This is a genomic window from Rhodoligotrophos defluvii (assembly GCF_005281615.1).
Taxonomy (GTDB): domain Bacteria; phylum Pseudomonadota; class Alphaproteobacteria; order Rhizobiales; family Im1; genus Rhodoligotrophos; species Rhodoligotrophos defluvii.
In genome coordinates this window covers 623,706-681,376 of the sequence record NZ_SZZM01000002.1, presented here as the reverse complement: position 1 = coordinate 681,376, position 57,671 = coordinate 623,706, and the positions used below count along the sequence as shown (strand labels likewise).

Here is a 57,671-nt window from a genome sequence, read left to right as displayed (position 1 = left end):
GCCTATCTCGAGGCCTATCGGGCCAAATACGGCCAGGACCCGCTGGCGCCGCAGAGCATGACCGCGTTCGTGGGCCTCAAGATCATGGCGGAGGCGATCGAGGCGGCCGGCAGCGCCGAGCCGGAAGCGGTGATCGAGGCGGCCAAGAAGATGGACAAGCCGCTGAACACCTATGAAACCGGATATGGTGCCAAGTTCGACGATCATGCCCAGAACGTGCGGACTCCACCGACCGTGGTGCAGTGGCAGAACGGCAAGGTGGTGACCGTGTTTCCTGTGGCGGCGGCCGGCGGCAACAAGCTGGTCGCCGTCGGCAAGCAGTAGCCGACGCAATCGCAAGCGGTGCCTCGCCAGTAAGGCGGGGCGCGACCTACAAGCGGTGACGAAGAGCCCATGTCCACCTTTCTGAACATCCTCGTCGTGGGATTGCTGCTCGGCGGCATCTATGGGCTGGTGAGCATCGGGCTCAATCTGATCTTCGGCGTGATCAGGATCGTCAACTTCGCCCAGGGCGAGCTGGTGATGCTGGGCATGTATGGGGCCTATTTCAGCTATTGGCTGGTGGGCATGGACCCCTATGTGTCGATCCTGGTCGTAGTGCCGGCGCTGTTCGTGTTCGGGGTGCTGATCCAGCGCTTCATCCTGCAGCCGCTGCAGAACGAGTCGATGATGCAGATCTTCGCCACTTTCGGGCTGCTGCTGCTGTTGCAGAACGTGATCCTCGCCATTACCCGCGGCACCGGCTACACCGTGCCGACGGACCTTTCCACCGTGGTCATCGACATTGCCGGGCTGAAGATCAGCCTGGTGCGGCTCATCGCGCTGTTCGCTGTGACGGCGGTGGCGGTGGGCATGAGCTGGTTCCTCAAGAACACCCTGCCGGGCAAGGCGATCCGTGCCGTGACCCAGGACCGGCGCGCCGCCCGGCTCATGGGCATCAATGTGGAGCTCACCTTCATGCTGACCTTCGGCATGGGGGCGGCGCTGGCGGGCCTCGCCGGCACGCTGCTGGCGCCGATCTATACCATGTCACCGCAGATCGGCGGCAACTTCATCCTGGCTGCGTTCGCGGTGGTGGTGCTGGGCGGGCTCGGCAGCGTGTGGGGCGCATTCATCGGCGGCTTCATCATCGGCCTGATCGAGGCGCTGGCCGGCTACTACCTCGACCCGGCCCTGAAGCACGCAGTCTGGTTCCTGGTGTTCATCGCAGTGCTGATCGTGCGGCCAGGCGGCCTGTTCGGCATTGCCGGCGCGGAAGAGGTGGGCCTCCGTGAGCAGCATTGAGATACCCATGGCCATGTCGGGCCGCGCCGCCCCGGGCATCACCACCTTCCGGGTGGAGCTCGTGCGCATCCTCGTGCTGTCGCTGATCCTGCTCGGGCTCGCCTGGGTCTATGGCAAGAACCCGTTCATCCTCAACATCCTGGCTTATACGTTCCTGTTTGCCGGGCTCTCCAGCGCCTGGAACATCATCGGCGGCTTCGGTGGGCAGTTCTCGCTGGGGCACGGTGTGTTTTTCGCGATCGGCGCCTATCTCACCGCCAATCTCTACCTGCACTTCCAGATCTCGCCGTGGCTCGCGCTGGTGCCCGCCGCGGCGCTGGCGGCAGTGGTGGCGGCAGCGGTCTCCTGGCCGACCTTCCGGCTGAAGGGGCCGTTCTTCGCCATTGCCACCATGGCCTTCAACGAAGTAGCCTTCGTGCTGGCCAACTATTTCGAGACGCTGACTGGAGGGCCGCGCGGGCTTTCCCTGCCGTTCAAGGCGGGGCTTGCCAACATGATCTTCACCAACCGCTTTTCCTATGCCCTGCTGATGCTGGGCTTCCTGGTGGCGTGTCTCCTGGTGAGCGCCGCGGTGCTGCGCAGCCGGTTCGGCTACTATCTTCAGGCGGTGCGGGAGGACGAGGACGCGGCGCGGGCCGCCGGCATCCGGGTGCTGCAGGTGAAGCTTCTGGGCATGGCGCTGAGCGCTGCGCTCACGGGTATCGGCGGCGCCCTGTTCGCCATGTATCTGCGGTTCGTGGACCCGCCCACATTGCTGTCGCTGCCGGATATCGGGGTGAAATTCGCACTCATTGCGCTGATCGGCGGGGTCGGCACCCTCTATGGCCCGCTGGCGGGCGCATTGCTGATCGTGCCGGTCGAATCCTACCTGCGGGCCGAGCTCGGCGGCATGGTGCCGGGCACCAATCTCATCGTGCTGGGCGCCGTGCTGATCCTGTTCGCCCTGTTCATGAAGCGCGGATTGATCGGCGCGGGGACCGCGCTGTGGCAGCGGCTGACCAGCGCGCGGCCTGAAGGCGGAGGTGGCGGATGACAGCGCCGTTCTTGTCACTGCAGGGCCTGACCAAGCGCTTCGGCGGCCTCATTGCGGTGAACGAGGTCAGCTTCGACATCGCGCAAGGCGACCTGGTCAGCATCATCGGCCCCAACGGTGCCGGCAAGACCACCCTGTTCAACTTGGTGACCGGTCAGTTCCAGCCGACCGCAGGGCGCATCGCCCTGGAGGGGCGCGATATCACGCGGGAAAGCCCGCAGACGCGGGCGCGGCTCGGCTTCGGCCGCACATTCCAGATCTCGAAGACGCTGACGGCGCTCACCGCCTTGGAGAACGTGCTGATCGGCTCGTTCCTGCACCGGCGCGGGCTGGTGGAGGCGGCCCGGCGGGCGGAGGAGGTGCTGGCCATGGTGGGGCTTGCGGCCCGGGCGGGGGTGAAGGCGGGTACGCTCACCTTGAGCGAGCGGCGACGGCTGGAGATCGCGCGGGCGCTGGCCTTGGACGCAAAGATCGTGCTGCTGGACGAGGTGATGGCGGGCTTGAACCAGACGGAGGTGGACGAGGTCATCCACCTGGTCAAGCGGCTGCATGGGGAGGGGCTCACCTTTCTGGTCATCGAGCATAACCTGAAGGTTGTGCGGGCCTTCCAGAGCCGGGTGGTGGTGCTGGATTTCGGCCAGAAGATCGCCGACGGCCTGCCGGAAGAGGTGTTGTCGGACACCCGGGTGGTCGAGGCGTATCTCGGGAGGAAGCGGGCATGAGCGCGGCACTGGAGGTTGTGGGCCTTCATGCCGGCTATGGCCAGGCCATGGTGCTCAACGGCATAACCTTCAACGTGGACGAGGGTGAGGTCGTGGCGGTGGTCGGCGCCAATGGCGCGGGCAAGAGCACGCTGCTCAACACCCTTGCCGGGGTGATCCGGCCGAATGCGGGAAGCATCGTGTTCGACGGCGAGGACGTGACGGCCCTTGCCGCGCATGAGCTGCCGGAGCGGGGCCTGGTGCTGGTGCCGGAAGGCGGCCGGCTATTCCCGTTCATGTCGGTTGCCGACAATCTGGAGCTCGGCGGCTATGCGCTGAAGGACAGGAAGAGCATCGCCCGGCGGGTGGACGAGGTGATGGAGCTGTTTCCCGTGCTGCGCGAGCGGCGGGACCAGCTGGCCGGCCATCTCTCGGGCGGCGAACGGCAGATGTGCGCCATCGCCCGCTCGGTGATGAGCCGGCCCAAGCTGCTGATGCTGGATGAGCCCTCCGTCGGCCTGTCGCCCAAGATGGTTGCACAAGTGTTCGCGCTGGTGCAGTCCCTTGCGGCGAGCGAAGGCCTGACCGTGGTGCTGGTGGAGCAGAACGTGGCGGAGGCGCTGGAGGTGTCTAGCCGCGCCTATGTGCTGGACCATGGCCGGATCACCCGGGCGGGCAGCTCGGTCGACTTGCGTGGCGATGCCGCCATTCAGGCCGCGTATATGGGTTTGTGATGTGATGAGGGGATGCATCCCGCGCTGAGATGGAAAAGCTTGCGCCCATAATCGTGCCCAAGGCCTCGGACGTGCTGGCGAACCGCCTGCGCAACATGATCCTGGGCGGTCAGCTTACGACCGGCGACCCGCTGCCGACCGAGCGCGAGCTGGTGGCCGAGACGGGCCTGAGCCGCTCGTCGGTGCGCGAGGCGCTGCGCATCCTGGAGATCGAAGGGCTGATCAATACCAGACCCGGCCGCACCGGCGGATCGGTGGTGACCCTGCCGGGGCGCGCCTCGATCGTGCGCTCTATGGAGCTGTTCGTTCGCACCCATGGGGTGCGGCTGGAGGCGCTGCTCGAATGCCGCATCGGTCTCGAGCCCTTTCTGGCGCGGCTGGCGGCGCGCAACCGTACGCAAAGCGCGCTGCAGGAGATCCGCGATCTGCACAAGGCGTTCATTGCGTCAGTGGATGACGTGCCGCGGTATAAGCGCGTGAACCTCGAGTGGCACCTGGCGGTGGCGCGGGCCAGCGGCAACGAGCCGCTGACCGCCTTCATGGAGGCGATCGCCGAGCCGATCATGGATGCGGCCGGCTATCAGCAGGTGACGACCGACGAGATCCGCCGCAAGACCGTGCGGGCCCATGAGCGGATCCTGCGGGCGATCGAAGCTCAAGACGAGGATGCCGCGTTCGCGGCAATGGAGCGGCATGTGAGCGCCTATGGCAAGATCGTGCGGGAGGCCATGCGGGCCGGTACGATCAAGTAGCCTGCTGCTGGAACAGGGGAAAGATCATGGCCAGTGAGGCGGCGAACAGACCTGTTGCGTTGATTGCCGGCGGCGGCACCGGGGTGGGCGCGGCCACGGCGCTGCGGCTTGCTCGCGCCGGCTATGACATCGCCGTGCTCTTCAGCCGAAGCGCGGCCGAGTCCGAGCAGGTGGCTGAGGACTGCCGGCAGCTCGGGGCTGGGGCCATCACCGTGCAGGCGGATGTGAGCCAGGACGAGGACTGCCGCCGGGCGGTGGCCAAATGCGTCAATCGCTTCGGCCGCCTCAACGCCTTGGTCTATAGCGCGGGGGCCACCCAGTTCACCACCATTTCCGATCTGGAAAGCCAGAATGCGGAGGACTTCCAGCGGGTCTACGGCGTCAACGTGGTGGGCGCCTACCAGATGGCGCGCGCCGCCGCCGAGCCGCTGCGGGCCAGCGGCGCCGGCGCCATCGTGAATGTCTCCTCGATCGCGGGGCTCAACGGCAATGGCAGCTCGCTCGCCTATGTGGCGTCCAAGGGCGCGCTCAATGTGATGACCCTGGCGCTGGCGCGGATCCTGGCGCCGCACATCCGGGTGAATGCGGTGCTGCCGGGGCTGATCGATACGCGCTGGCTGCCCTCAGGCCTTGGCGAGGAGGCCTATGCACGGGTGAAGGCCGGCTTTGCGGAGTCATCGGCATTGCAGGATGTGTGCTCGGCCGAGGATATTGCGGCTGCCGCGGCTTTCCTTATCGTAGAGGGACGCAAGATCACGGGACAGCTGCTGCCGGTGGAAGCCGGCTTCCTGCTGGGCCGCCCGACCCTGGTGCGAAAATGATGCTGATGCCTCAGAAGTCCTTGGCCATCCGCCGGGAAGTGCATTACGGCACGCGGCTGGTGCGCTGCTTTGCCGACCGGCCGGCGCATATCGATGCGCTGTTCCGGGAAACCGTGGCCCGGTTTCCGGAGACAACCGCGCTGGTGCTGGGGGACGAGCGGATCGATTACCGCTCCCTGGACGAGACGGTCGAGCGTGTGGCGGCCAATCTGGCAGCGCATGGCCTGGGCAAGGGCGATCGTATCGCCCTGCTCTTGGGCAACGCGTTTCCGTTCGTGTTCATGGTGCTGGCAGCGGCAAGGATCGGCGCGATCATCGTGCCGATGAACATCCGCCAGCGGCGGCCGGAAATCGCGTTCATGCTCAACCAGTGCACGGCCGCGGCCCTGGTCTATGACGCGGAGCACGCGGCCAACCTGCCGGCCGGCGAAGAGGTGCCGGCGCTGCGGCATGTGTTCGTGGTGGGGGCCGGGCCGGGCACGCCGTTCTCCGCCCTGCTTGCGGCGGGCAGCGCGCCGGCCGTGGACATCGGCGAGGAGGACGTGTTCTCGATCCTCTATACCTCCGGCACCACCGGCCGGCCGAAGGGCGCCATGCTCACCCATTTCAGCACGGTGCATTCGGTCATCCACTACAGGGAGGTGTGCGCGCTGCGGCCGGGCGACGTGTCGATCATGGCGGTGCCTGCGTCCCATGTCACAGGGCTGGTGGCCAATATTCTGACCATGGTGCTGGTGGGCGGCACCACGGTGATCATGCCGGCGTTCAAGGCCCGCGCTTTCCTGGAGCTTGCCGAGCGCGAGCGGCTGAGCTTCACCATCCTGGTGCCGGCCATGTACAATCTGTGCCTGCTGGACCCGGATTTCGCGAAGTTCGACCTGTCGGCCTGGCGGGTGGCGGGCTTCGGCGGCGCACCAATGCCGCGTGCCACGATCGAGCGGCTGGCGGCCACCTGCCCAAATATGGCGCTGGTGAACTGCTACGGCTCGACGGAGACCTCCTCGCCGTCGACCATCCTGCCGCCCGGCCATATCAAGGACCATCCCACCTCGGTGGGCAAGCCGGTGCATTGCGCTGACATCGTCGTGGTGGACGAGCAGGGTCGCGAGGTGGCCCCAGGGGAAAGCGGCGAGCTGTTGATCGGCGGGCCAATGGTGGTGCCGGGCTATTGGGACAACCCGGACGCCACGGCGGCGGGGTTCGTCAACGGCTTCTGGCGGTCGGGCGACGTGGGCGCGGTCGACGAGCAGGGTTACGTCTATGTGTTCGACCGCAAGAAGGACATGATCAACCGCGGCGGCTTCAAGGTCTATTGCATCGAGGTGGAGAGCGTGCTCTCGCACCACCCGTCCGTGGTCGAGAGCGCGGTGGTGGGCGCACCGTGCCCGGTGCTGGGTGAGCGGGTGCATGCCTTCATCTATGCCGGCGACCGGCCAAAGGATGAGGCGGGCATCAAAGCGTTCTGCGCCGAACGCCTGTCCGACTACAAGGTGCCCGACTACATCACCTTCCTGGATGAGCCCTTGCCCCGCAATGCCAACGGCAAAGTGCTGAAGACGGCGCTGCGCAGCGCCTGATCCGCCGCCAACCGGCGGTTTCCACAGCTTGACAGCAGATAGTGCACGGAAAAGGCCGACTCACTTTATCCTAGCGCATGAGGCACGCGAGGCATCATGCGCATCATCCACACCGCAGACTGGCAGATCGGCAAGCCCTTCAAGCAGTTCGGCGCGCGCGAGGCGGTGCTGCAGGATGCCCGGCTGGTGGCGATCGAGACGATCGGCGCGTTGGCCCGGCGCGAAGGCGCGGCCCATGTGCTGGTGGCGGGCGACGTCTATGACAGCGAAGCGCCTGCCTTGCGCACCCTGCTCGCGCCTTTGGAGCGGATGCGGCAATTCCCGGAGGTGCACTGGCACCTGATGCCGGGTAACCATGATCCGCACCGGCCCAAGGGCGTGTGGGATCGGGTGCGCGAGAGCGGCGTGCCGGACAATGTGCACCTGCACCTGGCGCCCGAGCCGGCCGCGCTGGGCAGCGACGCGGTGCTGCTGCCTTCGCCCCTGACCCGGAAGAGCGAGGCTTCCGACCTGACGGAATGGATGGACCGGGCCGCCACGCCGGAGGGCCTGGCCCGCATCGGCCTGGCGCACGGCTCGGTGACCGGCTTCGGGAGCGAAGGCGAGGCCTCCAACCCCATCGATCCCAGGCGGCTGTCGCGCGCCGGCCTCTCCTACTTGGCGCTTGGCGACTGGCACCGCACCCTCCAGATCGGCCCATCCATCTGGTATGCGGGGACGCCCGAACCGGACCGCGCCGGCAGCCAGGAGATCGGCCAGGTGCTGGTGATCGATATCCGCGGGCCGGCGGCGCCGCCGCTGATCACGCCTCACCGGGTCGGCCGCTATCGCTGGCTGACCATGGCGGAGCATCTCGACGGGGAGGATGCGGTCGAGGACCTGGAACAGCGGCTGCGCGGGTTGCCGGAGCTGTCCGCAACGGTCGTCCGGCTGGTGCTGAGCGGTGCCTTGTCGCTCACGGCGCGGGCGGATCTCGACCGGCGGCTGACCACGCTTGCGGCCGCAGCCTTCGCACTCGATGTGGATCTGTCCGCGCTTGCGGCGCGGCCGACGCTCGCGGACCTGGAGGCGATCGATTTCGGCGGCGTGTTGCGGGATGCGGCTGACCGGCTGCGGCAGATGGCGGAGGATCCTGCGCTGAGTGCCGCGGAGCGGCGGCGGGCGGAGGAGGCGCTGGTGCAGCTGTTCACCATGGTTGCCGGGCAGCCAGCCCAGGCGGCCGCGCTGCGGCGCCTGCGGGAGATCGCCTGATGCAGCTGACCAGCATCGCCGTCGAGGGGGTGGGCCGGTTCGGCGGCCGCGCCCGCATCGACGGGTTGGGGCCCGGCGTGAACGTGCTGATGGCGGCGAACGAGGCGGGCAAGTCGACCTTGTTCCGGGCGATCCGCGCCTGCCTGTTCGAGCGGCACAGCACCAAGAACGAGTTCGTCAAGGCGCTGGCCAGCGACGGCTTGGCGCTGCCGGTGACGGTGACGCTGGGCTTCGAACATGAGGGCGCGGTCTATAGCTTGCGCAAATCGTTCCTGAAGAGCCCGGCGGCGAGCCTGCGCCGGGGCGACCGGGAGCTGGCGCGCGGCGCGCAGGCGGACGAGCTGGTGTGGGAACTGCTCGGCATTGCGCGCGGGCAGGGGCGGTCTATGGATGATGCCGCTTTCGGCCTGTTGTGGGTCGGTCAGGGGCAGTCGTTCCGGTTGCCGCAGCCTTCCGATGGCGCAAGCTCGGTTCTGAATGCGGCCATCCAATCGGAACTCGGCGATATTGTCGGTGGCGAACGGGCACGTGTGGTGCTCAATGGCTTGAAGGCCGAGCTCGGCCGGCTGGTGACCGACAAGGGCAAGCCGAAGGCCAACGGGCCCTTGGCCTCGGCGGAGGACCGGCTGACGCTGATCGACGACGACCTTGCGGAGGCGGAACGGCGGCTGGCCATTCTGGACCAGCAGTTCGGGCAGCTTGCGGCCAGGCAACGCGAGCGGGCGCGCTGGGCCGATCCGGCAGAGACCGCGCGGCAACTGGCCGCGCTCGATGAGGCCCGCAAGGCGCATCAGGCGGCGGAGAGCATGGCGGCTATTCTCGCGCAATATGAGGCGGATGAGCGGCAGGCGCGCGCCGTGTGCGAGCGGGAGCGGCAGAAGCTGACCTCGCTTTTGGAGCGGGCGGACCGGATCGACGGAGATCGCGAGCGGCTGCGCCAGCTCGAGCAGGCGCTCAAGCCGCTGGACAAGCGCGAGAAGGCGGCGCGGCTGGCTCTCACGGAGGCGCGGTCGGCGCTCGCGGCTGTGACTGCCGAGGGCGAGCGGCTGGAGGATGAGGAGCGCCAGCTGCAGCGTATCGTTTCGGTGGCCGAGCGGGCCGCTTCTCGCGATTTGCTGCAGCAGCGCCAGCGGCAGCTTGCCGATCTTGCCCGGCGCCAGCAGGAGAATGCGGCCGCTTTGCGCGCCAACCCGGCCAGCACGGCGGTGATTGCCAGGTTGGATGAGATCGAGCGCGATCTCGAGATGATCTCGGCCCGGCTCATGGCCGCAGCGCCCCAGGTGTCGATCATGCCGGGGCCGGCGGGGGCTGGTCTCATCCAACTCGATGGCGCCGCTGTGGACGGCGCCTTGCACCGTTCGGCGCTGGAGCCGATGACCATCAAGGTGGGGGGCGATGGTGGCGAGATCGCGACCATCACGATAATGCCGGCCATGGCGAGCCTCGCGGCCGACCGCAAGAAGCAGCAAGCGCTGCAGGCCGATTTGGCGGCCCTATTGGCCGAGCTCGATTTCGCGGATGCGGATGCATTGCGCGCGGACCGGGCCCGCCGGCAGGAGCTGGAGGTGGAGGCGCGCAGCCTGCAGGCGGAGGCAAAGGGGCTGGGCCTCGGCCAGGAAACGGCAGCGGCCGCCGCCGAGCGGGTCGGCCGCGAGATCGAGGACATCGAGGCGAGCCTTGCTCGGACCTTGTCGGAGCTTGGTTTGGTCGCCCTGTCATCGCCCGAGGATCTGGAGCGGCGGCAGGCTGCCGTCCAGCAGGGGCGGGACGAGATCCGGCGCAAACGGGCAAGCCTGGACGGGATGCTGGCGGCGCAGAACGAGATCCTGGCCGGCATTGCCGACCAGCGCGGGCGATTGCAGGGCACCGAAGCGGAAATCCGCAACAGGTTCGCCGCCGATCTGGCGGTGCTTCCCGATGAAGAGCGCGACCAGCGGCTTGGCGAATTGCAGGAGGCCTGCCACCGGGCGGACGAGGCGCACCGCCTCAAGGTGGCGGCCCTGGAAGCGCAGCGGCGCTCGGCGCCTTCGCCGGAGGAATGCGAGCGGCTGCGGATCCGGGTGACGCGGCTGGAAGAGGCGCTCGAAAACCGCAAGGCGCAGATTGCGCAGCTCGACCGGGAGATCGCCCATCTGGAAGGGCAGATCCAGAGCGCGGGCGGCGACGGCATCGGCGAGAAGGTGGAAACATTAAGGGCGCAGCGGGATCTGGAGATGCGCGAGGTGGAGCGGCAATGGGCGCGGGCGGCCAGCCTGCAGCTGCTGCGCGATACGATCGAGGATTGCTACAAGGCGCAGCGCGACCGGCTGCATGCGCCGCTGCAGCGGCATTTGCGGCCGCTGGTGAACGATGTGTTCCCCGCAGCGGAGCTCGCCCTAGGCGACGGCTTTGCGGTGGCCGGGCTCAAGCGGGCCGGCCCGGAGGCGGAGGGGTTCGACCGCCTTTCCGCCGGCACCCAGGAGCAGATCGCGGTGCTGGTGCGGCTGGCCATGGGCGCCATGTTGGCCGAGCGGGGGCATGAGGTGCCGATCGTGCTCGACGACGCGCTGGTCTATTCCGACGACGACCGCATCGAGCGCATGTTCGATGCCCTGAACCGGGCGGGCCGCAGACAGCAGGTCATCGTGCTGACATGCCGCATGCGGACTTTTTCGCGGCTCGGCGGCAATACCCTGTCGATAGTTCAGGGACTGGATTGACTCTTTCCGGTCTTGCGCGTTTACTAGAACAAAATAGGAACACGAGAATGTCTGCCAAGCATGAAACGCTTGCCGGGCTGCGGCGGTGTTTGGCCGAAATCGAGGCAGCCACTTGGAGTGGTCCGGCACATGATACAGAGATTGATCCAGCACATGATACAGAGATTGAGGTCCCCTGTCCGGGTATAGAGATTGGAGCGCCCCGCCTGGGTATAGAGATTGGAGCACCTCACCCGGATAGAGAGATTGAAGCGTCCCGCCCGGTTCAGGGCATCAGGCATGTGCTGGGTGCCGCCCCCTCGCCGCGCGAGGCCAGGCTGTGGGGAGATCAGCGCCGTGGTGCTTTGGCCGGCCGGAGGAAGCCCAAGCATGGCTTTGGCGCGCTGATCGCTTCCATGCGGAAGCATGCGGCAAGGTCTGCTATCGGCACGGCCGCTCCCGGACTGGATGCGCAGGATGAGGCGGGCAAGGTATCCTTCGGGATGCCTCATATCGATGAGGCGATCGGCGGCGGGCTGCCGCGGGGCGCGTTGCACGAGGTGTTTGGGGCCCGCGCGGCCGATGGGGTTGCGGCCGCTGCCTTCGGCCTGGGCCTTGCCTGCCGGGCAAGCGGGGCCGACCGGCCTATTCTATGGGTGCGCCAGGACATGGTGGCCCGCGAATATGGCGAGCTCTATGGGCCCGGGCTCCAGGAATTCGGCCTTTCGCCGGAGAAGATGGTCCTGGTGCGGCTGCGCGATGGGCTCCAGGCCTTGCGGGCCGGGCATGAGGCGCTGCGGTGCTCGGCTTTGGGGGCCGTGGTGATCGAGCTGTGGGGGAACCCCAAGGCGCTCGATCTGCGGGCAACGCAGAAGCTCGCCCGCGCGGCGGCACGCTCGCGGGTGAGCGTGTTCCTGATCCGCATCATGGGGCAAGCCCAGCCCAGCGCCGCCTTGAGCCGCTGGTCCGTTGCGGCCCTGCGCTCTGGCCCGCCGGAGCTCAGCCTAAAGGATGTGATCGGAAAGGAAGCGCCGATGGGCGCGCCGGCATCGGCCCTGTTCGGGCCGGGCTTGCCGGCCTTCCGGCTGGACCTGTTGCGGCACCGGGCCGGCTTTCCGCCACGATGCTGGCATGTGGAGTGGAACTGTGAGCGACTCATTTTCCAGGAACCGGCGCTATCTCGCGCTGTGGCTGCCCTTCCTGCCGACCGACCGGCTGCACCGGGAGGCCCGGTTGCGCCGCTCGTCTGGCGCCGGGCCGGCTGAGGACCGGGGCATTGGCGCCAGGAGCGGCAGGCGCCCGCTGGTGGTGCTGACACGAGCCAAGAATGCGCTGCGCATTGCCCATGCGGATCAGGCGGCCCTGGGCTTGGGGCTTCATCCGGGCCTGACCCTGGCGGATGCGCGCGCCCGGGTGGCCGATGTCGCCACGGTGGACGAGGACCCGGCGGCGGATCAGGCCGCGCTGGAGCGGATTGCCGACTGGTGCATCCGCTATACGCCGCTGGTGGGGCTGGATGGGACGGACGGGGTGATGCTCGACATCACCGGCTGCGCGCATCTCTTCGGCGGCGAGGCGGTGCTGCGGGATGATGTGGCCAGGCGTCTGCAGGCCATGGGCTTCACGAGCTTCAGCGCCATTGCCGGAACGCCCGATGCGGCCCGGGCGCTGGCCCGTTTCGCCAGAGGCGGCATTCTGGCGCCGGGCCGCGAGGCGACGGCCTTGCGGCCTCTGCCGGTGGCGGCGCTGGGCATTGCGCCGGACCTGGTGCTGGCTCTGAGCCGGGCGGGGCTCAAGACCATTGCCGATCTTGAGGATAGGCCGCGCAATCCGTTGGTGGCCCGGTTCGGCAAGGATGTGGCGGAGCGGCTTGCCCGCGTGCTCGGCGAGATGGACCACCCGATCTCGCCGCGCCGGCCGGTGCCCGCCTTCATGGCCGAGCGCCGCTTTGCCGAACCGGTGGTGCGTGCCGAGGACATCTCGGCCACCCTGAACGGGCTTGCGGAGGAACTCGGCGCCTTGCTGGAACGGGACGGGGCAGGTGGCCGCGGTTTCGAGGCCAGCTTCTTCCGGGCGGACGGGGATGTGCGCCATATCGCCGTCTCGGCCGGGCGCCCGCTGCGCGATGCCGGGGCGATCACCCGGCTGTTCGCGGAGCGGCTTGCCTCTCTGGCGGACCCGATCGATGCGGGCTTCGGCTTCGATGTGATCCGCCTGGCCGCCTGCGCCACGGAACAGGCCGATGCGGCGCAGATCGGCTTTGACGGCCGCACGCGGGAGGACGAGGCGGTGGCCGCGCTGATCGACCGCCTGTCCGCCCGGTTCGGCGAGAGCCATGTGCTGCGCTTCGTGCCGCAGGACAGCCATATCCCCGAACGCCGGGTGAGGCTGCTGCCGGCCATCGCGCCGGCGGAGGCTGCCCTGGCCGGAGCGGCCCTGGCCGAGAGGTCTGGCGCCCGCGAGCCCCAGCTGCCTTTGCGCCTGTTCGACCCGCCCGAGCCGGTGGAGACCATGGCCGAGGTGCCGGACGGGCCGCCCAAGCAGTTCCGCTGGCGGCGCATCCTGCACGAGGTGGTGGCAGCGGAAGGGCCGGCCCGGATCGCGCCCGAATGGTGGCGGCGCGAGGGCGACACCGATGAGGAGGGCAAAAGCTTGACCCGCGATTATTTTCGCATCGAGGACCAGGAGGGCCATCGCTTCTGGCTTTATCGCGAGGGCCTCTATGAACGGGAGACCGGCCGGCCCCGCTGGTATCTGCACGGGATTTTCGCATGAGCGCCGCAGCCCAGGCTTATGCGGAGCTTGCCTGCGCGTCGAACTTCTCGTTCCTGCACGGCGCCTCTCACCCGCATGAGCTGGTGCAGCAGGCCTGTACGCTTGGACAGAACGGCATCGGTATTGCCGACCGCAACACGGTGGCCGGCGTTGTGCGCGCCCATACGGCGGTGAAGATGCTGCGCGAATTCCTCCTGCGTGAACAGGGGGTCTCCTGCGGTCTCAAGCTGGCGGTGGGGGCGCGGCTCGTCTTCAGCGACGGCACGCCCGACGTGGTCGCCTACCCCGAAAACCGGGCGGGCTGGGGCAGGCTGTGCCGCCTGCTCACCTCGGGCAATTTGCGCGGCCGCAAAGGCGAATGCCGGCTGACGCTGGATGACCTCACCAGCCATTGCGGCGATCTGTTGCTGATCGTCATGCCCGATGACCTCGCCAAGCTGCGGCCGGTGCTGACGGCGCTGGCGGAAGCGGCGCCCGGCGCGGTGTGGCTCGGCGCCACCATGTTACGACAGGGGCATGATCACCGCCGGCTGGCCCTGCTACAGGCGATCGGGCAGGCGGCGCGTGTGCCGCTGCTGGCCACCAATGACGTGCTCTACCACGCGCCGGACCGGCGGCCCTTGCAGGACATCATCACCTGCATCCGGGAAGGGCTGAAGGTCGAAACCGCGGGACGCGTGCTGGAGGTGAATGCGGAGCGCCACCTGAAGAGCCCTGCGGAAATGCTGCGGCTGTTCCGCCATGCTCCGGCGGCGGTGGCGGAAACGCAACATGTGCTGGCCCGCATCGACTTCTCGCTCGAGGAGCTCAAATACGAGTATCCGGAGGAGCCGGTGCCGCCGGGCAAGACGCCGCAGACCTATCTGGAGGAACTGGCTTGGCGGCGGGCGGAGCTGCGCTATCCCAAGGGGATCCCCGAGCGGATCGTCAAGCTGCTCAACCAGGAGCTCAGCCTGATCGCCGAGCTCAATTATGCCAATTATTTCCTGACCATCTACGACATCGTATCCTTTGCCAATAACCGCGGCATTCTCTGCCAGGGGCGGGGGTCGGCCGCCAATTCGGTGGTGTGCTACCTGCTCGGCATCACCAATGTCGACCCGATGGATATCGACGTGCTGTTCGCGCGCTTCGTGTCGAAGGAGCGCCAGGAGCCGCCGGATATCGATGTCGATTTCGAGCACGAGCGCCGCGAGGACGTCATCCAATACATCTACGGCCGCTATGGCCGGCACCGGGCGGGGATCGCGGCCACGGTCATCCACTACCGCCCGCGCTCGGCCATTCGCGAAGTGGGCAAGGTGCTGGGGCTGACCGAGGATGTCACCTCGGCGCTGGCCTCGACCGTGTGGGGCAGCTGGGGCGACAGCCTGCCCGACCGGCAGGTGCGGCAGTCAGGCTCCGACCCCGCCAATCCCGAGATTGCCCGGGCGGTGGATTTCGCCGAGCAGCTGATCGGCTTTCCCCGCCACCTCTCCCAGCATGTGGGCGGCTTCGTGCTCACCCGCGGGCGGCTGGACGAGACGGTGCCCATCGGCAATGCGGCCATGCCGGACCGCACCTTCATCGAGTGGGACCGGGACGATATCGACGAGCTCGGCCTGTTGAAGGTGGATGTGCTGGCGCTGGGCATGCTCACCTGCATCAAGAAAGCCTTCGACCTGCTGAAGCAGAACAAGAGCCTCAGTCTCGATCTGACCTCGACCGAGCGGAATGACGAGGCGGTCTACGACATGCTGTGCAAGGGGGATTCGATCGGCGTGTTCCAGGTGGAAAGCCGCGCCCAGATCAACATGCTGCCGCGGCTGCGCCCGCGCGAATATTACGACCTGGTGATCCAGGTGGCGATCGTCAGGCCCGGGCCGATCCAGGGCGACATGGTTCACCCCTATCTGCGCCGCCGGAAGAACCCGAAGGAGGTGGATTATCCATCGCCGGGGCCGGCCTATCCCCAGGACGAGCTCAGGGGTGTTCTCGAGCGGACATTGGGCGTGCCCCTGTTCCAGGAACAGGCGATGAAGCTCGCCATCGTGGCGGCCGAATTCACCTCGGAAGAGGCCAATCAGCTGCGCCGGGCCATGGCCACGTTCCGCAATGCCGGGACTATCCATACGTTCGAGAAGAAGCTCATCGAGGGCATGGTGCGGCGCGGCTATGAACGGGATTTCGCCGAGCGCTGCTTTGCCCAGATCAAGGGCTTCGGCACCTATGGCTTTCCCGAAAGCCATGCGGCGGCCTTCGCCCATCTCGTCTATGTCTCCTCCTGGATCAAGTGCCACCACCCGGAGGTGTTCGCCTGCGCCCTGCTCAATTCCCAGCCCATGGGCTTCTATGCGCCGGCGCAAATCGTGCGGGATGCGCGCGAGCACGGGGTCGAGGTGCGCATGGTGGACGTGAATGCCAGCCATTGGGACAACACGCTGGAACAGCGGGAGGATGAGAGTTTCGCCCTGCGGCTCGGCTTCCGCCAGATCGACGGGTTTCACCGGGAGTGGGCGGAGCGGATCGTGGCGGCGCGGCTCCACGCTTATGCGGATATGGAGATCCTGGCCCGGCGCACAGGGCTTACCCGCGCCGCGCTGCAGAAGCTGGCGGAGGCCGACGCCTGCCGCTCCATGGGCCTCGACCGGCGCGAGGCGTTATGGGCCGTGCGACGCCTGCCGGACGATGGGCCGCTGCCCCTGTTTGCCGCTGCGGATGCGGCGGAGCTTGGCATCGAGCCCGAGGTTTCCTTGCCGGCAATGCCGCTTTCCGAGCAAGTCATCACCGATTACCAGACCATCCGGCTGTCGCTGAAGGCGCACCCCCTGGTTTTCCTGCGCGACCGCTACCGGCGAGAGGGCATCGCGAGCTGTGCGGAAACGGCCGCGCGGGCCGATGGCGCCTGGATCAAGACGGCAGGCGTGGTGCTGGTGCGCCAGCGGCCGGGCGAGGGCACGGTGATCTTCATCACTCTGGAGGATGAGACGGGGGTGACCAATGTGGTGGTGTGGGCGAGCATGTTCGAGAAGTTCCGGCGCGAGGTGATGGCCTCGCGCCTGCTGGAAGTGCGCGGCCGGGTGCAGAAGAGCGAGGAAGGCATCGTGCATCTGGTGGCGCAGCGGCTGATCGACCGCAGCGGCGATCTGGCCACCTTGGTGGAGACGGCGGAGACGGCTCCATCCGTGCCGGTGGAGGATGCGCCATCAGGTTACGTTGCCTCACGCGCCCGGCATCCACGCAATGTGCGGGTGATCCCGAAATCGCGGGACTTTCACTGATCTCCGCTATTCTGCGGGGTCGCTATGACCACCTCGTGCTTCAGGCAGTGATTGATGACATAGCTGCCGAAACGGGCGCCATCGTGCTCATCCGGCTGGGTTTCGCCCCTGTCGTCCACCGCCCGCGACATCAGGATGGCCGGGCCGGGTGCCTCGGGCACCTGCCAGTCCAGAGCCCAGCGGCGCCAGACATAGGGCTGCGCCGGATCGATGAAGCTCGCTTCGCGCCAGGTGCGACCGCCATCGGTGCTCACCAAGACTTGGACCACCGAGCTCTCCCCGGTCCAGGCGCTGCCGGTGATCCGGCAGATGCGGCCGGCAACGACCGCTTCGTGCAGGGCTGGCTCGATGATGATGGATTTCGGCTTCATCGTCCCAAGCGGGCGCCGCACAGGGTGGCCCGCCTGTAGGTCCCAATAGGCATAGTCGGTGGTCTGCCAATAGCCCTGGAATGGCTGATTCACCGCATGAATGCGCGTCAGCCACTTGACGGACGCCATGCCGTAATGCCCGGGCACCACGAGCCGGAGGGGGTAGCCGTGGTCCAGCGGCAGGTCGCGGCCGTTCATCTGATAGGCCACCAGAACCTCCGGCGCCAGAGCCTTTCCGCGTGGCAGGCTGCGCGCATAGGCGATCGGCTGGCGCGGTGCCGGCTCGCCGCCGACCAGGCCGCGGTCAGCGCCCTCCACGACAATGTCGCAGGCCTCGTCCATCAGCCCTGCTTCTGCGAGCAGATGGGCCAACGAGACGCCGGTCCACTCGGCCGTGCCCACCGCGCCCAAAGACCACTGCACACCGGCTGCCCGCCGATCAAGGAAACTGCGGCTATTGCCGGCGCACTCGATCGTGGCGAGCCGGGTTGTGCACGGCATGGCGCGCACCGCGTCATAGCCCAATGCGAGCGGATTGCGAACGGCTCCATCGATCGTCAGCCGGAAGCCCCCGATGTCCAGCCGCGGCGCAGCGAAATGGTTGCGGACATAGAAGCGGTCGTTCGGCGTCACGAAGCTTCGCAGCTCGGCAACGGGCGTCTCCAGGTTGCAGGGGACCTCCTGCCGGAGGATGAGCCCGGCAGACGAAGAAAGCAGGGCTTCCGGGGACGTGCGCTCTGTATCGGCCATGAAATCCTGCGCAGCTGCGAATCCGCCGAAGGACAATAATGGGATCCCCACACCGTGGCGAGATGGCACGTGGCCGCCGACAATCGCAACTTTGCGCGGCTGAGCGGAATATCTTCCATGTCCGGGCGAGGCGCGGGTTCATCTGCCATGGTGGGCCCCCGCGTCCAACGATCGCATTGAACAAGACTCGGCGAGCGGGGAAAGGTCAGCGAGGTGGGCTGCATGCCCTCCCGGGAGGGCGCAAGATGAAGAACTGGCTGATTGTGGCAGCAGCGGTCGTGGCCGTGCTGGCCGCCTTATGGCTGGCAGGTCAGGGCATGGATCTGTCGGCGGGTGCCGAAATGAGCTTCGACGGCTATGCTGCCATGGTGATGGGCGCCATCCTGACGCTTGCCGTCGGTGTCGTGCTGATGTGGCTGGTGTTCTATTCCTCCCGGCATGGCTATGACGCGCCGGCTGAGGAGGATCGGCGAGAGCCAAAGGACGACAAGCCCCCGAGTCCCTGATCGGGGAAGCGCCCGCCTTTCAGTCCTGCGGGACGGGAGCGCCCGTCTGGAGCTGTACCAGGCCGATCTTGCTATAGCCCGCCTGCCGCACCTCGTTCATGAGATCCATCACATCGCCATAGGGGATCGCTTTATCGGCGCGCAGGAAGATGCGCTGCTCGCGATCGCTCTGGGTGATGTCGTTGAGCCGCGCGGCCAGCTCTTCGCGCGGGATCCGATCATTGCCCAGAACCAAGGAAAGATCCGGCTGCATGGACAAGAACACGGGCTTGTCTGGCCGCTCCTGCGGGGCCGCATTCGAGGTGGGCAGATCGACCGGCACATCGACCGTGGCGAGCGGTGCAGCCACCATGAAGATGATGAGCAGCACCAGCATCACGTCGATGAACGGCGTGACGTTGATCTCGTGGGTCTCGACGAGGTCGTCACCCTGGGAGTCATCGAGCCTTGCGGCCATGCGCGCTACTCCACCGAAACAGGATGGACCAGCGGCGGGCGCTGCACCGGTCGACGAAGGGGGGCGGGCGCGCTCGTCTCCCGGTCGAGGTCGCGGCTGAGCAGACGCATGACCAGCGCTGACGCATCGCCAAGTCCGGCGCGGTAGCCGGATATGGCACGGGCGAACATGTTGTAGATGACGACCGCGGGAATGGCGACCACCAGGCCGATGGCGGTAGCGAGGAGGGCTTCCGCAATCCCAGGCGCCACTACCGCCAGATTGGTGGTCTGCGCCCGCGAGATGCCGATGAAGCTGTTCATGATGCCCCAGACCGTGCCGAAGAGGCCGACGAAAGGCGCCGTCGATCCGATGGTGGCGAGAAGGCCGGTGCCCACCGCCATGGAGCGCCCGGCGCGCGCTTCGATCCGGTTCAGCGTAACGGCAACGCGATCCTTGATGCCGGAGGCCGGCAACTCGCTCGACGCGGCCCATTCTGCACGCGCAACGCGAACCAGCTCGCCGGCGGGCCCCGGGGCCCGCGGCAGAGACTTTTCCGCATCATGGAGCGAGGGCGCGGCATTCAGGATGTTCAACGCCTGCCTCAGGCGCCGTTTCGCGCCCAGCAGCTCGACCGATTTGGCGAGCCACACCGTCCAGGTGAGGACCGAGGCAAAGGCAAGCGAGATCATCACCGCCTTGACCACCCAGTCGGCGGCCATGAACATGCCCCAGGGCGAGAGATCCTGCGGCAGGTGCGCACGCGAGACGCCGGGTGCCACAAAGGCATCCTGCGCGGCGCCTCCAGCGGAAGCCCCGGGGAGAGCAGGTTGGGAAATCGGACCTGCCTCAGTCTCGGACGGTGGTGGCGTCTGCTCCGTGGCGGCCGGCAGCTCATCCGTCTGCGCGGGAAGCTGTGGCGCGTCAGTCTGGGCGAGGCCGGGGGCGGCGGTTGCAAGCACCACCAGCATCGCCATCATGAGGATGGTGCTCCAGGAAGGGCAGAGCGCCTTCCCATCGTGTCTGCTCGATCTCATGCAATATCCCGTTCGATGGCGGGGAGACAGCGCTGCTTGCTGGACAATGGCGCTCTGCCGCAGTCGCGCTGGCTGCGCTCGCAAATCCGCACCCCTTCTGCCGCAAAAGCTGTCAAGACTGCAAGGGTGCTGCTACAGCACGCCGCGGGCGTGCTTTGGTTGAAAACGGGCTGGCAGCCGGATCATCGGCTTAAAATCACAACCAAGGGTATATTGTCTGCGCCTCGGGCAAGCGCCTTCCGATGCCGCTCATCGGCTGGCGGCGTGGTCCGGCTTGTGCAGGACCAACAGCACGACGACCGTGGCCAGTTGGATCGCCAGCAGGAGCAGGAATGGACTGGCCGGATGTCCGGTTCTCTCTCCGATCCAGTGGCTGACGACTGGTGCCGCTACCCCGGCGCCGGCGGACGCCGCCAGCGAAAAGCCGAGCACTGCCGCCGGGTTGCGCTTCGAGATGTCGATGATCGTCGCGCAGAGAACCGGCAGCGCGGAGACGATCAGCCCGATGGCCGCGCATATCAGACTTACCAGGAAGGTTTGCGATGGCGCGCCGGTGGCGGCAGCAGCGGCCAAGCAGGCCAGCGCGATGGTCGCCAGCAGGGTGCTCGCCAGGATCACGGCGGTGCGCGCCTGGCGCAACCATCCCATGGTCTGCAGCCGCCGATCTGAAATAAATCCGCCGAGCCAGATCAGTGGAGCCGCGATCAGCCAGGGAAGGCCCGGCGCCCAGCTCGACAGTCGCGACGACGTCGCAATGTGCGGCAGCAGCCGCTGATCGAACCATATCGCCGTGAAGAACAAGGCAAAGCCCAGCGCCATGAAGGCCCAGGTGTTGGCAAACAAAGTGGCCGGCGCGAAGAACGCGATGCTGCGGCGGGGCTCCGCGACCGCCGCCTTTTGCTGCTGCACCCGCTCGCGAACAGTCATCAGGCGGCCGATCCGCTGGAGCTCGCTTCGCGAGACGCGGCTCGATTGGGCCGGATCGTCGGTATAGAGCCGTGTCCACAGGGGAAGCCAAGCCAGAACCAGCAGTGCTGCCCCCCATAGTGTCGGGCGCCAGCCGGTAAAGGCGATGATCCATGGCATGAGCAAAGCGGCGATGCCTAGGCCGAACGGCAGCGCCGCGAGCACCGACCCCAAGACGAAGGCATGCTCGTGCGGTGAGAACCAATCAGCCACGCTTCGGATCACGGCAGGCAGTATGGCTCCCGTGCCAAACCCAACCAACAGGCATGCGATGAGCTGAGTCGAGAGACGGGTGGACAAGCCGCCCAACAGCATGCCGGCTGCAACGAGCAGAGCCGCGGTCATGAACACGCGCCGTGCGCCATAGCCATCGCAAACGAGGCCGGCGGGCAGCGAGGCGATTATGAAGCCGAGACCTAGGCCCGCCAGCAGAAGCCCACGATGTTCATCGGCCAGATCCGTCTCGAACAGGAAGGGGTCCAGCGCCTGCGCGATCGCCGAATGCGCGAGTGTGACAATCAGCACGAACGAAAACAGCACGCAAAGGATCACCCAGCGAAAGCGGGTCTCGATGGGGGCAAGGCCCGTAGCGCGAGATATAGGGTTCATTGCTTCCACGGGCTGGAAGCATAACATCAACTTAAGATTGCATAATCAGTAGAACGCCCGTTGCAGGACAGTTTGGCGGGCCGCGTGGAAACCATGCAACAACCCGGGGCGACCCAAACCGTCAATCCTCCACAAACACCTCCTCGCGCTTGCGGCGGATGGCGGGGAGGAAGGTCACGATGAGCGCAAGCGCGGTAACCAGGAGCAGTCCGGCGCTCAAGGGTCGCTCCAGGAACACCATGGGGTCGCCGCGCGAGATGATCATGGCGCGGCGCATATGCTCCTCGAGCAGGGGGCCGAGCACGAAGCCGAGCAGCAAGGGCGCTGGCTCGCAGCCCAGCCGCACGAGGACATAGCCGATGATGCCGAACACCGAGATGGCATAGATGTCGTAATTGTTCAGATCGAGCGAATAGCAGCCGATACAGGCAAAGGCGACGATGGCCGGGAACAGCACATTATAGGGGATGGTAAGCATCCTCACCCAGATGCCGATCAGCGGCAGGTTGAGCAGCACCAGCATGAGGTTGCCGATCCACATGGAGGCGATCACGCCCCAGAACAGCGCCGGCTCGTCCCTGATCACATTGGGCCCGGGCGTGATCCCCTGAACGATGAAGGCGCCGACCATGAGCGCCATCACCGGATGGGCCGGCAGGCCGAGGGTGAGCAGCGGGATGAAGGAGGTCTGGGCCGCAGCATTGTTGGCGGATTCGGGCGCCGCCACGCCCTCTATGGCGCCGTGGCCGAACCGCTCTGGCTCTTCGGACAGCCGCTTCTCGATGGCATAGGAGGCGAAAGAGGAGAGGATGTGCCCGCCTCCGGGGAGCACGCCGAGGATCGAACCCAAGGCCGTGCCGCGCAGGACGGGCGCGGCCGCCCGCCTGAAATCATCGACCTTCAGCCAGAGGCCCTGCACCCGCTTTACCAGGACTTGACGGGTCTGCTCGCTCTCCAGATTGCGCAGGATCTCAGCGATGCCGAACACACCGACCGCGACCGAGACGAAATTGATGCCGGAATAGAGCTCGAACAGGCCAAAAGTGAAGCGCGGGGTGCCGGTGTAGATGTCTTGGCCCACCAGGCCCAGCAACAGCCCGAGCACGATCATGGCCAGGGCCTTGAGGATCGAGCCATGGGCAAGCGCGATGGAGGCGACGAGCCCGAGCACGATCAGCGAGAAATATTCGGCAGGACCGAATTGCAGGGCAACGCGCGCCAGGGGCGGGGCGAACAGCGCGACGGCGAAGGTGGCCACGCTTCCGGCGAAAAACGAGCCGAGCGCGGCGACGGCCAGGGCGGTGCCCGCCTTGCCCTGGCGGGCCATTTGGTAGCCGTCGATGGCGGTGACGGCGGATGAGGATTCACCCGGCAGGTTGATCAGGATCGCCGTGGTCGAGCCGCCATACTGCGCTCCATAGTAGATGCCGGCGAGCATGATGAGTGCGGTCACCGGCTCGAAGCTGAAGGTGATCGGCAAGAGCATGGCGACGGTCGCGGTGGGGCCGATGCCGGGCAGCACGCCGACCAGCGTGCCCAGGAGGACGCCGACGAAGCAGTAGAGCAGGTTGACGGGCGAGAACGCCGTTGCAAAACCCAGGTGCAGGTTGGCGAGAATGTCCATCGGGTGCTGCTGCCCTCAGTCGCCGAGCCAGGGGCCAAAGACAGGCACCGTGATGCCGAGGCCGTAGATAAAGATCGCCACACAGAACAAAGTGAGCAGGGCTGCGAGCAATATGGCGAGGGGCGGCGAGGTGCGGCGGCTCGCCAGCGCGCTCATGACGGTGGTGACGAACAGGGCCGGGGCAAGGCCCAGCCCCCTGATGGTCAGGCCGAACATGATGGGGGCTGCCAGCAGCAGCAGGAGGCCCCGCCATGGAATCGCGCCGAGGGGCTCAGCGCCCGCGTCGAACAGTGCCTTGGCGGCGATGGCGCCCCCGATCACCATGAGAAGGATGGCCAGCGCCAGCGGGAAGAAGCCTGGTCCCATGCGCAAGGCCGTGCCGAGATCATAGCCGAGGGAGGCGATAGCGAAGGCAAAGCCGAAGCCGATGAAGATCACACCGGCGATGATGTCCCGCAGCGACTTCTGCATGAGATCACCTCGCGGCCAGGCAAGAGCGCGCTGCTCCCTGCCTGGCCTATAGCCTCACTGGGCGTAGACGCCGGCCTTCTCGATGATGGGCTTCCAGAGCTCGGTCTGCGCCTTCAGGTGATCACGCAAGGCCTGTGGCGACACGTCCTCTTCCGGCGAAGGGCTCGTGCCGAGATCAGCGAAGCGCTTGACCATGGTCGGGTCCTTCAAGGCCGCTTTGAGAGCATTCTGCAGCTTCTCGATCACCGGGGCGGGCGTGCCCTTCGGCGCATAAAGACCGTGCCACACGGCGACCTCAAACCCGGGGAGCCCAGCCTCGTCCGCGGTCGGCAGGTCGGGCAAGGCGTCGAGCCGCTGCGGCGTGGTCACCGCATAGGCCTTGATCTCGCCGCCCTTGATCTGGCCGGTAGTGTTGGTGGTCTGGTCGCACATGAAGTCGACCTGGCCGCCCACGAGATCGGTGAGGGCCGGACCGGTGCCCTGATAGGGAACGGTGGTGAGCTCGGTGTCGATCGCATTCATGAACAGCATGCCGCAGAGATGCGAGGCCGCGCCAATGCCCGCATTGGCGTAGGTGACCTTGTCCTTGTTGGCCTTCACGTAGTCGATGAGCTCTTGCAGCGTGTTCGGCGGAAAGTCCTTGCGGGCGACGATCACCATCGGCACCTCAGTGACCAGCCCGACCGGCTCAAATCCCTCGATGGGGTCGAAGGGGAGATTGCGGTAGAGGGTCGGCGCGGTCGACATGCCGATGTGATGCAGGAGCAGGGTCTGGCCATCGGGCTGAGCTTTGGCCGCCTGGCCAGCGCCGAGCGTGCCGCCGGCGCCACCCACATTCTGCACGACAACTTGGGTGCCCAGTTCCTTGCTCATGGGCTCGGCGACGAGCCTCGTCACGGTGTCGGTCGGGCCGCCGGCCGAGAAGGGCACGATGATCGTGATCGGCCCTTTCGGAAAGTCCTGGGCTGCCGCCGGTGCAATGCCAATTGCAACGAACACGGCTGCCAGCCAGTGTGAAAAACGCATTACATCATCCTCCCAAGGGGCCGGGTCGCCCTGCGGGTTCCGGCCCTGTTATGGCAAAAGACTGGCCGGATTTCGCCCGTGGTGCAACCCGACGAAGGTCGATAGCCGCATAGCCGCAACCCACGGGAAGGCGACTGCTTGGCCGGCGATATCGAGTGGGCAAGACGATGCGAGCGCCTCGTAGAGAGCTAAGAATCGGTCGCCCGACGAGCGAGGCGAGAGGGTCAAATCCGTCTTCCGGCGCGATTCCCAAAAGCAGAGTAGCCCGCGTCCGCAGAAATTGCCTGAGCCGCAGCATTTACGTGCACAGACAGCAGTTTGATCTGCTTCGCTGAAAGGCGACTGGCGGGGCCGGAGATGCCTATTGCTGCCGCCGGCTTGCCAAGCGCATCCCAAATGGCAGCACCGATCCCGCGAACGTCCTGCCGCCATTCGCCCCAGTTGACGGCGAAGCCCTGAACACGAACCATCGAAAGTTCCTGTTCCAAGGCAGCAAAGTCGGTAATCGTCCGCTCCGTGAACTTCTCCAGCCCGTGGGGATACCGCAGGCGAACATCTCCGGCGAACGCCAGCAAAGCCTTTCCCGTCGCCACACAGTATGCCGGCGCGCGCCCGCCAATCATCGTGTAGGATCTTATGGGATGAGTGCTGTCAAATTTGTGGATGTAAATGACTTCACCACCATCAAGAACCGATAGATGTACCGTTTCATTTGTCAATTGGAGAAGTCTGATCATATGCGGTTCTGCGATATTCTTCACGCTTATTCGGCTGGATGCAGTACACCCCAATTCAAAGATTTTTAATGTGCACTCGTAGTCTGTCGAGTTGGTGCATCGTCTGACGTAACCTGCGGCAGCCAGCGTCTTGAGAGTCCGATGGATGTTGCTTTTTTCCAGATTCATTTCGGTCGCCAATTGGGTCACCCCGGCTGGCCCAGAACGCGCCAGCTTCTCAAGTAAAGCCAATCCCTTGAGCAGGGTTCTATCCATGACGGCCGCTTACCCTGATCTGCTTTGCGCCCTCACAGGCCGCTTGCTCACCGTTGAAGCCAATAGCAAAGCACTGCCGACACTGCTGCGGGCTGCTCCATCATACACATATGCCCGGCGTCGCGTATGGGTATGTAAGCTGAATTGGGAATGCCTGCTGCGATCTCGGCGCTCAACGCTATCGGAAGAAGAACGTCTTCCGTTCCGCAGATTATCGCGGTGGGACAGGAAATGCTCGGTAAGTGGGGACGGGAGTCCGGCCGATGCAGCATGGCGATCTGCTGTGAGACATAAACGGCCTCTGGAATCGACTGTACCATAGCCTGGATTTCCTGCTCGAGATCGTGGTCCTTGGCGATGATCGGGCCGCCGAGGCGTTGGATGAAGGCGTCGATGATCTCATCCAGTTCCCCCGCGCGCGCCCGTTCGATATTCGCCTTTCGGATTTCATTCTGATCCTTCGTGTCGGGACGCGCGGACGTGCCAATGAGAGCCAGCCTGGCAACCCTTTTCGACGCTTGACGCATGATTTCAAAAGCCACATAGCCCCCGAAGGAAAATCCCACAAGCGAGAAGCGGGTGGGGGCTGAGGCCAGAACGCTTCGGGCAATATCTGGCAATAGCGACCGATTATCGAGGCGCGCGACAATCACGTCGCAAAACTCTGCAAGCGCATCGACCTGGTGCTTCCAGATCCGCTCATCGGTCATGTGCCCCGGGATGAGAACGACAGGCTCTCGGGGGCTCATCAACCGTTTTCCCGGCCTGTTTCGTCCGGCTCCGTCCATGGTGTCTCGTCGCCGCTCAGGGGCGGGTTGAAGACACAGATGAAGCGCAAGTCGCTTTTTGCGCACAGAACATGTTCGTCGTGCAGGTCAAGCGCATACAGCGTGCCGACGGTGATGGAATATCGGTTCCCCGTCGCGAGATCGATGATCTCGCCTTCCCCTGCGATGCAATAACAACTTTCCAAATGATGCGGGTAATGGAGGCGAAGCTCGGAACCTGCCTTTACGATCGTATCGTGAATGGAGTAGCCCATGCCGGCATCCGCCAGGAGCATGCGCCGGCTCTCCCATCCCGGTCCCTTCAAATGCCGCCGCTTGTCCTTGATGGTCTCGTCTATCGTCGTGACAATCATTTGATGGGCCTTTCGATAGAGGTGATAGCCTCTAGTCTCGATCAAGTTGATCTAAGGCGTGCTGGAAGTCCCTCTGCAGATCCGCGAAGCTCTCGAGGCCGACGGAGATTCGAATTAAGCCGTCGCTCACGCCATATTCTGCGCGATCGGCCTCCGTATAGGTGGAATGCGTCATGGAAGCCGGATGTTGAACGAGCGTCTCCGTCTCCCCCAAGCTAACTGCTATTCGAGCGAGGCGCAGATTGTTCATGAACTTCATGCCAGCTTTCATGCCGCCGTTCAGTTCCAACGAGATCAGGCCGCCCGGCCGACTCATCTGCCGCTCGGCGAGGTGGCGCTGGGGGAATGACGGCAGCCCGGGATAGCTTACAGTGCGTACGGCGGGATGTTCGGCGAGCATATGTGCGAGCGCGCTTGCCGAAGCTGAGTGCTGCGCCATGCGCAGGTCAAGCGTCTTCAAACCACGAAGCACCAGGAATGCCGTCAGTGGCGACATAGCCGCTCCGGTGATGGCCCGCAGTCCAACCTGTCGTGCCCGATGCAGCAGCTCGGCCCTGCCAGCCAAGAGACCGCCAATGAGGTCTCCATGACCGCCCAGGTACTTGGTCGCGGAATGCATGACGAGGTCGGCCCCAAATTCGATGGGGCGCTGCAACGCAGGTGTCGCGAACGTGTTATCAACGAACACAAGCGCTCCACCTGCATGCGCAATGTCTGAAACAGCCGCGATATCCATGATCTCGAGGCTGGGGTTGGCCGGCGTCTCAAAAAAGACAATCCTGGTCTTGGCGTTCAAGGCGGCTTGAAGCTCGCCAATATCGCGCAAGTCGACGACGCGGGTGGTTACGCCGAAGCGCGCAAGGTGCTGCGTGAAGAACGCGAAAGCGTTGCCATAGATGTGCTTGTGGATGATCACCTCTTCGCCGGCGCTGACCAGGCTCAGGACCGTTGCGCTCAGCGCAGCAATACCCGACGCGCATGCAAGGCCTGCCTCGGCACGCTCGAGATTTGCGATCCGTTCTTCCAGAAGCGTCTGAGTTGGGTTGCGCGTTCGCCCATAGATGTAAGCGGGCCGCTCGCCTCGAAACGCGGCAGAAGCCTCCTCAGCGGAATTAAAAGCGTAAGTGGCGTTGAGGAATACTGGAGGTGTGAGAGATCCATATTCGCTCATCGGATCGTATCCGTGGTGGATCGCTCGCGTTGCGAACTCCACCATATGCTCTTCATCTCTCATAGAGACTTCCCCCACCCTAGAAGATATATGGCAGTGTTCTATTGGCGTATCCCGATCTAAATTTCTTAATCGTACGGGTGCTTAGTTCGAATAGGTGTCTATCTACTTTGCCAATGTTGCCACCATAAACATGTATGCTTATGCTTGGATCGATATGCACGTTTCTAATAATGTGAACGTCTATATCCTCCGGCGACACCATCGCGACGTCGCCCGGCTGCAGAATTGAGTCGGCAAGGGGTTTTAGAAACTCCTCTTCCGTGCCGATGTAGCGGTATGTTCTTGCAAACTCCAACCCTTCATAGACGCCGATCAGGCCCCATAGGGTGTGGTCGTGGATCGGGGTTTCCAGCCCCGGGCCCAGCACGAAGCTGACAACGGAAAAACGTTCGAACGGATCGCACCAGAGAAGATAATGCTGACATCGGTTCGGGTCGCTTCGCCGGTAGGCGCGCGGAAGCCATCCGCTGTGTGTCAGCAGGTCCCGCAACAGCTCTTCGCCATCACTCAAGCAGGCGTCCTGAGGCGGATTGCCATCGAGCAGACGGGTGAACGCGCGCACGAATTCTCGGAACGGGCTCCAATCCGCCATCTGCAGAACTCCTTCTCTTCTTCTACCTGCGCGCCCGCTTGTTCCTTCCACACGTGTCCTCGAATTCGCTGCCTTACCCGGCTCGCAAAATAGCCTCACCGGTTCGGCACGTCGGCATCGCGCGTTTCAACGCGAGATCAGGGGGATAGTCATTTCTTTCAACGCCAAAGAGCGCTTGCCGCGTTTTAGAGACGCGAAGTTCTCGCTGTATCCGGCGCTATGGAGCGGCCAGGACCGCAGCGTGCCACCACCTTCGGGATGCTCGATCACGTCGGCGCCCACGTCAGCAAGAAGCATTCCGCGAAACGGACCTGCAGCAACGTTGCAAATTTCAACAACGCGCGTGCCGTTCAGCGGGAACATCAGGTCTATTTCATTCATAGAGCCGGACGTTCTGTCTAATACAGGATTGATATTATAGATATATGGAACTCATCATCGACATTTGCCTCTTCCGAGAGCTTTGTAGTTTCTCCAAAATGCGGTTTAGGCCCCTATTTTGTTGTGGTTTTGCTGCAAGAGTTCGCCGTCGTGAGGTCGTGCCTCATTGACAGCCATGAACGTTATCACATATCGTGCGGCAATCAACAATAAATAGACTAATGTTCTAATATTTAGAACGCGAGGGAGGGAAAGGCAATGTTTCCGAGGACATGGAGTATCGGAGTTGCTGCGGTGGCCGGCATGGCATGGGTCATGGCCGCGCACGCAGAAGAGCGCTTCACCGGTGACGTTGTCCGGATCGGTGTACTGGGCGATTTGTCCGGCATCTATGCCGACCTCAGCGGATTGGGGTCCGTCGAAGCAGCCAAGATGGCAGTGGAGGATTTCGGCGGAACTGTTGTCGACAAGAAGATCGAAGTAATATCGGCCGACATGCAGAACAAGCCTGATGTCGCAGCCGTGACGGCTCGCGAGTGGTACGATAGCGGTGTTGACCTTATTCTCGAAGGGGGGAATTCAGCTGGAGCGCTTGCTGTTGCCGCCCTTTCTACAGAAAAGAAGAAGATGTATATGCCCTCGGCGCCAGGAACGACCGCGCTGACGAACGAGAGTTGTGGGCCTTACATTGTCCATTACACCTACGATACTTTTGCGCTGGCAAATGTCGCTGCGCGCGCCTTCTTGAAGCAGGGCAAGAAGGACTGGTTCTTCATCACGACGGACTATGCTTTCGGCCACTCGCTTCAGGGGAACGCGGCAAGGATCCTCGAGGCGAACGGCGGAAAGGTCGTGGGCTCGGTGCTCCATCCGGTCGGAACGACGGAGTTTTCTTCGTACGTTCTACAGGCGCAAAGCTCCAGGGCTCCAGTGGTTGCCTTGGCGACGGGTGCCCAGGACACACAAAACATCCTTAAAGCTGCTGCCGAATTCGGAGCTTTGCAGAACCAGGAATTCCTGGCTTTGATCATGTTCGTGACGGACGTCCACGCCATGGGGATCGAGAATGTCCAAGGCATGCTCTTCACGAGTGCCTGGTATTGGGACCTCAACGACGCCACGAGGGCATTCTCGAAGCGGTTCTTCGACAGGCATGGCAAAATGCCCACCAGCGCTCAAGCAGGCAATTACTCCGCGGTTCTCACTTATCTAAACGCCGTTCGAGCAGCCGGCACTGACGATGCGGATGCCGTCATGGCCGAAATGCGCAAGATGAGAATCAACGACATGTTCGCCGAGAATGGCTACGTTCGGAAGGATGGCCGGTTTATTCATGACATGTATCTTGTCCAGGTAAAAAGACCTAAAGATTCCAAATATCCGTGGGACTATTTTAATGTGATCGAGAAGATCTCTGGAGATGATGCTTTCCAACCTTTGAGCGAGTCGAAATGTCCGCTGGTGAAAGGTTAGAGGCTGTTAAGGCCTGCGGGTTCTGATCTCAACCGCAGGGGCATGCGTCGGGAGGGCATCGCCAGGTATCATTGATCCTCCTGATGGACCTCGGCGGGGGCGCTCATCCCGAACGCTTGAGGTCCGATCCGAAGACATGGGCGCAATAGCGATCGAGGCCGGCACTGTCGTAACGAGGACCCTTCCAGCCGACATGCTTGTCGGGGCGAATGAGATAGGCATCGGCGCCGTAAGTCTTCTGGTAGGCGCCGGTGCTATCCCTCAGCACCGCGGCGCCGACCACGTCGCCTATGGCATGTTCCGGCGGCGCCACGAGAACGACGCGGATGCGTTCGCCCCAGGCCTGCTTCAGCCCACCGATGCGCGCTTCCGCGGCGGCTGCCTCGGCGGGCGCGTCCACCCACGCCAGCAGCACATGGCTGGTGCCGCGCAGCATGTCGAACAGGCGCAGGGGCGCGCCAACACCCTCCCGGACGAGGCCGGTGACATCGGGGGCACGGTCGCCGGCGGCCGGTCCGGACAGGTTGCGGCCATCATCGTGCACCCATGAACTGGCACGGTAGGAGATCAAGAGCTGCGTGTCGGCCATGCGGTCCCGCTTGCCGCCGCCGCGGCCCATTTGCAGGCTCGCCTCCCGGGTACGGGCGATGACGTCGGCGCCCACCGGCCGCCGCTCCTCCTCATAGCTGTCGAGCAGGGCCGGGTCGGCAAGGCCATTGGCAACGAGGGCAAGCTTCCAGGCGAGATTATAGGCGTCCTGAATGCCCGTGTTCATGCCCTGCCCGCCGGTGGGTGGGTGGATGTGGGCTGCATCCCCCGCAATGAATAGGCGACCTTTCCGGTAGCGCTGCGCCAGCCGCATGCTGATGCGGAAGTTGGATGACCAGCGAAGATCGGACAGGCGCGCCGGCTGGGGCAGCAGACGATCCGCCACCGCCTGCAGGGCCGAGAGCGGCGGTCCCGGCCGTTCCGTCTGCAAGCCGTGCTCGGTTTCGCCGGGCTGGTCGGCCGCCGCATCTTCTCCGGCCAGCATGGAAACGCGATAACGGTTGCGTTCCGGCAGGGGTATGGCGATGAACATGTCCGGTGCGCTGTCTTCCTTCGGGTCCAGGCAGAACAAGGCGTAGCCCCGCGGCAGAGCTGCTTGCGGATCGGCCCAGGCGATGTGGACGTCGCCGAGCATGAAGGAAAAGGGAAAGGCATCACCCTCGAAGCCGATGCCAGCCACGTGGCGCACTGCGCTGTGGGCGCCGTCGCAGCCGATGACGTAGTCGAAATCCGCGGTCTCGCTGCGGCCGTCCGCATGGCTGAGGCTGACGGCCACGCTTCCGTCACCTTCGATGGCCGAAACCAGCTCGACACCGCGCTCCACCGCGATGCCGTGCCGCGCAAGCTGGCCGGTGAGCAGCCGCTCCGTTTCATATTGCGGCAGGCCGAGCTCGGCATAGGGCAGATCCGCGAAGTCATTGGCCTGATCGGGCAGGCTGCGCCCGGCGATGATCATGCGCGTGCCGCGGAGCCACAAGCCAGCGTCAATCGCATCGCGCACAAGGCCCATGTCGTCCCAAACCTCCAGTGTGCGGGGCGTGACCCCGATCGCCCGGCAATAGGGCAAGGGCACGGGGGCCTTGTCGATGATGCGCGCCCGGGTGCCATGACGGGCCAGTTCCGCGGCCAAGGTCAGCCCCACCGGCCCCGCGCCAACCACCAATAGTCCCGCCATCGCAGCCCTCCTGCACCTCAGTTCCCGCTCAGCCTAACCATAAGCGAAGCCATTGTCATTGCTGGGGGATTGGCGCGGGCCGTCCACGCGGACAAAATCTCTCGACCGAAGCGAAATTTCCCCTTGATTGTAACGGACGTTTTCTCCATATCGGGATCTGCCCAGAGTCGCACGTGCCTGTGGGCGCCCGCCGGCATCGGCCCAAGCCAGATGGCTGCCGATGAACCACCGGTCAGGTACACGGTTCCTGGAACCGAGCGTGACCCCGAAGGGGTCGCGGGGCGCCTTGAAGCAACGACGGTGCGGGCTTTTTTGGTCTCGGTCTGACCGTCCATAGGTCAGCGTTACTAAAGAGGCACACCATCCTTGCCTGCAGTGCGGTTGGGCTCATCCCCACCAATCCAAGGCATCCACATCGGGACCGTTCTGAACGCCATGGGCGTTTGGCCGGTCCGAAGGCTGAGTTCAGGAGCCTTCAGCACGGTTTCCACCGTCGTGCGTAGGCAATGGGATTCCGCTCCTAGACACCTTGTTGGCTTTGGGAGACCCCATTATGGCAACCGCCCGCATCCTCGATTTCCTCGCCGACCGACGACCCGCGAGCCCATGCCTGGTGCTCGACCTGGAGGTGGTGCGCGAGAACTATGCCTCGTTCCGTCGTGCCTTGCCCGACGCGGCGATCTACTACGCGGTCAAGGCCAATCCGGATCCGCAGATCCTGTCGCTGCTGGCAGAGCTCGGCTCGTGCTTCGACACCGCCTCGGTGCCGGAAATCGACATGGCGCTGGCGGCTGGCGCCGGCCCGGAGCGCATCTCCTTCGGCAATACGATCAAGAAGGAGCGCGACATCGCCGCCGCCCATGAGCGGGGCGTGAGCCTGTTTGCCGTGGACAGCGTCGGGGAGGTCGAAAAGATCGCCAGGGCTGCCCCCGGCGCGCGGGTGTTCTGCCGCATCCTCACGGACGGCGCCGGCGCCGAGTGGCCGCTGTCGCGCAAGTTCGGCTGCGACCCGGAGATGGCGGTTGACGTGCTGTTGCGGGCGCACGAGCTAGGCCTGCGCGCCTATGGCGTGTCGTTCCACGTGGGCTCGCAGCAGTGCAACGTGGATGGCTGGGACGAAGCCCTGGGCCAGAGCGCCGTAATCTTCCGGCGGATGGCGGAGCATGGCATCCAGCTCGGCATGGTCAACCTGGGCGGCGGCTTCCCGACCCGTTATCTCAAGGACATTCCGGAGATGACGGCCTATGGGCAAGGCATCGCACGGGCGATCTCCCGGCATTTCGGCAATGCCATCCCGGAGACGATCATCGAGCCGGGCCGCGGCATGGTAGGCGACGCCGGAGTGATCAAGGCGGAAGTGGTGCTGGTGTCGCGCAAGCATGCGGATGACGATGTCCGCTGGGTGTATCTCGATATCGGCAAGTTCGGCGGGCTGGCGGAGACCATGGAAGAGGCGATCCGCTATCCCATTCTGACGCCGCACGACGGTGGTGAGATGGCCCCTTGCATCATTGCCGGGCCGACCTGCGACTCCGCCGACGTGCTGTATGAGAAGACGCCGTATATGCTGCCGATCGCGCTCACGATCGGCGACGAGGTGCTGATCGACAAGGCCGGCGCCTATACGACGACCTACTCCTCCGTCGGCTTCAACGGCTTTCCGCCGCTGAAGTATTATGTGATCTAGTCATCTTCTTCCTGCATTCTCGAAAGCGCCACTGCCGGGTGATGCCCGGCGGTGGTGTCGAGATTTTTTGCGCGCGAGGTTGTCTTATGAACGCGACGCCATCCTGGCCCGTCCACGGCACCATCACCGGCCCGGTGGTGATGATCGGCTACGGCTCGATCGGACAAGGCACATTGCCGCTCATCGAGCGGCACTTCCAATTCGACCGGTCGCGGCTGGTGGTGATCGACCCGGACAATACTCATCAGGCCGATCTCGAGGCACGGGGCATCCGGTTCGTGCATGAGGCGGTGACGCGCGACAACTACCGCGCGCTGCTGACACCACTTTTGACCGAGGGCAGCGGCCAGGGGTTCTGCGTGAACCTCTCGGTCGATACCTCCTCGCGCGATCTGATGCGGCTCACCCGCGAGCTGGGCGTGCTCTATATCGACACGGTGGTGGAGCCGTGGCTTGGGTTCTATTTCGATACCTCGCTCAGCAATGCCGAGCGCACGAATTATGCGCTGCGTGAGAGCATTCGGCGCGAGCGGCTGGCCAATCCGGGTGGCACCACCGCCGTGTCTTGCTGCGGCGCCAATCCGGGCATGGTCTCATGGTTCGTGAAGAAGGCGCTGCTCGACATCGCCGAGGCGCTGGGCATGGAGGTTGCCATGCCGTCCTCACGCGAGGGCTGGGCCCAACTCATGCAGCAAGTGGGCGTGAAGGGCATTCACATCGCCGAGCGGGACACACAGGTGGCGAAGACGCCGAAGCCGCTGGGCGCCTTCTGGAACACCTGGTCGGTGGAAGGTTTTCTGGCGGAGGGCCTGCAGCCGGCCGAGCTCGGCTGGGGTACGCATGAACGCTGGTGGCCGGCCAATGCCTTCAGCCACGACAGCGGGTGCCAGGCGGCGATCTACCTGAACCAGCCGGGGGCGGCGACGCGGGTGCGCAGCTGGTGCCCGACTCCGGGGCCGCAATTCGGGTTCTTGGTGACCCATAACGAGGCGATCTCGATTGCGGACTATTTCACCCTCCGCAACGGCGATGACGTGGTCTATCGCCCGACCTGTCACTATGCCTATCACCCCTGCAATGACGCGGTGCTGTCGCTGAACGAGCTGTTCGGCGCGGCGGCGCAGGTGCAAGAGACGCTGCATGTGCTGACGGAGGAGGAGATCCTCACCGGATGCGACGAGCTTGGGGTGCTGCTCTATGGCCATGCCAAGAATGCCTATTGGTACGGCTCGCAGCTGTCGATCGAGGAAACACGGCAGCTGGCGCCGGCCCAAAGCGCAACCGGGCTGCAGGTGACGTCCGCGGTGATGGCCGGCATGGTGTGGGCGCTGGAAAATCCGGAGGCCGGCATCGTCGAGGCAGACGACATGGACCATGTGCGCTGCCTGGAGGTGCAGATGCCCTATCTCGGGCCGGTAAAGGGATACTTCACGGACTGGACCCCACTCGCCCATCGGCCGGGGCTATTTCCAGAGGATCTCGACGCCAGCGATCCCTGGCAGTTCCGCAACATCCTGGTGCACGAGCCGCGTTGAAGCGAGCTTTCCGCGGCGGCTTGGCGATGGCCCCTCCGTTCACCTGATCAGAGCCGATACTGCTTTGAATTGCGGATCGGCGGAGGTGGCCAGCCATTCGAACAGCACCATTTCCGTGGTGACGATTTCGACGCCGTTGGCGGCGAGGCGGACCAGCGCGGTTTCCTTCGACTCTGCCCGGCGGGAGCCGACCGCATCACGCACCACGAATACCTCGCGCCCTTGCGCTCGCAGGCCTAAGGCCGTCTGCGCGACACAGATATGCGCTTCGCAGCCAGACAGCACGATCTGCTCGCGGTTGCCGAGCGCCTCGGCAAATCCGGTGGCGGGGCAGGCTGCAAAGCTCACCTTCTCGACCACCATTTCATTGCCTGCGAGTTCCGGCAGGGTTGGGCCGAGCCCACGCGGGTTCTGTTCCGTGCGCAGCGCGGGCACGTCGAGCAGGCGTGCCGCTTTGAGCAATCGCACGGCATTGGCTATCACGGCTCCGCTCTGATCGATGACGGGCATGAGCCTCTCCTGAAAGTCGATCAGCAGGAGCAGCGAGCGGGAGCGGTCGAGCAGGGGCATGGGTCAGGCCTCACGGTTCCTCGTCCGGAATTGTCGCTGCTGTTGCTCGGACCGCAAGCCAAAATCAATATTGCCATGCACGCGGTCCCTAACTGCATCTGCGATGCAGATTTCCGACACCCAATGCAAAAGGCGCCCCGGTCTGGGAAAGGTCTTCGCGATGCGGCCGGACCGTGGCAGAATGTCCTCCCACGAGTGTTGCACTTGGCACGCTTTCATGTTCCCTTAGGGCGCGATGGGACAGGCGGGCTGATTCCTCCTTATTGAGGACACAATTCCCCGTCGATCTTGTTCGCGTTGCGATCGAGGCAATGAAGCACGCAGGTATGCATCAGCACCTTGCGAGGAGCTTGAGGTTGAGCGGGATCCATCAAGTAAGCGCTGCAATTTTGCTTTCCGCAGGTCTTGTTGCCTGCACGACCACCGGGAACAGCCCGGTTGCCTACCAGCCGGCGACAACGGCGACACCGGCGAGCGTGTCGCCCGGGGAGGCGAACGTTCCCTCCTACCGCCTGGGGTCGGGCGACAAGCTGCGGGTGATCGTTTTCGGCGAGAATGATCTCTCGGGCGAGTTCGAGCTGGATGCGAGCGGCTCGTTTTCCCTGCCGCTGGTGGGGCAGATCAACGCAAATGGTCTTACGGCGAGAGAGGTCGAGGAACGGATAGCGGCAAAGTTGCGAGATGGTTATCTCCGCAATCCGAGCGTGAGCGTTGAGGTTCTCAATTACCGGCCCTTCTACATTCATGGGGAAGTGAAGTCCGCCGGCGAGTATCCATACACGAACGGCCTGACATTGCAGGCGGCGGTGGCCAAGGCTGGCGGCTACACGTATCGCGCAAATACAACCGTCGCTTATATCCGCCGTGCCAACGCGACCACTGAGCAATCCTACAATCTGGACCGCCCGATCGAAATCCTCCCGGGCGACACCATCCGCATCGCGGAAAGATTCTTCTGACGAGCCTGGCAAGCCTGCTTTCCAGACCACGTTTTGGGGCAGGCTTTGCTGCGCTGCAAAAACGGAATGGTCCGCCCCATTCTTGCCGCGGCAATTCTGGTTTATGTTTGATGTTAAAGTGGTGGAGAATTTCCAGGCTAGATTTTCCCGGGCTGAAGCAAAAAACCAGTTTAGACTTTGCGCGTTCTTAGGAGAGGCGTTCCGAATGCGCATGGTCTTGTTCAAATTATCAATATAGCCGCGCAGTTCTCCAGCAGGCACGCATCGTGGATTGTATGCTCCGTCGGCGAAGCATTAATCATTCGTATAGGAACTTGTGCAAGAACGCCTCACCGCGGGGCCGATATGCCTGGAATGGGATTATTTGCTCTTGACGGGGCTGTCTGAATCCGTAAACCTTTCCGCAAGTTTGAGAATGGCGGGGTTGGCATTCTCATTCCTCGAAGCTGGGCCGTCTGGGCGCTTCATCCGAACGCAGGAGTGAGCGGGATGTTCAAAGGAATGCGAAATTCGTTTCTCGTGGTGGGCATTGCGGTAGGCAGTGTGTTGGCCGTGTCTGCAACCGAGGCCTCTGCGGCCACGCCGAGAATTTTTGCACTGAGCAACTTCGGCCAGTTCGGTGGCAAGCCTACCTCTTTCGGCACGGACTCGGTCTTCTCTACAGACCGTGTGGCTGGGCGCAGCAGCCGCGGCGTCCAAACAGCCGCCCTGTCTTCACCGTCCAGTCCGTCGGCCTCCGCAAGGCTAGGCGCCGCGCGGGTGAACCCGGGTGAGATCCGCGACATTATCGGCGACCTGAGGGAAGCGGTGCGGGACCGCGACAGGGAGGCCGTGCGTAACTCCATTCGCGCCCTTGTTGCACTCATCCGTAGAGCGGTCAGCCCCAACTGAGCTGACCGTTGTTCCGGTGTTCTGCTCTAAGTAGCCGTCGAACAGTAATGCTGGACGGGCAATGAAGCACTGTCATCCGCTGGCCGCCTGTGGTGCCGTGCTGCTGGCTGGCCTCGGAGCGGCCAGCCCAGTTGCTGCACAGACAGTGTCTGAGCTCTATAGAGGCACGGTCGTTACGAAGAGCCCCGCTGAAGCAGAGGCCGTCCGGAACCGTCGACACGAGGAGTATGACCCGGTCGGCGGCCGGATCGGCACCTATTTCCTCTATCCTTGGCTGGCGGATACGGTTGTCTACGACGACAACGTCTATGCGACGCCCAAGAACGCAATCACTGATGGTGCCAACGTCGTCAACGGTGGCCTGCTCGCGCTTTCCAATTTTCCGCGGCATGCCCTGAATTTTCGGTTCGACTTCGACAACTACAACTACTTCAAGGAAACGCGGCAGGACCGCTTCGATGCTCGGGGGGTCGCGCAGTGGCGCCTCGACTTTGCCGAGAACCTGCAGATGCTCGGCTATGCCAGGGCAGAGCGCGGCCACGAGCGGCCGGGTTCGCTGGAGGCGCCCAGCAATGCGTTGGAACCGGTGCCCTATAATTTGTTCGAAGCGGGAACGACGCTTCAGAAGCGGTTCAATCGGCTGACCGGCTCCGTCACCGGTACGGTCGCGACGATCAGCTACGAAAACGTTCCTGCCACCGGTGGCGGCACGCTGAAGCAGCATTACCGTGACGGGCAGACCTATACGCTTGGCACGAAATGGGGATATGAGTTCTCGCCCGGCTATGCGGTGTTCGGGCTGCTTGAGGGCAACACGCGCGACTACAACAAGGACGGGTACGGGCGGAGTTCCGACGGCTTCATGGCGCTTGCCGGCGTGGAGATGGACGTGACGGCCCTGATCCACGGCGAGTTCGGCGCCGGCTACCTTGTCCAGGACTATGACAAAAAGGGTCTGAAGGACATCGATGCCTGGGCCATGCGCGGCGCATTGGTCTACAACCCCACAGGGCTCATGACCTTTACCGCCCTGGCGGAACGGCGCGTGGCTGAAACCATTCAGACCGGTGCTTCCGGCCGCCTGGATACGGTGCTTGCGCTGACGCTCGATTACGAGCTTTTGAGGAATCTGATCCTTTCGCCTTACATTAGCTACATTCATAGCGATTATGAAGGCAGCGGCCGCAAGGACAATGTGGTCGAGACGGGGATCAACGCGGATTACCTGATCAATCGGATGTTTTCCGCGAGTCTGTTCTATGAGTACAAAGACAGAAATTCGAACTTCGCTACCTATGATTATACGCGAAACTACGCGGGTATAGGCTTGAAGGCGCGGTTCTGAGGCGGATTAGGAGCTGATTCTTCTTGTCCGCGCGTGGGTTGTGTTGGTCCCGGCTAGGTGCCGCGGTTGCCGTGACCCGCAAATGAGATCGTCATCCTTCGAGCAGATCCCGGGTCGGCCTTCGGGGCGATTGGCTTGCTCGCCGCGGCCCTCACGTTGGCGGAAGCGAGCCGGAGATCGAGGCCGGGCGGTCATGACGTAGGCGGTTCGTGGAGTGCATGAGCGGGATGATTGCCTAGCGCAGTCATCTGCGGGAGAGCCTGATAGATGCTGATGAAGGCCGACTTGCCTCGCGTCGAGGATACGGAGATCGATCTTCGCGAGATTGGCCGTGCGCTGTTGCGGCGTTGGCGCCTCATCGTGGGAACCGTTGCCGTCGGGTTTGCTCTGGTCACGCTTTACCTGCTGGTGGCGACTCCCCTCTACACGGCTACGGCCAGCATTCTAATCGACACGCGCAGCAAGAACATCGTGGATGCCGAGGCCGTGCTCGCGGGGCTGAGCGCGGACACTTCAGCCATTGACAGCCAGGTAGAGCTGATCAAATCGCCGACCGCGGCACTGCGCGTCGCCGACAAACTGCGCCTCGACCGCGATCCGGATTTTGCGCCCGGCGAGGGTTCGTCCTTTTGGAGCTCGATCACCGGCCTTTTCGCGGCCGAAGAAGCCGAACCGTCGCCAAGTCAGACCACATCGTCGGACGGCCTGTCGACCGAGCGCGCGGCCCTTGCATCCACAGTCCTTGCTGGGCTTGACGTTCAGCGGCAGGGCCGGACCTATGTGTTGACCATAAGCTACACGGCCAAATCGCCTGAAAAGGCGGCGCGCATCGCGAACGCCTTTGCCAGTGAGTATCTGGTCGACCAGCTGGAGGCGCGGTTCCAGGCCACCAAATTGGCGACCGACTGGCTCAACGATCGTCTCGCTGCGCTGCGCACGACCGTTCAGGCATCCGAGAATGCGGTTGAGCTCTACAAGCAGCAAAACAACCTCGTCAGCACGGGTGGTCAGGATCTCTATGAACAGCAACTGGGGCAGCTGAACGAGCAGCTCGTGCTGGCGCGGGCCGACGTTGCCGAGAAGAAGGCGCGCCTAGACAGCGTGGAGCAGCTTCTGCAGGGCTCGAACCGGGTTGAGGCGCTGCAGTCGGTGCTGCGCTCCGAGGTGATTGGCACACTCCGAACGCAGCAGTCGGCCATCGCGGGGCGCGAGGCAGAGCTGACCACCCGCTATGGCAGCAAGCATCCTCAAGTCATCAATATCCGCGCGCAGAGGGCGGATATCGAGCGGCAGATCAATCTCGAGATCCAGCGGATCGTCGCGAACATCCGCAATGACTACGAGGTCGCGGTAAGCCGGGAGCAGTCGCTTCATGCCAGCCTGAACGAACTGCAGGGTGGTGTCGAAAAGAACCAGGCGGCCAGCATCAGGTTGCGCGAGCTCGAGCGCGAGGCAAACGCCAACCGGGCGCTCTATGAAGCGTTTCTCAACCGCTTCAAGGAGGTCTCGCAGCAGGAGACCCTGCAAGCACCCGAAGCGCGTGTGATCGCCCAGGCTGCTCCGCCCGCATTCCCGAGCTTTCCGAACAAGAAGCTGATCCTCGCCATTGCGCTGGTCGGGTTCACCGGCATTGGCGTTGGACTGGCCTTCCTGATGGAATATCTCGACGACAGCTTCAAGACCGCCAGCCAAGTCGAGGACTATCTGAAGCTGCCCACGCTTGCGACCGTGCCGATCATCTCTGCCACGCAGCTCAAGGGCGAGGGGCGGCCGATCCCGGTCGAGAAATTCGCGGTGCACAAACCGCTCTCCACCTATGCCGAAGCCATTCGCGCCCTGAAGATGGAGGTGCTGCTGTCGAATATCGACCAGCCGCCGCGCGTGGTGATGGTGACGTCCGCCGTGCCGGGTGAAGGCAAGACGACACTTTCATCCAACCTGGCTTCCTTCGCCGCTCATACGGGGATGAAGGTCCTGCTCATGGATGCGGACCTGCGCTCGCCGGCATTGACCAACCGGTGGTTGGGGCAGGAAGCAAAGAAGCATCCTGGCCTGGTCGAATTCCTGGTGGGAGAGGTCAGCCGGGAGCAGGTTCTGTTGAAGGATCCCAGCACCAACCTGCATTTCCTGCCGGCGTCGCACAAGGTGCAGAACACCGCCGAGGTGCTCGAGTCCGCCAAGATGCGCGACTGGTTGCGGCTTGCTCGGGAGCAGTACGATCTCGTGGTGATCGACAGTTCGCCGGTGACCCCAGTCGTTGACTCGCGCGTGCTGGCCAAGGACGTGGATTCGGTCCTTCTCATCATCGAGTGGGATAGGACTCCGCGGGAGCTGGTGATGACGGCGGTGAAGAATCTGGGGCCGAGCTCGAACAAGATTGCCGGCATCGCCCTGAACAAGGTCAACGTGCGCAAGATGGCGAGCTATGCGCCCTATGGTTATGGCGCCGCTTACGGCAAGTATCCGCAGTATTACGGCAGTAATGACTAGGGAGTGCCGGAATGCGGCGGGGCGCGGTATGGCTGTATCTTCAAGCTGCTACGGCATTGGCGCTGGGTCTGGTCCTACTGCTGGTCGCGGTCCCTCGGCTGGTGGCGCAGGTGTCGCTTGCAGCAACGCCTGCCTCACCTGACGCAGCGTTGACACCGGCCGAGCTGGACGAAGCCATCGCATCCGCGGTGCGCGCCGTGAGCTGGCAGCCGGGCGATCGCGATGCGTATCAGCGCTTGGCGATGCTCTGGCTGAGAGGGTTTGATCTCCAGGCTGCAGCCGAGGACTGGGCGGGCGCCAATCAATCGCGCGATCAGGTTCACGCGGTCATGCAAGCTGGTCTGGAGGTTGCGCCCGGCGCACCCGACCTGTGGTTCGGTCTGGCGCGTATCGAGGCCGCGCGCGGCGAGTTCTCGCCAGCTGCCGCTGCCTACCTGCGCAATTCCTATCTGACCGGGCCGCGGGAACAGTGGGTAGGCGTCCAGAGAGTGCTCTTTGCCGTCACGCACTGGGCGAAGCTCGACCCGTCGTTGAAAGGGATGGTGCAGCGCGAGCTACGCTATCAGCCGCCGCGTACGCTGGCGCGCCTGACCTATGACGCACCGCCAGATCTGCTGGCGCTCATCGAGGCCGAGGCTCAGAGCAGGCCAGAAAGTCAGAAGAAGACATACGACCGGGAGCTCAAACGCATCAGCGGGCCATCATCATAGACCAGGTACATTGAGGGGGCGTGCTGCGTTGGGGCGTGGGCACGCGAGATGAACATGACTATCGCGCATGAGAGGAGCATCGAGGGGACTGCGGCCAGCGCCAGGTCGCAGCAGGTCCTGGCGTTCTTGAAAGAGCATGGCGTCACGCGCCAGGTCCTGATGGATATCGGCGCGTTCGTCGAGATGCTCATCGTGATTGGCGCGGCAGTCGTCGCCAAACACATCTATATCGACTTCTACCTTGGCCAACGTTACACCGATGATTGGGGATATCTCGGCGTCGGCGTGCTTGGCGCGCTGGTGACCTCGATCACGCTGCGCCGCCAGCAGCTTTACGACGTCGACCGGTTTGCCTCCCAGTCCGGCCATCTCAGGCGCTTCTTCGTTGGCCTGGCGGTCGGCTTCCTCATCCTCGGTGCCGTCGGCTATGTGGTCAAGGTTTCGTCCGACTATTCTCGCGGCTGGGCTATCACCTGGTTCGTCATCGCTTTCGTGCTGCTGCTGACGGAACGCAAGCTCGCGGTTCGCGCCTTGGGCAACTTGCTCGACTCAGGACCCCTTGCGCGGCATGTGGTGGTGGTCGGCGATGAAAAGTTGATGCAGCCGCTGCTCAAGCACATGCGCGAAGAGTCGGGGATCAAGCTCAGCGGCTTCTATCCCTATGCGTGCACGGAAGCGGGGACATGGGATACAGCTGGCCTGGACGAGCTGATCAACCATTCGCGCAGCACGCGCGTGGACGACGTGATCCTGGCTCTACCTCTTGCGGCCCAGGAGGGGATCATAACGGCGCTCACGCGACTTTCGCAGCTGCCGGTCAATATTTCCGTCTTCGCCGGCGACCTGATGGGCATCGTAACCCCGCGTGGCCTCAGCCGCCTGGGGGCAACCCAGCTGATCTCGCTGCAGGCGCGGCCCATGGACGATTGGGGCCGCATTGCGAAAAGCGCATTCGACCGGTGCGCGAGTGCGGTGCTCCTGGTCTTGCTGGCGCCGCTCTTCGCTGCCATCGCGGTGGCGATCAAGCTGGACAGTCCTGGGCCTGTCTTGTTCGTGCAGCGTCGACACGGCCTCAACCACCGCGTGATCAACGTGCTCAAGTTCAGGACCATGTCGGTTGCGGAGGATGGCCCCCAGGTGAAGCAGGCAACCTCGGACGATCCGCGCGTGACGCGGGTCGGCGCGTTCCTGCGCCGGACCAGCCTCGATGAGCTGCCGCAGCTGTGGAACGTCCTCCGTGGAGAGATGTCGCTGGTCGGCCCGCGGCCGCACGCCATCGTTCACAACGAATACTATGGCGAGCTGATCGAGGCCTATGCCAACCGGCACAAGGTCAAGCCGGGAATGACCGGTTGGGCGCAGATCCATGGCTATCGCGGCAATACCGAGGATCCGGAGCTGATGCGCAAGCGTGTGGAATATGATCTGCTCTACATTGAAAAATGGTCATTGAGTCTTGACCTGGAAGTCTTGATAAAGACGGTCTTCAAGGGCTTCGTGAACGCCCGAGCCTACTGACCGCGAGAGTTGCCATTGTCGGACAAGTTCATTGCGTATGGGCTGATGGCACTGGTCGCCATCAGCCCACTGCCATTTGGCGGAAATCTGCCATGGGCGTGGGCTGCTTATGCCATCGCCACCGCATTGCTAGTCATCGCATACGCCATACTTATGCTACGGAGCCGGACCGCGTTCCCCGTGCCGTTTTCGCGCATCGCGGTGTCGGCCATATTGGTCACGGCGGTCGCGATCTGGATCGCGGTGCAGGCCTTGCCCGTGCTTTCGCCGGAATGGGCCCATCCGCTATGGACGATCGTGCCCGAGACGCTCTCGGTTCCGGGCCAGCAGGCCGTTTCAATCAATCCCGACAACACGCTCGAGGGATTGATGCGGCTGTTGACCTATGCCGGCGTGTTCTGGCTTGCCCTGCAGCTCGGGCGCGACCGCGGCACCGGCGAGGAGATCGTCAAGGTGATCGGTTGGGCCATAACGGCCTATGCTCTCTACGGGCTCATCCTCTGGGCCTGGGGGGCAGAGAAAATTCTATGGTATGACAAGCAGGCCTATCTTGGGGATCTGACCTCCACCTTCGTCAACCGCAACAGCTTCGCGACTTATGTCGGCATGGGTTGCGTCATACTGCTCGTGCTGCTGATGCGCTGGATTACGATCGAGTTCGCCGATCGCCAAACAATGCCGTGGAGCAAGCGGATGGTGCATCTCGTGGGTAATAGCCGCGAGTTCCTGCTGTATGCCCTTCCGCTGCTGGTGGTGTTCTGCGCACTTCTGCTCACGCATTCCCGCGCAGGCTTCGGTTCGACTCTGGTGGCCATGGTCCTGGCCTTCGCGTTGTGGCAAACCCGCCAGCATCGGGGCTTCGTCACGGGAATGATCGGTCTTGCCGCGCTGATCATCGTGACCGGCTACTGGATCGCCGTCGGCGGGGACGCGCTGCTTGCCCGCTTCGCCGACGTCGATGCCGCAACGGAGGCGCGGATGAACGTGTATCTGGCAACGCTGCGCGCCATCGGCGATTACCCCTGGGTCGGTTCCGGCTACGGCACTTTCCAGGACATTTTCCCGATGTATCGGGACGAGAGCATAAGCGCGATCGGCGTGTGGGATAAGACGCACAACACCTATCTCGAAGTGATCCTCGGCCTCGGCATTCCCGCGGCTATCGCGCTGTTCCTGGCGGTGCTTTGGCTGGTCGGCATGTGTGCCGTGGGCGCGTTCAATCGCCGTCGCGGCCGCCACATGCCGCTGATCGGCTTTACGGTATCGGTGCTGGTCGGGCTGCACGCAATGGTCGATTTCAGCCTGCAGATGGCCGGCGTGGCCATGACCTACGCTGCCTTGTTGGGTGTAGGCGTGGCGCAGTCATGGTCGACCCGGAACGACGCTGCATAGGAGCTACACGCGCCCCGTGGGGCTGGCAGGGCGGCCGGCGGGCCGCTCCTCTCAGACGGCTTGAACCGAGGCCTGCTGCCGTCGCGGTTCTCCCAGGCTCGGACGCCCGACGCTGATATAGAACAGGCCGGTCTCTTCGAGGTCTTCCGGACGGTAGATATTGCGCAGGTCCACCAGGGTATTGCCGCGCATCGCCTTGGCGAGGCGCTTCAGGTCGAGACCGCGGTATTCGTTCCACTCGGTGAGCACGGCCACCACGTCGGCGCCCTCGGCGGCTTCATAGGCATCCTCCGCCCAAACCACGCCTTTCAGTACCGCTTGCGCCTGTTTCCGAGCCTCCGGATCGTGCGCGACGACGGTTGCCCCCGCCTCGATCAGCCGCGGCACGATGTCGAGGCTCGGCGCCTCGCGCACATCGTCCGTGTTCGGTTTGAAAGCGATCCCGAGCACGGCCACCTTCTTGCCGCGCGCATCGGACCCAAGCTGCTCGAGGATCCGTGCTGCCATGCGGCGCTTGCGGTCCTCATTCACCGAGATCACCGCCTCGATCAGCCGCAGAGGCGCATTGTAGCGCTGTCCGGTGGCGGCGAAGGCGCGGGTATCCTTCGGAAAGCAGGAGCCACCGAAACCTGGTCCGGCATGCAGGAACTTCGCGCCAATACGTCCATCGAGGCCTATGGCCCTGGCGACCTCCTGGACGTTGCCGCCCACGGTCTCGCACAGGTCGGCAACTTCATTGATGAAGGTGACCTTCATCGCCAGGAAGGCATTGGACGCATACTTGATGAGCTCGGCATTCTCGAGGGTGGTGACGACCACGGGAGAGTCGCGCAGGTAGAGCGGCCGGTAGGCGCGGCGCAGAATGGACTCGCCGCGCTTGTCGTGCACGCCGATGACCACACGGTCGGGACGCATGAAATCCTCGATCGCGGAGCCCTCCCGCAGAAATTCCGGATTAGAGGCGACGGAGAAATCGAGATCTGGCCGCTCGGCGGCAATGATCTCCTTCACCTTGCGGCAGGTGCCAACAACCACTGTGGATTTGATGATGACGACGGTTCCGGGTTTGGCGACGCGGGCGACCTGCCGTGCCGCCTCGAACACATAGCTGAGATCGGCCTCGCCATCGCCGCGGCGCGATGGTGTGCCCACCGCGATGAATACTGCATCGGCATTGGCTGCGGCCGCGGCGAGATCGGTAGAGAAGCGGAGCCGCCCGGCTTGGACGTTTTCCGCGAGCAATTGATCAAGGCCCGGCTCATAGATCGGCAATTGGCCCGTTTCCAGCCGGGCGATTTTGCTCTCGTCCACATCGACGCAGGTTACGTCGAAGCCGAAGTCGGCGAAGCAGACGCCCGAGACCAGCCCGACATAGCCGGAACCCACCATGACCAGTTTCATATTCGATGCTCCCCGATGGGATCGTTGGCGGCCAGCCTACCCGATTTGCTGCAGCGGCGAAATAGAGGAGAACCCCTACGCCGTGCAGATGCCGGTCGGTGCAAAGGCGTCTGAAGCCGCCTGAGACAGGCACTGGGCGGTGAATATGGCGTTGGCGATCTTGCCTGGCCGCGTCCGTCGGATTATCGTAAGAGCCAAGGGGTTAATCGCGATTACCCCGTGAGGCGGCAGCCCAAAGATCGCGTTCATGCTCCCGTTTTGCGAGATGGACGCCATGCCGTCAACGATCGAAATCACTGCTGCTCAGCTTACCCGCCTGGTGGGCCTGCCGACCGCCCCGATTATCATCGATGTCCGCACCCCAGAGGACTTCAATGAAGATCCACGGCTTCTGCCCGCTGCGACCCGGCGAGACCCTCTGATGGTCAGCCATTGGGCGACGGAGTTCGCCGGCAGCGAAGTCGTGGTCGTGTGTCAGAAGGGATTGAAGCTGAGCCAAGGTGTCACGGCCTGGCTTCTGCATGAGGGGATCAAAGCCGAATCGCTCGAAGGCGGTTTCGAAGCTTGGCGCGCCACGGGCGGGCTGCTTCTCGATCCCGACAAGCTGCCGCCAAGGGACAGAATGGGGCGAACGATCTGGGTCACGCGCACCCGCCCCAAGATCGATCGCATTGCATGTCCCTGGCTCATCCGCCGGTTCATCGACCGGGCGGCGGTGTTCCTATTCGTCGCCGCGTCCGAGGTGGAAGCGGTGGCCGAGCGGTTCAGGGCGATGCCTTTCGACATCGAGAACGTGTTCTGGAGCCATCGCGGCGAGCGTTGCACATTCGACGTTATGATCGAGGAGTTCGGCCTTGCCTCAGATCCACTGAACCGCCTGGCGACCATCGTGCGCGCGGCGGATACGGCGCGGCTTGACCTCGCGCCACAAGCAGCAGGCCTGCTTGCGGCCTCACTCGGCTTGTCGCGCATGTTTCGCGACGACCTCAGGCAGCTCGAGGCCGGGATGCTGCTTTACGACGCCTTTTATCGGTGGTGCCGCGACGCAACTGCCGAGACCCACAATTGGCCGTCCGCCCTCAAGCCCCTCTAAGCGTTTCCCGCTGGTCGCTTTTTCTTCACGCGAACCGGTATCCACTTCGCTCGAAAATGCTTTGGAAGGCAACGATGTCCGACGCAATGACCCCCGACAGGACCACCGTTACGCCTGTCATGCCGAGCTTGGGCGAAGCCACCAGGATCTGGGCCAAGATCGGTTTCCTGAGCTTTGGCGGTCCTGCCGGCCAGATCGCGCTCATGCACCGGGAGCTGGTCGAAGACCGCCGCTGGATGGGCGAACAGCGCTTCCTACATGCCCTCAACTATTGCATGCTGCTGCCTGGACCGGAGGCACAGCAGCTGGCCACCTATATCGGCTGGCTGATGCACCGCACTCTGGGTGGCCTTATCGCCGGCACGCTGTTCGTGCTGCCCGGCGCGGTGGTGATGCTTGGCCTCAGCATCTTTTATGCGCTTTATCGCCACGTGCCGCTGGTGGATGCGGTGTTCTTCGGGGTCAAGGCCGCCGTTCTGGCCATCGTGGTCCAGGCCGTCCTGCGGATCGGCAAACGCGCCCTGCAGAACCGTGCCATGATCGCGATCGCAGCGGCGGCCTTCTTAGGTATCTCTATTTTTCGCATTCCATTTCCGATCATCATTCTTGCGGCGGGTTTGATTGGCTGGCTCGGCAACCGGCAGGCGCCGCAGCTTTTTGCCGCGGGTGGACATGGCGGCAAGGGTGCGACATCGGACCGCAAAGGGATAGTCGACCTCATGTTCGAGAGGGGTGCGCTAGGCCACGCCGATCCCTCATGGCGCCGCGCGTGCCGGGTGCTGGCGCTATGGGTACCGATATGGCTGGGGCCGGTCGTGCTGCTCTGGCTCGTAACCGGCACGTCCAGCGTATGGACCCAAATCGGCGCGTTCTTCAGCACGATGGCGGTGGTGACGTTCGGCGGTGCCTATGCGGTGCTCGCCTATGTGGCGCAAGCGGCCGTCAACAGCTTCGGCTGGTTGGCTCCGGGCGAAATGGTCGACGGCCTCGGCCTCGCGGAGACCACACCCGGGCCTCTGATCATGGTGCTGCAATTCGTGGGGTTCCTGGCGGCCTATCGCGCGCCGGGTGGCCTCGATCCAGTCGTGGCGGGCTGTCTTGGGGCACTGCTCACGACCTGGGTGACCTTCGCTCCCTGCTTCCTGTGGATCTTCCTCGGCGCGCCCTATGTGGAAGCCCTACGCGGCAATCGAGCGATAACGGCGGCGCTGTCGGCCATCACCGCCGCGGTGGTCGGGGTCATCCTGAACCTCGCCATGTGGTTTGCCCTGCACGTGATCTTCCGGCAGGTTCGCACGATCGAGGTTCTCGGTATCGGCCCAGACGTTCCGGTGCTCGCTTCCATCGACTGGCGGGCGGCCGTATTGGCGGTCGCTGCGCTCATCGCCACTTTGCGGTTCGGGATGGGAATGCTTCCGACGCTCGCCATGTGCGCGGCAGCCGGCGTGGCGCTCGTGCATTTGCCAACGCTGTTTTGATATCCCGCCACTGCCGGGCTATAAGCAAGCTCACCCTTGGTGTCGTCAGCGGCCTTGACCAGTTATGCGATTTCTCGTCACCGGCACGGCCGGGTTCATCGGCTTCCACCTCGCGCGGCGTCTGCTGAACGATGGGCATTTCGTCGTCGGCTTCGACGGCATGACGCCTTATTACGATATCCGCCTCAAGGAAGCGCGGCACACGATCCTGGCGCGGTCGAACGGCTTCCAGGCCCGGATCGGCATGCTCGAGGACATGAAGGCGCTCGAGCAAGCGGCGGCCGCCGCCGAGCCGGACGTGATCGTGCATCTCGCGGCCCAGGCCGGCGTGCGCTACAGCCTGGAAAACCCCCGCGCCTACGTGGACTCCAACCTGACCGGCTCGTTCAACGTGCTGGAGGTGGCGCGGCAGATCAATCCGCGGCACCTGCTGTTAGCATCCACGAGCTCCGCCTATGGGGCCAATGAGAAGATGCCCTTCGTGGAAACGGACAAGGCCGACCATCCCATCACGCTTTATGCCGCCACGAAAAAGGCGATGGAGGTCATGTCCCACTCCTACGCCCATCTCTGGAAGCTGCCGACCACCTGCTTTCGGTTCTTCACGGTCTATGGCCCATGGGGGCGGCCGGACATGGCCCTGTTCAAGTTCGTCGACGGCATTGTCAACGACCGGCCGATCGACATCTACGGCCACGGGGAAATGCGGCGTGACTTCACCTATATCGATGATCTCGTCGAGGGCATCGTGCGCTTGATCGGCTGCGTGCCGGTCGAGGGCGAGCCGATCCGGTCCGCGCACGCAACCGATACGTTGTCGCCGGTGGCGCCGTGGCGTCTTGTCAATATTGCCGGCGGACACACGGTGGATCTCTTGGATTTCGTCGAGATCATCGAACGGTGCCTCGGCAAGAAGGCGATCCGCAACATGCTGCCGATGCAGAAGGGCGATGTGCCGGCGACATATGCCGACTACCACCTGCTGGAGGCGCTGACCGGGTTCCGGCCCTCGACACCGGTGGCGCAAGGGGTCGAGGCCTTCGTTCGCTGGTATCAAACGGAGCGGCCACGTTGACATGCTGCCCGATCTCGAAACCGTCCGCATCGGGGTGATCGGCCTCGGCTATGTGGGCCTGCCGCTGGCGGCCGCGTTCGGTGCGCGCTATCCAACACTCGGCTACGATCTGAACGGAGAGCGCATCGCCGAGCTTGCCGCGGGGTATGACCGGACCCGCGAGGTGGGGCCGGAGGAGCTCGCCCACGCCGTCCATCTGCGCTTCACCGACAAGCCGGCGGATCTGGGCGAATGCCGGGTCCACATCGTCACCGTGCCTACGCCGATCGACAGGCATAAGCGCCCTGACTTGAGCCATCTGATCAGGGCGAGCGAGACGGTGGGCAGTGTGGTGAAGCCGGGCGACGTGGTGATCTACGAGTCAACAGTCTATCCCGGCGCAACCGAGGAGGACTGCATTCCCGTGGTGGAGCGGGTGTCCGGCCTCAAACTGAATGTGGATTTCTTTGCCGGCTACAGCCCGGAGCGCATCAATCCGGGGGATCGCCAGCACAGGCTGGAGGCTATCCGCAAGGTGACGTCGGGATCTACGCCTGAAGCGGCCGCCTTCGTCGACCGCCTCTATGGCTCCATCATCGCAGCGGGCACCTATCGCGCGTCCTCCATCCGGGTCGCCGAAGCGGCCAAGGTGATCGAGAATACCCAGCGCGATCTCAATATCGCGCTGGTCAATGAGCTGGCCATCATCTTCAACCGGCTGGGTCTGGATACGGCGGAGGTTCTTGCGGCCGCCGGCACGAAGTGGAACTTCCTGCCGTTCAAGCCCGGCCTTGTGGGCGGCCACTGCATCGGGGTCGACCCCTATTACCTCACGCACAAGGCGCAGAGCATCGGCTACCATCCCGAGGTCATCCTGGCCGGCCGCCGCATCAATGACGGCATGGGGCGCTATGTGGTCTCCGAGCTGATCAAGGCAATGATCCACCGCAACATCCAGGTGAATGGGGCGCGGGTGGCCGTGCTCGGCCTGGCCTTCAAGGAGAACTGTCCGGATTTCCGCAACAGCCGCGTGGTGGACATCATCCACGAACTGGCCGATTATGGCGTCGCGGTCGATGTGCACGACCCGTGGGTCGATGCCGAAGAAGCCCGGCGTGTGCTGGGGATCAGGCTCAAGGCGGACCCGTCCCCCGGCCGCTATGACGCGGTCGTGCTTGCAGTGGCTCACGATGAGTTCCGCGACGCAGGCTTCGAATGGCTGGCGAAGTTGGGTCGAGAGAACAGCGTGATTTACGACCTCAAGAGCCTGTTCCCGGGTGAGAGCCGTTCGATGAGGTTGTGAGCTCGCCAGCATCCAGGCTCATCGGAGGGCTCGTCGACCTGCCGCGCGCTGTTCGTACGGCCAAGAAGTTGCGGGAAAGACGATGCGCCCGGCCCGGAAGCCACTCGCGGGAAATCAAGTTTGCAGCACACGGCCTTAGGCCCACAGCCCTGTCAAGCAAGCCTCTCCGCCCGGAACTTCCGGTAAAGTAAACACTTTCCTTCTCAGCGTCTTGCGCTTATGCCGTGTGAAAACGAGAAGCTCAACAGGGAAGAATCATGGCTGATGAAAACGGCGCGGCTCGCCCGCAGGGTGGGGCTTCAAACGGCGGTTCGAACTTTTACCGGCAGGTGGCGATCCTGCGGCTGCCCCAACACAAGGATCTGCGCCTGACCAGACGCTTGGACTTCGGTTTTGCTGCGGGCGTCATCGCCGCACCGCTGACGGTGTCGGAGCTGGCTTTGGCCAGCCGCCACTATCCGATCGTGTTTTCCCAGGGCGAAACGCCGACGCCGATTGCCGTGCTGGGCTTGCGGCCTGGCGAAAACCTGTTCGTGGATGCGGAGGGCAAGTGGCGCGAGGGGTTCTATGTGCCGGCACATATCCGGCGCTATCCCTTCGGCCTGGTACAGACACCCGGTACCAACACATTGTCGCTCGCCATCGACGAGGCCAGCGAGCGCGTGCTGCTGGATGGAGTGGATGGCGAGGAGGACAGTGACCGTCTCTTTGACGAGACAGGCGCGCCCACCGCGCTGGCGAACGCTGCGCTGGAGCTGTGCCGCGCCATGCATCGCGACCTGCAGCCGACCGATGCCTACGGAAAGGCCATGGTCCATGCCGATCTCCTCGCGGCGAAACGCGCTGACTTCAAGCTGCCGGGCAATCGCAACCTGAAGCTCGACGGCTTCCGGGTGGTCGACGACCAGAAGTTCCGGGACTTGTCCGAGTCCATGCTGCCGGAGTGGCACCGGAAAGGCTGGCTGACCTTCACGAGCCTTCATCTCGTTTCGCGGCAGAACTGGAACATTCTGGCCGAGTTGTTCATCGCCCGGGCCAAGGCTGCCGACGAGGCGCGTGCTGCGCGCGAGGCCGAGCAACACGAGCCCGAAACCGCGGACCGTGAGGTCGAGGCAGCAAGAGCCGAAGCAGAGCCGGCACCGGTCGAGGGTTGATCAGGCGCGGGTCGCTACCCGTTGTCCTTCGGCGAGCCAAGCATCGAGCGCGGCAATCTCCGCACCGCTCATATGGTAGCCCTGCTTTGACCGTCGCCAGACCACGTCTTCGGCGGTGAGCGCCCATTCCTCGTTGGCGAGATAGCGGACCTCGCGCTCGGTAAGGTCGCCACCCAGCGGGCGGCCCCAATCCTTCTCGCTGCTCAGCCCATCGAGCAATGCGAAGGATCGCGTTCCGTAGCTGCTTGCCAAACGTTCGGCGCGGGCGGGCGGACAGGAGGGGCAGGCGGCGCGGATCCGGGCAACGAGATCCGTGTGACCGCCAACGGGGAAGTCGCCGCCCGGCAGAGATGCGCTGCGTGTCCAGGCCGGACCCATTCCCGGGAAAACATCGGCGATCTGCTCCATGGCGTGCTCGGCAAGCCGGCGGAACGTCGTAATCTTGCCGCCATAGACCGTCAGCAGGGGCGCCTGATCGGCTGGGCGATCTCTGTCGAGGACGTAATCGCGGGTCGCAGCCTGGGCGGCGCTGACGCCGTCGTCATAGAGCGGGCGAACGCCGGAATAGCTGGCCACCACATCGGCGGGATTGACCGGCCTTGTGAAATACGCGCTGGCCAGCGTGCAGAGATAGTCCGTCTCCTCGGGGCTGATGCGCGGCCTGCCGGGATCGCCGCGATAATCGACATCTGTCGTGCCGATCAGGGTGAACTCTCCCTGATAGGGAATGGCAAAGACGATCCGGCCATCGGCATTCTGGAAAATATAAGCGTGGGCCGGACTGGCGGCCGGCTGGTCGAACAGCTTCGGCACGACGATATGGCTGCCCTTGACCAGCCGGACGGGGTGATGCTGCATCCGGCCTAGTCTTTGTTCCAGCACCTCGGCCACCCACGGGCCAGCTGCATTGATGAGCATGCGCGCGGCAACCGTCTCGCGGCGGCCGTTGTTGTGGTCGAGGAGATCGAGCTGCCAGTGCTCCGATCCCCTTATGCCCGTGAGGAGCTCGGTGCGCGTCCGGATCACGGCGCCGCGCTGGGCGGCGTCGAGGGCTGTGAGGACGACCAGGCGGGAATCGTCCACCCAGCAATCGGAATATTCGAAAGCAGTGGCATAGCGGGGCTGCAGCGGTCGGCCGGCCGGGTCGTTGCGCAGATCAAGGCGGCGGGTGGGCGGCAGTAGCGTGCGGCCACCGAGATGATCATAGAGGACGAGGCCAAGCCGGATGAACCAGGCCGGGCGCAAGCCCGGGTGGTGCGGCAGCACGAAGCGCATAGGGCGGATGATGTGGGGTGCGGAACGCAGCAGGACTTCGCGCTCCAGGAGGGATTCGCGCACGAGCCGAAAGGCATAGTGCTCGAGATAACGCAGGCCGCCATGGATCAGCTTGGTGGATGCGGAGGAGGTTGCGGAGGCGAGGTCGCCTTTCTCTACTAGCAGCACCGAGAGCCCGCGGCCGGCGGCATCGCGGGCAACGCCACAGCCATTGATGCCACCGCCGATGACCGCGAGGTCGAACCGGTCCGACCCGCGGCTAGGTGCCATCATCGTGCCAGCTGCGGTGATCGCGTTCCATCAGCGCTATGGACGCGCTGGGGCCCCAAGTGCCGCCGATATAGCCGTGAAGGGGCTCGCCCAGGCGCTCCCAGGAGTCGCGGATCGGGTCGATCCAGCTCCAGGCGGCGGCCACCTCGTCGCGGCGCATGAACAGGCTCTGATTGCCGCGTACCACATCGAGCAGCAGCCGCTCGTAGGCATCGGGCTGCCGCACTCCGAAGGTCTCGGCGAAGGACAGGTTGAGGGGAACCTGGCGGAGCCGCATGCCACCCGGTCCAGGGTCCTTGATCATGAGGAACAGCTGCACGGCCTCGTCGGGCTGCAGGCGCAGCACCAGCCGGTTGGCAACGATGCGGCCGGCGCTAAGCTCGAACATGGAATGGGGAATATCGCGGAATTGGATGACGATTTCCGACACGCGCCTGGCCATGCGCTTGCCGGTGCGCAGGTAGAACGGCGTGCCTGCCCAGCGCCAATTGGCGACCTCGGCCTTGATGGCGACGAAAGTCTCGGTGTTGCTCGGGCGGCCCAGCTCGTCCACATAGCCGGGCACGCTGACCTTGTCTGCTTCCACTGCCCGGTATTGGCCGCGAACGGTCAGGCGGTTGGCCGCGTCGTCCTCGATGGGCTTGAGGGCGTGCAGCACCTTCAGCTTCTCGTCACGCAGGGCGTCCGCGGCCGAGGAGGCAGGCGGCTCGATCGCCACCAGGCAGAGCAGCTGGAGCAGGTGGTTCTGAACCATGTCGCGCAGGGCGCCGGCCCTGTCGTAGTAATTGGCGCGGCCCGCCATGCCGATCGATTCCGCCACCGTGATCTGCACGTGGTCGATATGGGCGGAGTTCCACACCGGCTCGAACAGGGCATTGGCGAAGCGCAGCGCCATCAGGTTCTGCACCGTCTCTTTGCCGAGATAGTGGTCTATTCGATAGATCTGGCCCTCATCGAACACGCCGGCAACGACGCCGTTTATCGCCTCCGCGGAGGCGAGGTCATAGCCGAGTGGCTTCTCCAGCACGACCCGGGAGCGCGGCGTCGCGAGCCCGGCGCAACCCAGCCCCACGCAGATCTGGCCGTAGAGATCGGGGGCAACGGCCAAATAGAAGACCCTGGTGCGATCCGTGTCGTCGCGCAGCGCAGCGGCAAGGCGCGGCCAGCCTTCATCGGAGGATACGTCCAGGGCCACATGGTCGACACAGCGGAGGAAGCTATCGACGAGGTCGGCCGGGCGTTCGGCTTCGGGAATGTGGTCGGAAAGCGCCTTGGCCGCCGTAGCACGATATTCCTCCTGCGATACCTCGCCCCGGGACACGCCAATCACACGGGAATTCGCGTCGAACTGGCCATCGGCGAAACGGCGGAACAGGGCCGGCAACAGCTTGCGGCGGGCGAGGTCGCCACTGCCGCCGAAAACGACATAGTCAAATGGTGAAACCGGGATGATGCGTGTCATTGATCTCGATCAGGCCGGGGGCTCGGGAATCCCGCCCCGCCCCAGCTGTCCTCAATTAGCTTGCCAATCCGTAAAACGCTCAAGTCAGCGAAGCGCCGCCCCACGATCTGCAAGCCCGATGGAAGGCCATCGGCGGTGAAGCCACTGGGCACCGAAAGCACCGGGCACTGGCTGACCAGGTTGAACGGGCAGGTCATGGTGTTGCCGATATAGCGCCCGTCGGCATCAAATCCACCGGCTGCGCTCCTCTCGTTCTGATCGGCCCTGGCCACGGGCCGCGCCAGGGTCGGGCAGATCATGGCGTCATAACGAGCGAGGACGGCGGCGAGTTTCTCCCACATATCGGTGGCCACGAATTCCGTCCGCTTGAGGTCGATCGCAGTGGTGCGGTTGCCCTTCTCGATCAGGCGCACCACTTCCGGGTCGAGGTCGTCGCGATGTTCCTCAAGCAAGTGGCCATAATGGGTGGCGAGATAGACGTTCCAGCGGCGGTCCCAAGCCAATACGCTGTCGAAGGTCCAGCCGAGGGAGATCTCCTCGACCTCGGCACCCAAGGCGCGCAGACGGTCGGCCATATCGCGCGTGTTCCGCTCTACGTCGGGGTCGACCGCGTAGAAGCCGAGATCCACGGACAAGGCGATCTTCAGGTGGCGCGGATCGCAGGCGAGGGTTTCCGGCCAGGCGATGGCCTGAGGATTGGAGAGGATGTCGGCCTCATCGGGGCCCTGAGTGACCGCCAGGAACAGGGCGACATCGTCGCACGTGCGCGCTAGCGGGCCGAAGTGCGCCATAGTTTCGAAGGTGCTGCGCAGGATGGTGAAGGGTATGCGCCCCAGGCTCGGCTTCAGCCCGGCGACGCCGCAGCAGGCGGCCGGTATGCGCACCGAGCCGCCCATGTCCGAGCCTTCCGCCAGCGGCACGCAGGCGGTGGCCACCGCCACGCCGGAGCCGCCCGAGCTGCCGCCGGACGTGCGGCTCGTGTCCCACGGGTTGCGCGTGATGCCCCAGAGCGGACTATAGGTGAAGCCGGAATAGGCGAATTCCGGGGTCGTGGTCTTGCCCACCAGAATGGCGCCAGCATCGAGCAGGGATCGGGCAATGGACGCGTGATCCGGCGCGATAAAGTCGCGATAGGCCCTCGACCCCGATGTGGTGCGATGGTTGCGGGTGGGGGTCAAGTCCTTCATGGCGATGGGCACCCCGTGGAGTGGCCCGAGCCTCTCGCCTGCCATGATCGCTCTTTCGGCTGCCTTGGCCGCCTCGCGCGCTTCATCGCCGAGCACCAGGCAAAAGGCATTCAGCTGCTCGTTCACCTCGGCAATGCGCGCGAGGGAGGCATCCACCAGTTCAACCGGCGAAAGCTCCCGGCGGGCGACCTTGGTCGCCATGGCAGCGGCGGACTGCTGCAGGATCTCGTCCGACGTATCAATGATGGTCATGCTGCTATCTCTCGAAGGTGATGCGGCCGTCACAGATGGTGGTCGCCACGGCCAAGCCGTCGATCTCGTCCGCAGGCGTTGTCTCGATGTCACCGGTGAGCACGATCACGTCGGCCAGCATGCCGGGCTCAAGCCTGCCCTTGCGATCTTCCATGAATTCCGCATAGGCGCCCTCGCTCGTATAGGAGGCAAGACTGTCCATCAGGCTCTGGCGCTGGTCGGGCAGGTCGGGGCGGAGGCGCTCACGCGTCATGGCTGCCTTGACCGATTTCAACGGGTCCAGGGGCGAGACAGGCCAATCGCTCGAGAAGATGAGCCGTGCGCCGGCGTCCCGTAGGGTCTGCCAGGGATAGGCGAAGGGCAGCTTGTCGCCCACCCGGGTGAGCGTCGGCTCGAGCGGAAAATAGTGGGAGCCCGCAGCGTGCAGCGGCTGCATGGACGCGATCA

The 57,671-nt window shown here is 64.2% G+C and carries 49 protein-coding genes (2 of these 49 cut by a window edge); 29 read left to right on the top strand and 20 right to left on the bottom strand.

Annotated features, from left to right (window positions below):
- The 13 genes from E4P09_RS12280 to E4P09_RS12220 form a co-directional block, all read left to right on the top strand.
- Positions 1–324, top strand: partial view of an ABC transporter substrate-binding protein gene (locus E4P09_RS12280; RefSeq protein ID WP_137389878.1) — the 3' portion only. 909 nt of this gene lie to the left of the window's left edge; 324 of the gene's 1,233 nt are visible here — the last part of the coding sequence; the start codon falls outside the window, past its left edge; it ends in the stop codon at positions 322–324.
- A 69-nt stretch (positions 325–393) separates the two neighbouring features.
- A complete protein-coding gene (locus tag E4P09_RS12275; protein WP_137389877.1) occupies positions 394–1,284 on the top strand; it encodes a branched-chain amino acid ABC transporter permease in 891 nt (296 codons plus the stop codon).
- Positions 1,271–2,317, top strand: coding sequence for a branched-chain amino acid ABC transporter permease (locus tag E4P09_RS12270; RefSeq protein WP_137389876.1), 1,047 nt, complete (start codon positions 1,271–1,273; stop codon positions 2,315–2,317). The genes E4P09_RS12275 and E4P09_RS12270 overlap by 14 nt, the downstream gene beginning before the upstream one ends.
- Positions 2,314–3,039 carry an ABC transporter ATP-binding protein gene (locus E4P09_RS12265; protein ID WP_137389875.1) on the top strand — a complete coding sequence of 242 codons (726 nt, stop codon included), beginning with the start codon at positions 2,314–2,316 and terminating at the stop codon, positions 3,037–3,039. The genes E4P09_RS12270 and E4P09_RS12265 overlap by 4 nt, the downstream gene beginning before the upstream one ends.
- Positions 3,036–3,752 carry an ABC transporter ATP-binding protein gene (locus E4P09_RS12260; protein ID WP_137389874.1) on the top strand — a complete coding sequence of 239 codons (717 nt, stop codon included), beginning with the start codon at positions 3,036–3,038 and terminating at the stop codon, positions 3,750–3,752. The genes E4P09_RS12265 and E4P09_RS12260 overlap by 4 nt, the downstream gene beginning before the upstream one ends.
- A gap of 29 nt (positions 3,753–3,781) precedes the next feature.
- Positions 3,782–4,504 (top strand): FadR/GntR family transcriptional regulator, encoded by a 723-nt coding sequence (locus E4P09_RS12255; protein WP_137389873.1) that lies wholly within the window; start codon positions 3,782–3,784, stop codon positions 4,502–4,504.
- Between the two features lie 26 nt (positions 4,505–4,530).
- Entirely contained in the window at positions 4,531–5,325 is a 795-nt protein-coding gene (locus tag E4P09_RS12250; RefSeq protein ID WP_137389872.1) for an SDR family NAD(P)-dependent oxidoreductase, read from the top strand.
- Complete coding sequence (locus E4P09_RS12245; protein WP_205042094.1) at positions 5,322–6,902, top strand: class I adenylate-forming enzyme family protein; 1,581 nt, start codon at positions 5,322–5,324, stop codon at positions 6,900–6,902. The genes E4P09_RS12250 and E4P09_RS12245 overlap by 4 nt, the downstream gene beginning before the upstream one ends.
- Positions 6,903–6,998: 96 nt before the next feature.
- Positions 6,999–8,153 carry a metallophosphoesterase family protein gene (locus E4P09_RS12240; protein ID WP_137389871.1) on the top strand — a complete coding sequence of 385 codons (1,155 nt, stop codon included), beginning with the start codon at positions 6,999–7,001 and terminating at the stop codon, positions 8,151–8,153.
- The gene (locus E4P09_RS12235) at positions 8,153–10,852 is read left to right on the top strand and encodes an AAA family ATPase (protein WP_137389870.1); all 2,700 of its coding nucleotides are present in this window, start codon (positions 8,153–8,155) and stop codon (positions 10,850–10,852) included. Before E4P09_RS12240 ends, E4P09_RS12235 begins: the two co-directional genes overlap by 1 nt.
- Positions 10,853–11,133: 281 nt before the next feature.
- Entirely contained in the window at positions 11,134–12,096 is a 963-nt protein-coding gene (locus E4P09_RS26475; RefSeq protein WP_137389869.1) for an ImuA family protein, read from the top strand.
- Positions 11,978–13,606, top strand: coding sequence for a Y-family DNA polymerase (locus E4P09_RS12225; protein ID WP_239025149.1), 1,629 nt, complete (start codon positions 11,978–11,980; stop codon positions 13,604–13,606). Before E4P09_RS26475 ends, E4P09_RS12225 begins: the two co-directional genes overlap by 119 nt.
- Positions 13,603–16,866 carry an error-prone DNA polymerase gene (locus E4P09_RS12220; protein ID WP_137389868.1) on the top strand — a complete coding sequence of 1,088 codons (3,264 nt, stop codon included), beginning with the start codon at positions 13,603–13,605 and terminating at the stop codon, positions 16,864–16,866. The genes E4P09_RS12225 and E4P09_RS12220 overlap by 4 nt, the downstream gene beginning before the upstream one ends.
- Here the strand turns inward: E4P09_RS12220 and E4P09_RS12215 are convergent.
- On the bottom strand, positions 16,860–17,987 hold the full coding sequence (locus tag E4P09_RS12215; protein WP_137389867.1) for a sulfite oxidase: 1,128 nt from the start codon (positions 17,985–17,987) through the stop codon (positions 16,860–16,862). The two genes, E4P09_RS12220 and E4P09_RS12215, sit on opposite strands and share 7 nt — an antisense overlap.
- Before the next feature lie 245 nt (positions 17,988–18,232).
- Here E4P09_RS12215 and E4P09_RS12210 point away from each other — a divergent pair, with 245 nt between their 5' ends.
- Positions 18,233–18,493 (top strand): hypothetical protein, encoded by a 261-nt coding sequence (locus E4P09_RS12210; protein WP_137389866.1) that lies wholly within the window; start codon positions 18,233–18,235, stop codon positions 18,491–18,493.
- 19 nt (positions 18,494–18,512) lie between these two features.
- On the opposite strand, the gene exbD is transcribed toward E4P09_RS12210, so the two are convergent.
- The 12 genes from exbD to E4P09_RS12150 all read right to left on the bottom strand — a co-directional run bounded on the left by exbD (position 18,513) and on the right by E4P09_RS12150 (position 28,984).
- Positions 18,513–18,950: a TonB system transport protein ExbD gene (gene exbD / locus E4P09_RS12205; protein WP_137389865.1), complete on the bottom strand. Its 438-nt coding sequence runs from the start codon at positions 18,948–18,950 to the stop codon at positions 18,513–18,515.
- A 5-nt stretch (positions 18,951–18,955) separates the two neighbouring features.
- Positions 18,956–19,966, bottom strand: a complete 1,011-nt coding sequence (exbB, locus tag E4P09_RS12200) for a tonB-system energizer ExbB (protein WP_137389864.1) — start codon at positions 19,964–19,966, stop codon at positions 18,956–18,958.
- 249 nt (positions 19,967–20,215) lie between these two features.
- Positions 20,216–21,541 carry an MFS transporter gene (locus E4P09_RS12195; protein WP_170984392.1) on the bottom strand — a complete coding sequence of 442 codons (1,326 nt, stop codon included), beginning with the start codon at positions 21,539–21,541 and terminating at the stop codon, positions 20,216–20,218.
- A 121-nt stretch (positions 21,542–21,662) separates the two neighbouring features.
- Positions 21,663–23,165: a tripartite tricarboxylate transporter permease gene (locus tag E4P09_RS12190; protein ID WP_137389862.1), complete on the bottom strand. Its 1,503-nt coding sequence runs from the start codon at positions 23,163–23,165 to the stop codon at positions 21,663–21,665.
- Positions 23,166–23,180: 15 nt separating this feature from the next.
- The gene (locus tag E4P09_RS12185) at positions 23,181–23,636 is read right to left on the bottom strand and encodes a tripartite tricarboxylate transporter TctB family protein (protein ID WP_137389861.1); all 456 of its coding nucleotides are present in this window, start codon (positions 23,634–23,636) and stop codon (positions 23,181–23,183) included.
- A 54-nt stretch (positions 23,637–23,690) separates the two neighbouring features.
- On the bottom strand, positions 23,691–24,662 hold the full coding sequence (locus tag E4P09_RS12180; RefSeq protein WP_137389860.1) for a tripartite tricarboxylate transporter substrate-binding protein: 972 nt from the start codon (positions 24,660–24,662) through the stop codon (positions 23,691–23,693).
- Positions 24,663–24,886: 224 nt separating this feature from the next.
- The gene (locus tag E4P09_RS12175; RefSeq protein WP_137389859.1) at positions 24,887–25,654 is read right to left on the bottom strand and encodes an IclR family transcriptional regulator; all 768 of its coding nucleotides are present in this window, start codon (positions 25,652–25,654) and stop codon (positions 24,887–24,889) included.
- Between the two features lie 47 nt (positions 25,655–25,701).
- Positions 25,702–26,403 carry an alpha/beta fold hydrolase gene (locus E4P09_RS12170; RefSeq protein WP_170984391.1) on the bottom strand — a complete coding sequence of 234 codons (702 nt, stop codon included), beginning with the start codon at positions 26,401–26,403 and terminating at the stop codon, positions 25,702–25,704.
- Positions 26,403–26,795 carry an ectoine synthase gene (locus E4P09_RS12165; RefSeq protein ID WP_137389857.1) on the bottom strand — a complete coding sequence of 131 codons (393 nt, stop codon included), beginning with the start codon at positions 26,793–26,795 and terminating at the stop codon, positions 26,403–26,405. The genes E4P09_RS12170 and E4P09_RS12165 overlap by 1 nt, the downstream gene beginning before the upstream one ends.
- 31 nt (positions 26,796–26,826) lie before the next feature.
- Positions 26,827–28,029, bottom strand: a complete 1,203-nt coding sequence (locus tag E4P09_RS12160) for a trans-sulfuration enzyme family protein (protein WP_137389856.1) — start codon at positions 28,027–28,029, stop codon at positions 26,827–26,829.
- 16 nt (positions 28,030–28,045) lie between these two features.
- Positions 28,046–28,621, bottom strand: a complete 576-nt coding sequence (locus tag E4P09_RS12155) for a cysteine dioxygenase family protein (RefSeq protein ID WP_137389855.1) — start codon at positions 28,619–28,621, stop codon at positions 28,046–28,048.
- A gap of 126 nt (positions 28,622–28,747) precedes the next feature.
- Complete coding sequence (locus tag E4P09_RS12150) at positions 28,748–28,984, bottom strand: CoA transferase (protein ID WP_170984434.1); 237 nt, start codon at positions 28,982–28,984, stop codon at positions 28,748–28,750.
- A 276-nt stretch (positions 28,985–29,260) separates the two neighbouring features.
- Here E4P09_RS12150 and E4P09_RS12145 point away from each other — a divergent pair, with 276 nt between their 5' ends.
- Complete coding sequence (locus tag E4P09_RS12145; protein WP_137389854.1) at positions 29,261–30,475, top strand: ABC transporter substrate-binding protein; 1,215 nt, start codon at positions 29,261–29,263, stop codon at positions 30,473–30,475.
- A gap of 103 nt (positions 30,476–30,578) precedes the next feature.
- Here the strand turns inward: E4P09_RS12145 and E4P09_RS12140 are convergent, their stop codons facing one another.
- Complete coding sequence (locus E4P09_RS12140; RefSeq protein ID WP_137389853.1) at positions 30,579–32,198, bottom strand: FAD-dependent monooxygenase; 1,620 nt, start codon at positions 32,196–32,198, stop codon at positions 30,579–30,581.
- A 553-nt stretch (positions 32,199–32,751) separates the two neighbouring features.
- Between E4P09_RS12140 and E4P09_RS12135 the strand changes: the two genes are divergently transcribed.
- Together E4P09_RS12135 and E4P09_RS12130 are read left to right on the top strand one after the other, a co-directional pair.
- Entirely contained in the window at positions 32,752–33,885 is a 1,134-nt protein-coding gene (locus E4P09_RS12135; RefSeq protein ID WP_137389852.1) for a type III PLP-dependent enzyme, read from the top strand.
- An 86-nt stretch (positions 33,886–33,971) separates the two neighbouring features.
- Positions 33,972–35,420 carry a homospermidine synthase gene (locus tag E4P09_RS12130; protein ID WP_137389851.1) on the top strand — a complete coding sequence of 483 codons (1,449 nt, stop codon included), beginning with the start codon at positions 33,972–33,974 and terminating at the stop codon, positions 35,418–35,420.
- 39 nt (positions 35,421–35,459) lie between these two features.
- On the opposite strand, the gene E4P09_RS12125 is transcribed toward E4P09_RS12130, so the two are convergent.
- Entirely contained in the window at positions 35,460–35,990 is a 531-nt protein-coding gene (locus E4P09_RS12125; RefSeq protein WP_137389850.1) for an isochorismatase family protein, read from the bottom strand.
- Between the two features lie 356 nt (positions 35,991–36,346).
- On the opposite strand from E4P09_RS12125, the gene E4P09_RS12120 reads away from it, so the two are divergent.
- From E4P09_RS12120 to E4P09_RS12090, 7 genes are all read left to right on the top strand, one after another.
- Complete coding sequence (locus E4P09_RS12120) at positions 36,347–36,949, top strand: polysaccharide biosynthesis/export family protein (RefSeq protein WP_205042092.1); 603 nt, start codon at positions 36,347–36,349, stop codon at positions 36,947–36,949.
- A 501-nt stretch (positions 36,950–37,450) separates the two neighbouring features.
- Complete coding sequence (locus tag E4P09_RS12115) at positions 37,451–37,840, top strand: hypothetical protein (protein WP_137389849.1); 390 nt, start codon at positions 37,451–37,453, stop codon at positions 37,838–37,840.
- Between the two features lie 61 nt (positions 37,841–37,901).
- On the top strand, positions 37,902–39,185 hold the full coding sequence (locus E4P09_RS12110; RefSeq protein WP_137389848.1) for an outer membrane beta-barrel protein: 1,284 nt from the start codon (positions 37,902–37,904) through the stop codon (positions 39,183–39,185).
- Between the two features lie 267 nt (positions 39,186–39,452).
- A complete protein-coding gene (locus E4P09_RS12105; protein ID WP_137389847.1) occupies positions 39,453–41,675 on the top strand; it encodes a GumC family protein in 2,223 nt (740 codons plus the stop codon).
- An 11-nt stretch (positions 41,676–41,686) separates the two neighbouring features.
- Positions 41,687–42,385 (top strand): hypothetical protein, encoded by a 699-nt coding sequence (locus E4P09_RS12100; RefSeq protein WP_137389846.1) that lies wholly within the window; start codon positions 41,687–41,689, stop codon positions 42,383–42,385.
- A gap of 54 nt (positions 42,386–42,439) precedes the next feature.
- A complete protein-coding gene (locus E4P09_RS12095) occupies positions 42,440–43,903 on the top strand; it encodes an undecaprenyl-phosphate glucose phosphotransferase (protein WP_170984390.1) in 1,464 nt (487 codons plus the stop codon).
- Positions 43,904–44,083: 180 nt separating this feature from the next.
- Positions 44,084–45,295, top strand: a complete 1,212-nt coding sequence (locus E4P09_RS12090; RefSeq protein WP_170984389.1) for an O-antigen ligase family protein — start codon at positions 44,084–44,086, stop codon at positions 45,293–45,295.
- A 51-nt stretch (positions 45,296–45,346) separates the two neighbouring features.
- Here E4P09_RS12090 and E4P09_RS12085 read toward each other — a convergent pair whose 3' ends face one another.
- Positions 45,347–46,696, bottom strand: coding sequence for a UDP-glucose dehydrogenase family protein (locus E4P09_RS12085; protein ID WP_137389843.1), 1,350 nt, complete (start codon positions 46,694–46,696; stop codon positions 45,347–45,349).
- Positions 46,697–46,970: 274 nt separating this feature from the next.
- On the opposite strand from E4P09_RS12085, the gene E4P09_RS12080 reads away from it, so the two are divergent.
- The 5 genes from E4P09_RS12080 to E4P09_RS12060 all read left to right on the top strand — a co-directional run bounded on the left by E4P09_RS12080 (position 46,971) and on the right by E4P09_RS12060 (position 52,778).
- On the top strand, positions 46,971–47,789 hold the full coding sequence (locus E4P09_RS12080) for a chromate resistance protein ChrB domain-containing protein (protein WP_137389842.1): 819 nt from the start codon (positions 46,971–46,973) through the stop codon (positions 47,787–47,789).
- Between the two features lie 74 nt (positions 47,790–47,863).
- Complete coding sequence (gene chrA / locus E4P09_RS12075; RefSeq protein WP_137389841.1) at positions 47,864–49,267, top strand: chromate efflux transporter; 1,404 nt, start codon at positions 47,864–47,866, stop codon at positions 49,265–49,267.
- A gap of 64 nt (positions 49,268–49,331) precedes the next feature.
- Complete coding sequence (locus E4P09_RS12070; RefSeq protein ID WP_137389840.1) at positions 49,332–50,342, top strand: NAD-dependent epimerase/dehydratase family protein; 1,011 nt, start codon at positions 49,332–49,334, stop codon at positions 50,340–50,342.
- 1 nt (position 50,343) lies between these two features.
- Positions 50,344–51,624, top strand: coding sequence for a nucleotide sugar dehydrogenase (locus E4P09_RS12065; protein WP_275406463.1), 1,281 nt, complete (start codon positions 50,344–50,346; stop codon positions 51,622–51,624).
- A 257-nt stretch (positions 51,625–51,881) separates the two neighbouring features.
- Positions 51,882–52,778 (top strand): SapC family protein, encoded by an 897-nt coding sequence (locus E4P09_RS12060; protein WP_137389839.1) that lies wholly within the window; start codon positions 51,882–51,884, stop codon positions 52,776–52,778.
- Here the strand turns inward: E4P09_RS12060 and glpD are convergent, their stop codons facing one another.
- The 4 genes in view from glpD to E4P09_RS12040 are tightly spaced (at most 4 nt apart) and all read right to left on the bottom strand, a layout consistent with a single transcriptional unit that may run on beyond the window.
- On the bottom strand, positions 52,779–54,326 hold the full coding sequence (gene glpD, locus E4P09_RS12055) for a glycerol-3-phosphate dehydrogenase (protein ID WP_239025148.1): 1,548 nt from the start codon (positions 54,324–54,326) through the stop codon (positions 52,779–52,781).
- A complete protein-coding gene (zwf, locus tag E4P09_RS12050) occupies positions 54,313–55,785 on the bottom strand; it encodes a glucose-6-phosphate dehydrogenase (protein WP_137389838.1) in 1,473 nt (490 codons plus the stop codon). Before zwf ends, glpD begins: the two co-directional genes overlap by 14 nt.
- Entirely contained in the window at positions 55,782–57,224 is a 1,443-nt protein-coding gene (locus E4P09_RS12045; RefSeq protein ID WP_137389837.1) for an amidase, read from the bottom strand. The genes zwf and E4P09_RS12045 overlap by 4 nt, the downstream gene beginning before the upstream one ends.
- Before the next feature lie 4 nt (positions 57,225–57,228).
- Positions 57,229–57,671, bottom strand: partial view of an amidohydrolase gene (locus E4P09_RS12040; RefSeq protein ID WP_137389836.1) — the 3' portion only. Its footprint extends 1,225 nt past the window's final position; 443 of the gene's 1,668 nt are visible here — the last part of the coding sequence; the start codon falls outside the window, past its right edge; its stop codon occupies positions 57,229–57,231.

What these genes read in the sequence shown, in the direction of transcription:
- E4P09_RS12275 (WP_137389877.1), top strand. Translation starts at nt 394, where the DNA reads ATGTCCACCTTTCTGAACATCCTCGTCGTGGGATTGCTGCTCGGCGGC.
- E4P09_RS12265 (WP_137389875.1), top strand. Translation starts at nt 2,314, where the DNA reads ATGACAGCGCCGTTCTTGTCACTGCAGGGCCTGACCAAGCGCTTCGGC.
- E4P09_RS12260 (WP_137389874.1), top strand. Translation starts at nt 3,036, where the DNA reads ATGAGCGCGGCACTGGAGGTTGTGGGCCTTCATGCCGGCTATGGCCAG.
- E4P09_RS12255 (WP_137389873.1), top strand. Translation starts at nt 3,782, where the DNA reads ATGGAAAAGCTTGCGCCCATAATCGTGCCCAAGGCCTCGGACGTGCTG.
- E4P09_RS12250 (WP_137389872.1), top strand. Translation starts at nt 4,531, where the DNA reads ATGGCCAGTGAGGCGGCGAACAGACCTGTTGCGTTGATTGCCGGCGGC.
- E4P09_RS12245 (WP_205042094.1), top strand. Translation starts at nt 5,322, where the DNA reads ATGATGCTGATGCCTCAGAAGTCCTTGGCCATCCGCCGGGAAGTGCAT.
- E4P09_RS12240 (WP_137389871.1), top strand. Translation starts at nt 6,999, where the DNA reads ATGCGCATCATCCACACCGCAGACTGGCAGATCGGCAAGCCCTTCAAG.
- E4P09_RS12235 (WP_137389870.1), top strand. Translation starts at nt 8,153, where the DNA reads ATGCAGCTGACCAGCATCGCCGTCGAGGGGGTGGGCCGGTTCGGCGGC.
- E4P09_RS12220 (WP_137389868.1), top strand. Translation starts at nt 13,603, where the DNA reads ATGAGCGCCGCAGCCCAGGCTTATGCGGAGCTTGCCTGCGCGTCGAAC.
- E4P09_RS12215 (WP_137389867.1), bottom strand. Translation starts at nt 17,987, where the DNA reads ATGGCCGATACAGAGCGCACGTCCCCGGAAGCCCTGCTTTCTTCGTCT.
- E4P09_RS12210 (WP_137389866.1), top strand. Translation starts at nt 18,233, where the DNA reads ATGAAGAACTGGCTGATTGTGGCAGCAGCGGTCGTGGCCGTGCTGGCC.
- exbD (WP_137389865.1), bottom strand. Translation starts at nt 18,950, where the DNA reads ATGGCCGCAAGGCTCGATGACTCCCAGGGTGACGACCTCGTCGAGACC.
- exbB (WP_137389864.1), bottom strand. Translation starts at nt 19,966, where the DNA reads ATGAGATCGAGCAGACACGATGGGAAGGCGCTCTGCCCTTCCTGGAGC.
- E4P09_RS12195 (WP_170984392.1), bottom strand. Translation starts at nt 21,541, where the DNA reads ATGAACCCTATATCTCGCGCTACGGGCCTTGCCCCCATCGAGACCCGC.
- E4P09_RS12190 (WP_137389862.1), bottom strand. Translation starts at nt 23,165, where the DNA reads ATGGACATTCTCGCCAACCTGCACCTGGGTTTTGCAACGGCGTTCTCG.
- E4P09_RS12185 (WP_137389861.1), bottom strand. Translation starts at nt 23,636, where the DNA reads ATGCAGAAGTCGCTGCGGGACATCATCGCCGGTGTGATCTTCATCGGC.
- E4P09_RS12180 (WP_137389860.1), bottom strand. Translation starts at nt 24,662, where the DNA reads ATGCGTTTTTCACACTGGCTGGCAGCCGTGTTCGTTGCAATTGGCATT.
- E4P09_RS12175 (WP_137389859.1), bottom strand. Translation starts at nt 25,654, where the DNA reads ATGGATAGAACCCTGCTCAAGGGATTGGCTTTACTTGAGAAGCTGGCG.
- E4P09_RS12170 (WP_170984391.1), bottom strand. Translation starts at nt 26,403, where the DNA reads ATGAGCCCCCGAGAGCCTGTCGTTCTCATCCCGGGGCACATGACCGAT.
- E4P09_RS12165 (WP_137389857.1), bottom strand. Translation starts at nt 26,795, where the DNA reads ATGATTGTCACGACGATAGACGAGACCATCAAGGACAAGCGGCGGCAT.
- E4P09_RS12160 (WP_137389856.1), bottom strand. Translation starts at nt 28,029, where the DNA reads ATGAGAGATGAAGAGCATATGGTGGAGTTCGCAACGCGAGCGATCCAC.
- E4P09_RS12155 (WP_137389855.1), bottom strand. Translation starts at nt 28,621, where the DNA reads ATGGCGGATTGGAGCCCGTTCCGAGAATTCGTGCGCGCGTTCACCCGT.
- E4P09_RS12150 (WP_170984434.1), bottom strand. Translation starts at nt 28,984, where the DNA reads ATGTTCCCGCTGAACGGCACGCGCGTTGTTGAAATTTGCAACGTTGCT.
- E4P09_RS12145 (WP_137389854.1), top strand. Translation starts at nt 29,261, where the DNA reads ATGTTTCCGAGGACATGGAGTATCGGAGTTGCTGCGGTGGCCGGCATG.
- E4P09_RS12140 (WP_137389853.1), bottom strand. Translation starts at nt 32,198, where the DNA reads ATGGCGGGACTATTGGTGGTTGGCGCGGGGCCGGTGGGGCTGACCTTG.
- E4P09_RS12135 (WP_137389852.1), top strand. Translation starts at nt 32,752, where the DNA reads ATGGCAACCGCCCGCATCCTCGATTTCCTCGCCGACCGACGACCCGCG.
- E4P09_RS12130 (WP_137389851.1), top strand. Translation starts at nt 33,972, where the DNA reads ATGAACGCGACGCCATCCTGGCCCGTCCACGGCACCATCACCGGCCCG.
- E4P09_RS12125 (WP_137389850.1), bottom strand. Translation starts at nt 35,990, where the DNA reads ATGCCCCTGCTCGACCGCTCCCGCTCGCTGCTCCTGCTGATCGACTTT.
- E4P09_RS12115 (WP_137389849.1), top strand. Translation starts at nt 37,451, where the DNA reads ATGCGAAATTCGTTTCTCGTGGTGGGCATTGCGGTAGGCAGTGTGTTG.
- E4P09_RS12110 (WP_137389848.1), top strand. Translation starts at nt 37,902, where the DNA reads ATGAAGCACTGTCATCCGCTGGCCGCCTGTGGTGCCGTGCTGCTGGCT.
- E4P09_RS12105 (WP_137389847.1), top strand. Translation starts at nt 39,453, where the DNA reads ATGCTGATGAAGGCCGACTTGCCTCGCGTCGAGGATACGGAGATCGAT.
- E4P09_RS12100 (WP_137389846.1), top strand. Translation starts at nt 41,687, where the DNA reads ATGCGGCGGGGCGCGGTATGGCTGTATCTTCAAGCTGCTACGGCATTG.
- E4P09_RS12095 (WP_170984390.1), top strand. Translation starts at nt 42,440, where the DNA reads ATGACTATCGCGCATGAGAGGAGCATCGAGGGGACTGCGGCCAGCGCC.
- E4P09_RS12085 (WP_137389843.1), bottom strand. Translation starts at nt 46,696, where the DNA reads ATGAAACTGGTCATGGTGGGTTCCGGCTATGTCGGGCTGGTCTCGGGC.
- E4P09_RS12080 (WP_137389842.1), top strand. Translation starts at nt 46,971, where the DNA reads ATGCCGTCAACGATCGAAATCACTGCTGCTCAGCTTACCCGCCTGGTG.
- chrA (WP_137389841.1), top strand. Translation starts at nt 47,864, where the DNA reads ATGTCCGACGCAATGACCCCCGACAGGACCACCGTTACGCCTGTCATG.
- E4P09_RS12070 (WP_137389840.1), top strand. Translation starts at nt 49,332, where the DNA reads ATGCGATTTCTCGTCACCGGCACGGCCGGGTTCATCGGCTTCCACCTC.
- E4P09_RS12065 (WP_275406463.1), top strand. Translation starts at nt 50,344, where the DNA reads ATGCTGCCCGATCTCGAAACCGTCCGCATCGGGGTGATCGGCCTCGGC.
- E4P09_RS12060 (WP_137389839.1), top strand. Translation starts at nt 51,882, where the DNA reads ATGGCTGATGAAAACGGCGCGGCTCGCCCGCAGGGTGGGGCTTCAAAC.
- glpD (WP_239025148.1), bottom strand. Translation starts at nt 54,326, where the DNA reads ATGATGGCACCTAGCCGCGGGTCGGACCGGTTCGACCTCGCGGTCATC.
- zwf (WP_137389838.1), bottom strand. Translation starts at nt 55,785, where the DNA reads ATGACACGCATCATCCCGGTTTCACCATTTGACTATGTCGTTTTCGGC.
- E4P09_RS12045 (WP_137389837.1), bottom strand. Translation starts at nt 57,224, where the DNA reads ATGACCATCATTGATACGTCGGACGAGATCCTGCAGCAGTCCGCCGCT.